At 44.9% G+C, this 50,566-nt stretch carries 47 protein-coding genes, 3 tRNA genes and 1 pseudogene; 32 read left to right on the forward strand and 19 right to left on the reverse strand.

The window, feature by feature from the left end; genetic code table 11:
* Window positions 1-2: 2 nt before the first annotated feature.
* The 6 genes from R7R24_RS22525 to lolB all read right to left on the reverse strand — a co-directional run bounded on the left by R7R24_RS22525 (window position 3) and on the right by lolB (window position 4,684).
* A tRNA-Met gene (locus R7R24_RS22525) sits at window positions 3-76 on the reverse strand.
* Window positions 77-360: 284 nt separating this feature from the next.
* Window positions 361-1,452, reverse strand: a complete 1,092-nt coding sequence (ychF, locus tag R7R24_RS22530) for a redox-regulated ATPase YchF (RefSeq protein WP_005393178.1) — start codon at window positions 1,450-1,452, stop codon at window positions 361-363.
* Between the two features lie 10 nt (window positions 1,453-1,462).
* A complete protein-coding gene (gene pth / locus R7R24_RS22535; protein ID WP_005384112.1) occupies window positions 1,463-2,053 on the reverse strand; it encodes an aminoacyl-tRNA hydrolase in 591 nt (196 codons plus the stop codon).
* 151 nt (window positions 2,054-2,204) lie between these two features.
* Window positions 2,205-3,149, reverse strand: coding sequence for a ribose-phosphate pyrophosphokinase (locus tag R7R24_RS22540; protein ID WP_005393176.1), 945 nt, complete (start codon window positions 3,147-3,149; stop codon window positions 2,205-2,207).
* Window positions 3,150-3,176: 27 nt separating this feature from the next.
* A complete protein-coding gene (ispE, locus tag R7R24_RS22545; protein ID WP_025768957.1) occupies window positions 3,177-4,049 on the reverse strand; it encodes a 4-(cytidine 5'-diphospho)-2-C-methyl-D-erythritol kinase in 873 nt (290 codons plus the stop codon).
* The gene (gene lolB, locus R7R24_RS22550) at window positions 4,046-4,684 is read right to left on the reverse strand and encodes a lipoprotein insertase outer membrane protein LolB (RefSeq protein ID WP_017819988.1); all 639 of its coding nucleotides are present in this window, start codon (window positions 4,682-4,684) and stop codon (window positions 4,046-4,048) included. The genes ispE and lolB overlap by 4 nt, the downstream gene beginning before the upstream one ends.
* Before the next feature lie 134 nt (window positions 4,685-4,818).
* Here lolB and hemA point away from each other — a divergent pair, with 134 nt between their 5' ends.
* The 8 genes from hemA to ybaK all read left to right on the forward strand — a co-directional run bounded on the left by hemA (window position 4,819) and on the right by ybaK (window position 12,674).
* Window positions 4,819-6,075 (forward strand): glutamyl-tRNA reductase, encoded by a 1,257-nt coding sequence (gene hemA / locus R7R24_RS22555; protein ID WP_005384104.1) that lies wholly within the window; start codon window positions 4,819-4,821, stop codon window positions 6,073-6,075.
* Between the two features lie 29 nt (window positions 6,076-6,104).
* Window positions 6,105-7,193 (forward strand): peptide chain release factor 1, encoded by a 1,089-nt coding sequence (gene prfA, locus R7R24_RS22560; RefSeq protein WP_005382222.1) that lies wholly within the window; start codon window positions 6,105-6,107, stop codon window positions 7,191-7,193.
* A 3-nt stretch (window positions 7,194-7,196) separates the two neighbouring features.
* Entirely contained in the window at window positions 7,197-8,051 is an 855-nt protein-coding gene (gene prmC, locus R7R24_RS22565) for a peptide chain release factor N(5)-glutamine methyltransferase (protein WP_047102915.1), read from the forward strand.
* 40 nt (window positions 8,052-8,091) lie between these two features.
* A complete protein-coding gene (locus tag R7R24_RS22570; protein WP_005382225.1) occupies window positions 8,092-8,475 on the forward strand; it encodes a SirB2 family protein in 384 nt (127 codons plus the stop codon).
* Window positions 8,476-8,480: 5 nt separating this feature from the next.
* Window positions 8,481-9,290 carry a SirB1 family protein gene (locus R7R24_RS22575; RefSeq protein ID WP_042524122.1) on the forward strand — a complete coding sequence of 270 codons (810 nt, stop codon included), beginning with the start codon at window positions 8,481-8,483 and terminating at the stop codon, window positions 9,288-9,290.
* 53 nt (window positions 9,291-9,343) lie between these two features.
* The gene (gene kdsA, locus R7R24_RS22580; RefSeq protein WP_054576678.1) at window positions 9,344-10,195 is read left to right on the forward strand and encodes a 3-deoxy-8-phosphooctulonate synthase; all 852 of its coding nucleotides are present in this window, start codon (window positions 9,344-9,346) and stop codon (window positions 10,193-10,195) included.
* Between the two features lie 220 nt (window positions 10,196-10,415).
* The gene (gene ushA / locus R7R24_RS22585; protein WP_054576679.1) at window positions 10,416-12,098 is read left to right on the forward strand and encodes a bifunctional UDP-sugar hydrolase/5'-nucleotidase UshA; all 1,683 of its coding nucleotides are present in this window, start codon (window positions 10,416-10,418) and stop codon (window positions 12,096-12,098) included.
* 102 nt (window positions 12,099-12,200) lie between these two features.
* Window positions 12,201-12,674 (forward strand): Cys-tRNA(Pro) deacylase, encoded by a 474-nt coding sequence (gene ybaK / locus R7R24_RS22590; RefSeq protein ID WP_054576680.1) that lies wholly within the window; start codon window positions 12,201-12,203, stop codon window positions 12,672-12,674.
* Between the two features lie 66 nt (window positions 12,675-12,740).
* Here the strand turns inward: ybaK and rluF are convergent, their stop codons facing one another.
* The 3 genes from rluF to R7R24_RS22605 form a co-directional block, all read right to left on the reverse strand.
* On the reverse strand, window positions 12,741-13,898 hold the full coding sequence (rluF, locus tag R7R24_RS22595; protein ID WP_054576681.1) for a 23S rRNA pseudouridine(2604) synthase RluF: 1,158 nt from the start codon (window positions 13,896-13,898) through the stop codon (window positions 12,741-12,743).
* A gap of 94 nt (window positions 13,899-13,992) precedes the next feature.
* Window positions 13,993-14,574 (reverse strand): DNA endonuclease SmrA, encoded by a 582-nt coding sequence (gene smrA / locus R7R24_RS22600; RefSeq protein WP_005382233.1) that lies wholly within the window; start codon window positions 14,572-14,574, stop codon window positions 13,993-13,995.
* A gap of 132 nt (window positions 14,575-14,706) precedes the next feature.
* Window positions 14,707-14,847, reverse strand: a complete 141-nt coding sequence (locus tag R7R24_RS22605) for a DUF3149 domain-containing protein (protein ID WP_005382236.1) — start codon at window positions 14,845-14,847, stop codon at window positions 14,707-14,709.
* A gap of 259 nt (window positions 14,848-15,106) precedes the next feature.
* Here R7R24_RS22605 and R7R24_RS22610 point away from each other — a divergent pair.
* Window positions 15,107-15,183: transfer RNA gene (locus R7R24_RS22610), tRNA-Pro, on the forward strand.
* A 186-nt stretch (window positions 15,184-15,369) separates the two neighbouring features.
* Here the strand turns inward: R7R24_RS22610 and R7R24_RS22615 are convergent.
* Both R7R24_RS22615 and R7R24_RS22620 read right to left on the reverse strand, forming a co-directional pair.
* Window positions 15,370-15,753, reverse strand: coding sequence for a hypothetical protein (locus R7R24_RS22615; protein WP_005384085.1), 384 nt, complete (start codon window positions 15,751-15,753; stop codon window positions 15,370-15,372).
* Between the two features lie 151 nt (window positions 15,754-15,904).
* Window positions 15,905-16,777: a TraB/GumN family protein gene (locus R7R24_RS22620; RefSeq protein ID WP_054576682.1), complete on the reverse strand. Its 873-nt coding sequence runs from the start codon at window positions 16,775-16,777 to the stop codon at window positions 15,905-15,907.
* A gap of 494 nt (window positions 16,778-17,271) precedes the next feature.
* Here R7R24_RS22620 and R7R24_RS22625 point away from each other — a divergent pair, with 494 nt between their 5' ends.
* Both R7R24_RS22625 and R7R24_RS22630 read left to right on the forward strand, forming a co-directional pair.
* A complete protein-coding gene (locus R7R24_RS22625; RefSeq protein WP_054579500.1) occupies window positions 17,272-19,923 on the forward strand; it encodes a beta-N-acetylhexosaminidase in 2,652 nt (883 codons plus the stop codon).
* A 439-nt stretch (window positions 19,924-20,362) separates the two neighbouring features.
* On the forward strand, window positions 20,363-21,055 hold the full coding sequence (locus tag R7R24_RS22630; protein WP_005382004.1) for an oligogalacturonate-specific porin KdgM family protein: 693 nt from the start codon (window positions 20,363-20,365) through the stop codon (window positions 21,053-21,055).
* 65 nt (window positions 21,056-21,120) lie between these two features.
* Here R7R24_RS22630 and R7R24_RS22635 read toward each other — a convergent pair whose 3' ends face one another.
* Both R7R24_RS22635 and R7R24_RS22640 read right to left on the reverse strand, forming a co-directional pair.
* Window positions 21,121-21,570, reverse strand: a complete 450-nt coding sequence (locus R7R24_RS22635; protein ID WP_047102912.1) for a DUF411 domain-containing protein — start codon at window positions 21,568-21,570, stop codon at window positions 21,121-21,123.
* Between the two features lie 21 nt (window positions 21,571-21,591).
* Window positions 21,592-24,288 (reverse strand): heavy metal translocating P-type ATPase, encoded by a 2,697-nt coding sequence (locus R7R24_RS22640; RefSeq protein WP_054579499.1) that lies wholly within the window; start codon window positions 24,286-24,288, stop codon window positions 21,592-21,594.
* A 478-nt stretch (window positions 24,289-24,766) separates the two neighbouring features.
* Here R7R24_RS22640 and chiP point away from each other — a divergent pair, with 478 nt between their 5' ends.
* From chiP to R7R24_RS22660, 4 genes are all read left to right on the forward strand, one after another.
* On the forward strand, window positions 24,767-25,888 hold the full coding sequence (gene chiP / locus R7R24_RS22645) for a chitoporin (RefSeq protein ID WP_005382007.1): 1,122 nt from the start codon (window positions 24,767-24,769) through the stop codon (window positions 25,886-25,888).
* Between the two features lie 123 nt (window positions 25,889-26,011).
* Window positions 26,012-26,608 (forward strand): DUF2057 domain-containing protein, encoded by a 597-nt coding sequence (locus R7R24_RS22650; RefSeq protein WP_005382008.1) that lies wholly within the window; start codon window positions 26,012-26,014, stop codon window positions 26,606-26,608.
* A gap of 177 nt (window positions 26,609-26,785) precedes the next feature.
* Entirely contained in the window at window positions 26,786-28,213 is a 1,428-nt protein-coding gene (gene gltX / locus R7R24_RS22655) for a glutamate--tRNA ligase (RefSeq protein ID WP_005384075.1), read from the forward strand.
* Between the two features lie 641 nt (window positions 28,214-28,854).
* Window positions 28,855-29,817, forward strand: coding sequence for an OmpA family protein (locus tag R7R24_RS22660; protein ID WP_054576685.1), 963 nt, complete (start codon window positions 28,855-28,857; stop codon window positions 29,815-29,817).
* Between the two features lie 116 nt (window positions 29,818-29,933).
* Here the strand turns inward: R7R24_RS22660 and R7R24_RS22665 are convergent, their stop codons facing one another.
* The 3 genes from R7R24_RS22665 to R7R24_RS22675 form a co-directional block, all read right to left on the reverse strand.
* A complete protein-coding gene (locus R7R24_RS22665) occupies window positions 29,934-30,440 on the reverse strand; it encodes a hypothetical protein (protein WP_005382011.1) in 507 nt (168 codons plus the stop codon).
* A gap of 279 nt (window positions 30,441-30,719) precedes the next feature.
* Window positions 30,720-30,796 (reverse strand) — tRNA-Arg (locus tag R7R24_RS22670).
* 175 nt (window positions 30,797-30,971) lie between these two features.
* Window positions 30,972-32,105: a flagellar assembly protein FlgT gene (locus R7R24_RS22675; protein ID WP_005382012.1), complete on the reverse strand. Its 1,134-nt coding sequence runs from the start codon at window positions 32,103-32,105 to the stop codon at window positions 30,972-30,974.
* 169 nt (window positions 32,106-32,274) lie between these two features.
* Between R7R24_RS22675 and R7R24_RS22680 the strand changes: the two genes are divergently transcribed.
* Window positions 32,275-32,913, forward strand: coding sequence for a FlgO family outer membrane protein (locus R7R24_RS22680; protein WP_005382013.1), 639 nt, complete (start codon window positions 32,275-32,277; stop codon window positions 32,911-32,913).
* 9 nt (window positions 32,914-32,922) lie between these two features.
* The gene (flgP, locus tag R7R24_RS22685) at window positions 32,923-33,354 is read left to right on the forward strand and encodes a flagellar assembly lipoprotein FlgP (protein WP_005382014.1); all 432 of its coding nucleotides are present in this window, start codon (window positions 32,923-32,925) and stop codon (window positions 33,352-33,354) included.
* Between the two features lie 103 nt (window positions 33,355-33,457).
* On the opposite strand, the gene R7R24_RS22690 is transcribed toward flgP, so the two are convergent.
* The 3 genes from R7R24_RS22690 to flgA form a co-directional block, all read right to left on the reverse strand.
* Window positions 33,458-33,883 carry a flagella synthesis protein FlgN gene (locus R7R24_RS22690; protein ID WP_005382015.1) on the reverse strand — a complete coding sequence of 142 codons (426 nt, stop codon included), beginning with the start codon at window positions 33,881-33,883 and terminating at the stop codon, window positions 33,458-33,460.
* A gap of 27 nt (window positions 33,884-33,910) precedes the next feature.
* Complete coding sequence (gene flgM / locus R7R24_RS22695) at window positions 33,911-34,225, reverse strand: flagellar biosynthesis anti-sigma factor FlgM (protein WP_005382018.1); 315 nt, start codon at window positions 34,223-34,225, stop codon at window positions 33,911-33,913.
* 116 nt (window positions 34,226-34,341) lie between these two features.
* A complete protein-coding gene (gene flgA, locus R7R24_RS22700) occupies window positions 34,342-35,088 on the reverse strand; it encodes a flagellar basal body P-ring formation chaperone FlgA (protein WP_005382020.1) in 747 nt (248 codons plus the stop codon).
* A gap of 76 nt (window positions 35,089-35,164) precedes the next feature.
* Here flgA and R7R24_RS22705 point away from each other — a divergent pair, with 76 nt between their 5' ends.
* From R7R24_RS22705 to R7R24_RS22775, 15 genes and pseudogenes are all read left to right on the forward strand, one after another.
* Complete coding sequence (locus tag R7R24_RS22705; RefSeq protein WP_005382022.1) at window positions 35,165-36,091, forward strand: chemotaxis protein CheV; 927 nt, start codon at window positions 35,165-35,167, stop codon at window positions 36,089-36,091.
* A gap of 11 nt (window positions 36,092-36,102) precedes the next feature.
* Window positions 36,103-36,930 carry a CheR family methyltransferase gene (locus R7R24_RS22710; RefSeq protein ID WP_005382024.1) on the forward strand — a complete coding sequence of 276 codons (828 nt, stop codon included), beginning with the start codon at window positions 36,103-36,105 and terminating at the stop codon, window positions 36,928-36,930.
* Between the two features lie 303 nt (window positions 36,931-37,233).
* Window positions 37,234-37,629 carry a flagellar basal body rod protein FlgB gene (gene flgB / locus R7R24_RS22715; RefSeq protein WP_005382026.1) on the forward strand — a complete coding sequence of 132 codons (396 nt, stop codon included), beginning with the start codon at window positions 37,234-37,236 and terminating at the stop codon, window positions 37,627-37,629.
* A gap of 5 nt (window positions 37,630-37,634) precedes the next feature.
* Window positions 37,635-38,048 carry a flagellar basal body rod protein FlgC gene (gene flgC, locus R7R24_RS22720; protein WP_005393132.1) on the forward strand — a complete coding sequence of 138 codons (414 nt, stop codon included), beginning with the start codon at window positions 37,635-37,637 and terminating at the stop codon, window positions 38,046-38,048.
* Between the two features lie 17 nt (window positions 38,049-38,065).
* The gene (flgD, locus tag R7R24_RS22725) at window positions 38,066-38,776 is read left to right on the forward strand and encodes a flagellar hook assembly protein FlgD (protein ID WP_005382029.1); all 711 of its coding nucleotides are present in this window, start codon (window positions 38,066-38,068) and stop codon (window positions 38,774-38,776) included.
* A gap of 30 nt (window positions 38,777-38,806) precedes the next feature.
* Window positions 38,807-40,120, forward strand: coding sequence for a flagellar hook protein FlgE (gene flgE, locus R7R24_RS22730; RefSeq protein ID WP_005382030.1), 1,314 nt, complete (start codon window positions 38,807-38,809; stop codon window positions 40,118-40,120).
* Window positions 40,121-40,450: 330 nt separating this feature from the next.
* Window positions 40,451-41,200: a flagellar basal-body rod protein FlgF gene (flgF, locus tag R7R24_RS22735; RefSeq protein WP_005382031.1), complete on the forward strand. Its 750-nt coding sequence runs from the start codon at window positions 40,451-40,453 to the stop codon at window positions 41,198-41,200.
* Between the two features lie 18 nt (window positions 41,201-41,218).
* Window positions 41,219-42,007, forward strand: coding sequence for a flagellar basal-body rod protein FlgG (gene flgG / locus R7R24_RS22740; RefSeq protein ID WP_005382032.1), 789 nt, complete (start codon window positions 41,219-41,221; stop codon window positions 42,005-42,007).
* Between the two features lie 30 nt (window positions 42,008-42,037).
* Window positions 42,038-42,817: a flagellar basal body L-ring protein FlgH gene (flgH, locus tag R7R24_RS22745; RefSeq protein ID WP_005382033.1), complete on the forward strand. Its 780-nt coding sequence runs from the start codon at window positions 42,038-42,040 to the stop codon at window positions 42,815-42,817.
* Between the two features lie 43 nt (window positions 42,818-42,860).
* Window positions 42,861-43,952: a flagellar basal body P-ring protein FlgI gene (locus R7R24_RS22750; protein WP_054579496.1), complete on the forward strand. Its 1,092-nt coding sequence runs from the start codon at window positions 42,861-42,863 to the stop codon at window positions 43,950-43,952.
* Window positions 43,953-43,968: 16 nt separating this feature from the next.
* Window positions 43,969-44,895 carry a flagellar assembly peptidoglycan hydrolase FlgJ gene (gene flgJ / locus R7R24_RS22755; RefSeq protein WP_054579495.1) on the forward strand — a complete coding sequence of 309 codons (927 nt, stop codon included), beginning with the start codon at window positions 43,969-43,971 and terminating at the stop codon, window positions 44,893-44,895.
* A gap of 160 nt (window positions 44,896-45,055) precedes the next feature.
* Window positions 45,056-46,996, forward strand: coding sequence for a flagellar hook-associated protein FlgK (gene flgK / locus R7R24_RS22760; RefSeq protein WP_054579494.1), 1,941 nt, complete (start codon window positions 45,056-45,058; stop codon window positions 46,994-46,996).
* Window positions 46,997-47,009: 13 nt separating this feature from the next.
* Window positions 47,010-48,203, forward strand: a complete 1,194-nt coding sequence (flgL, locus tag R7R24_RS22765; RefSeq protein WP_047102907.1) for a flagellar hook-associated protein FlgL — start codon at window positions 47,010-47,012, stop codon at window positions 48,201-48,203.
* Between the two features lie 427 nt (window positions 48,204-48,630).
* On the forward strand, window positions 48,631-49,785 hold the full coding sequence (locus tag R7R24_RS22770) for a flagellin (protein ID WP_005382038.1): 1,155 nt from the start codon (window positions 48,631-48,633) through the stop codon (window positions 49,783-49,785).
* Between the two features lie 506 nt (window positions 49,786-50,291).
* A pseudogene (locus tag R7R24_RS22775) lies at window positions 50,292-50,566 on the forward strand (flagellin); the annotation flags it as partial.

Genomic DNA, 50,566 nt, shown 5'->3' on the forward strand with positions numbered 1-50,566 from the left:
GGTGGCTACGACGGGATTCGAACCTGTGACCCCATCATTATGAGTGATGTGCTCTAACCAGCTGAGCTACGTAGCCAAAACCATATTTTTTGTTCTCAACGCTTTGTTGCCTTGTCGTTGGGAACGGCGCGCATTATGCGAAGTTGAGTGAGATCCGTCAACAGTTTTTTTTAATAAATTTCGGAAAAAACCTCGTTCGCTTCCTTTTTAAACAAAGAGGCGTGTTTATGATCTAAAACTGGAAATAAATTAGCTTGCAGTTGCGTAATTTATTTTTGTTCATTTACTTAAGGTATTAAAAAAGCCAGCTTAACAGCTGGCTTTTAGTGTAAATGAAGTGTTTAGAATTCATTCATTTAATTAAACATTGAAGCGGAAGTGTACAACATCACCATCTTTTACGATGTAGTCTTTACCTTCTAGACGCCATTTACCTGCGTCTTTTGCGCCATTTTCACCATTGAATTGGATGAAATCGTCGTAACCGACTACTTCTGCACGAATAAAGCCTTTCTCGAAGTCAGTGTGGATCTTACCTGCCGCCTGAGGCGCAGTTGCACCAACAGGGATTGTCCAAGCACGTACTTCTTTAACACCTGCTGTGAAGTAGGTGTGTAGAGTCAGTAGTTCGTAACCAGAGCGAATTACACGGTTCAGACCCGGCTCTTCGATCCCCATATCTGCTAGGAATTCTTCGCGATCTTCATCTTCTAGTTCAGATAGTTCAGATTCGATAGCTGCACATACAGGTACAACGACATTGTTTTCTTTTTCTGCGAACTCACGAACCGCATCTAGATATGGATTATTTTCGAAGCCATCTTCGTTTACGTTTGCAATGTACATAGTTGGCTTCAGTGTTAGGAAGTTTAGATAGCCGATTGCTGCTAACTCTTCTTTAGATAGCTCAACTGTGCGTGCCATGCCGCCTTCAGTAAGTACTGGTAACAGTTTTTCTAGTACGGTTAGTTCAAATTTTGCGTCTTTATCGCCGCCTTTTGCCTTCTTCGCGTTACGTTGAATCGCTCGCTCACAAGAATCAAGGTCAGCCATTGCAAGTTCGAGGTTGATCACTTCGATATCTTCGATAGGTGAAACTTTACCTGAAACATGAACAATGTTTTCGTTTTCAAAACAACGTACAACGTGGCCAATCGCGTCTGTTTCACGGATGTTAGCTAGGAATTTGTTACCTAAACCTTCACCACGTGATGCACCAGCAACAAGACCAGCGATGTCCACGAACTCCATCGTCGTTGGAAGAACTCTCTGTGGGTTAACGATCTTAGCTAGTGCGTCTAGACGTAGATCTGGCACAGGAACCACACCAGTGTTTGGTTCAATGGTACAGAACGGGAAGTTTGCTGCTTCGATACCCGCTTTAGTTAGTGCGTTGAACAGAGTTGATTTACCTACGTTAGGTAGACCAACGATGCCACATTTAAAACCCATGATAGTAACCTTATTCAGCTTTGAACGTGTGGAGGCGATTTTGTGCTTTAGATAGGCCATCCTTAATCAGGATATCTAGACAACGAACAGCCTCATCAGCTGCTGCATCTAAAAGCTCTTGCTCTTTAGCTGGCGCTTTACCTAATACAAAACCCGCCACTTTATCTTTGTGTCCCGGATGACCAATGCCAATACGAAGACGATAAAAATCTTTGTTATTGCCCAGTTTGCTAATGGTGTCACGCAGACCGTTGTGTCCACCGTGACCCCCACCTTTTTTAAACTTAGCGACACCTGGCGGTAAGTCTAGCTCGTCATGAGCAACCATGATCTCTTCAGGTTTAATTTGATAAAATTTCGCAAGCGCAGCGATCGATTTACCTGATAGATTCATGAAGGTGGTTGGGATAAGCAAACGGAGATCCTGGCCATTGACCATAATGCGTCCTGTTAGACCAAAAAACTTTGGTTCGTTCTTCAGTGTAACGTTGTGAACGCGTGCTAATTCTTCTACAACCCAAGCGCCCGCATTGTGACGAGTTCTGGCGTATTCTGGTCCTGGATTAGCAAGACCAACAAGAAGTTTGATTTGTTGACTCAAGGTTAGGATCTCTCTGGAATCTCAAAAAGCGCAGTATGATAGCACAGAAAACTCGCGGTGGGCGACCAAGGGATTTTCTGCCTATCGATACAAATAAAAAAACACCCCAAAGAGGGGTGCTTTTGAAATCAGTGTAACTGAAATGTTCGTATTAGTTGAACATTGCAGAGATTGACTCTTCGTTGCTGATACGACGAATCGCTTCAGCCAGCATGCGAGATAGGCTTAGTGTTGTCACTTTACCTGTTGCAGCCATCTCTTTAGACAGAGAGATAGAGTCAGTTACGATAACTTGGTCAAGAACTGAGTTCTTGATGTTATCCGCAGCGTTGCCTGAGAATACTGCGTGAGTAGCGTAAGCGAATACACGCTTAGCACCGCGCTCTTTTAGTGCTTCAGCTGCTTTACATAGTGTGCCACCTGTGTCGATCATGTCATCAACGATCACACAGTCACGACCTTCAACATCACCGATTAGGTTCATTACTTCAGAAACGTTTGCACGTGGACGACGCTTATCTACGATTGCGATGTCGATGTCGCCTAGTGCTTTTGCTGTTGCACGAGCACGAACAACGCCACCTAGGTCAGGAGATACCACTACAGGGTTATCTAGACCGCGAGCCTGCATATCTTCAAGTAGCACTGGCGTGCCGAAGATGTTGTCTACAGGTACATCGAAGAAGCCTTGAATTTGCTCTGCGTGTAGGTCGATAGTTAGAACGCGGTCAACACCAACGTTAGATAGGAAATCAGCAACAACTTTTGCAGTAATTGGCACACGCGCAGAACGTACACGACGGTCTTGGCGAGCGTAGCCGAAGTAAGGGATAACTGCAGTGATACGGCCTGCTGAAGCACGGCGCATTGCATCAATCATAACAACCAATTCCATTAGGTTGTCGTTAGTCGGTGCACAAGTGGATTGAATGATGAAAACATCGCTACCACGAACATTCTCATTGATTTGAACTGCAACTTCGCCATCAGAAAAGCGAGAAACAGATGCATCACCAAGAGAGATGTAAAGACGATCAGCAATACGTTGGGCTAGTTCAGGTGTTGCGTTACCAGCAAATAGCTTCATATCAGGCACGGTGGAAACCTCGGGTTTGCGTCCAGTTTAAATAGGTCGGTGTGAGGCTGATTGGTATTCAGCCAAAGTCTCTTTTAATGGCGAAATATTGCGCCCTTGAGCGACAAATGCCGAGACTTTATCAGAGAGTTGTGCAAGGATAGTTTCTGCTTCAGATTTGCTCGAAAATTCAGCAAAAACGCAAGATCCTGTCCCCGTCAATCTTGACGGCGCGTATTGTAGCAGCCAAGAAAGTTGCTTATCAACCTCTGGGTAGAGCATTCGTACAATTTTTTCGCAATCGTTTACGCTTGGCGTATTTAAAAGTGTTTCTAGATCTCGTTTTGGGGTGTTTCGCGTCAGATCTGGATGACAAAAAACGTCGACGGTTGCGATAGATACATTCGGTCTGACGACTAAATACCATTTTTCTTCGGGATAAGCAGGAGAGAGTTTTTCACCAACACCTTCAGCAAAAGCTGCAAATCCGCGCACAAATACGGGCACGTCTGCGCCTAGTTTTAAACCTATTTCAGCCAGTTCGTCGTCAGTTAGATTCAGTTGCCATAAGTAATTCAGTGCCACTAATGCTGTAGCTGCATTCGATGAGCCCCCACCAATGCCTCCACCCATAGGCAGCACTTTCTGTAGCTCAATATGCGCGCCAAAAGGGCAGTTTGAGTAAGTTTGAAGCGCGGTTGCAGCTTTCCAAATTAAATTGTCTTGAAGAGGCACACCTTCTATCTCTGGAGAAATCGTAATATCACCAGAATGGTTCGCTTGAATGGTGAGCTCATCGCCGTGATCGACGAATTGGAATAACGTTTGTAACTCGTGATAGCCATTCTCTGTACGGCCGTTGATATGTAGAAAGAGATTCAATTTCGCTGGTGATGGCCAGCGTGTTGAAAGTTCAATCATTGGGTGATGTTCCATTTTGTGATCACTAGATTTATTTTGACATCAGCTGTGGTGAGTTTCAGCTTATTTGGCAGAGGGAGAGACTGTTCATGCCATTGAACGTCGCCATATCTTTGATATGCAATACTCCAATCATTTAAACCAATTTGTTTGTTTAACGCTTGCAGTGTATTGGTTGGAGACAGTTGGAATTTGTCGGCATCGGTCGGTAGACCTAATAGCCAGTCAGGCATGTGATCGACGGGCATCATCAACCCTGTAAGACGGTAAATCAGCTGATTAGCACTGCGAGAAGAAAGGACCTGATCATCGTAAGTTTCTACTGTGGCGCCTTGTGGGGTGATGGTGAGCTTTAATGCCGTTTGTCCGAGAATCGTTGTTAAACGCAACTGGCTTAGTGCTGAAGAATGTTTCCAGTAGAAGTTTAAATTTTGTCTTTGGTCTGGGCCAATATAACCAAGTTTCCCCGTTGCTTGAAAATCTCGGATGGTTTCGAGTCGCTGCTCATGAGCTTGCCATTCAACGCTGGTAACACTTTCAGGAACGGACGAACAACCAGCGAGCAGTAAGCTCGACAAGAAAAAAAGAATAAAGGAGCGTAACGTCATGTTTGATGGCTTATTAATCAGTTTCATCGGGAATCGCTCACAACTATAGCATTGAAAAGTCGCACTTAGGAAAACAAATCCGGCTTACCCTTTCAATAAATGCGTGCTTACAGTAAAATTCTGGACCTATTTTATAACCTATCCCAGAGATACCACGTTAGATGTCCTTGCTTGCTATTGGAATTAATCACAATACAGCGTCTGTCGACTTGCGAGAGAAGGTGGCGTTTGGTCCGGATAAACTCGGCCCTGCACTCGAGCAACTTAGAGAGCACGAAGCAGTTAACGGCAGTGTGATTGTTTCAACCTGTAACCGAACTGAGTTGTACTGCGATGTTAAGCAAGGAGCGCGAAACAAGTTGATCGATTGGCTTGCTCAATTTCATCAAGTGAGCCGCGAAGATTTAATGCCGAGTTTGTATGTTCATGAAGAACAAGCTGCAATAAAGCATTTGATGCGCGTATCGTGCGGTCTTGACTCTCTGGTGTTGGGTGAGCCTCAAATTTTGGGGCAGGTAAAGCAAGCATTTTCTGACTCGCGAGATCATCAAGCTGTCGATGCCTCGATTGATAAACTGTTTCAAAAGACGTTCTCAGTCGCCAAACGGGTGAGAACAGAGACAGATATTGGTGGTAATGCCGTGTCCGTGGCTTATGCGGCATGTACACTGGCAAAACATATTTTTGAGTCGTTATCAGATTCAACCGTGCTTTTAGTTGGTGCGGGTGAGACGATTGAATTGGTCGCGAAGCATTTAGCGTCCAACGGTTGCACAAAAATGATTGTCGCGAACCGCACTAAAGAGCGCGCGCAAGGCTTAGCGGACCAATTTGGCGCAGAAGTGATCAGTTTGAACGAAATTCCTGAACATTTGGCGAAAGCGGATATTGTGATTAGCTCAACGGCGAGCCCATTGCCTATTATTGGCAAAGGTATGGTCGAAACGGCTCTAAAGCAGCGCCGGCATCAACCTATCTTGTTGGTCGATATTGCGGTGCCGCGAGATGTGGAGTCGGAAGTCGGTGAACTGAACGACGCATATCTGTATTCTGTTGATGACTTGCAATCTATCATCGACAGCAACATTGAGCAGCGTAAAGTCGAAGCGATTCAAGCTGAAGCGATTGTTAGTGAAGAAAGCGCTGCATTTATGACATGGTTGCGTTCACTGCAAGCCGTCGATAGTATTCGCGACTATCGCAAATCAGCCAACGAAATTCGTGAAGAGTTACTGAGCAAAAGTTTGCAATCTTTAGCGGCAGGCGCAGATCCGGAGAAAGTGCTGCGCGAGCTGAGTAATAAACTCACCAACAAACTGATTCACGCTCCAACTCGCGCATTGCAAAGTGCAGCTGAGCAAGGCGAACCAGCAAAATTAACGATTATCCGCCAAACACTTGGCTTGGATGATCTATAACTCACGCTTTTTATTAAGAAAACGACACTATGAAAGCCTCTATTCTGACTAAGCTAGAAACGCTAGTAGAACGTTACGAAGAAGTTCAACATCTTCTTGGTGATCCTGATGTAATTGGAAATCAGGACAAATTCCGTGCTCTATCAAGAGAGTACTCTCAGCTAGAAGAAGTAACCAAGTGCTTCCAAGCTTATCAACAAGCACAAGAAGATCTTGTCGCCGCTGAAGAGATGGCAAACGAAGACGACGAAGAAATGCGTGAAATGGCGCAAGAAGAAATCAAAGAAGCGAAAGCGACGATTGAGCGTCTTACTGATGAGTTACAGATTCTTCTTCTGCCAAAAGATCCGAACGATGATCGTAACTGTTTCCTAGAAATTCGTGCAGGTGCGGGTGGCGACGAAGCGGGTATTTTCGCGGGTGATCTATTCCGTATGTACAGCAAGTACGCAGAAAAGCGTGGTTGGCGCATCGAAGTCATGTCTTCAAACGAGGCAGAGCACGGTGGTTACAAAGAGATGATCGCGAAAGTAAGCGGCGACGGTGCATACGGCGTGTTGAAATTTGAGTCAGGCGGTCACCGTGTACAGCGTGTTCCTGCAACTGAATCTCAAGGCCGTGTGCATACTTCTGCTTGTACAGTAGCAGTAATGGCGGAAATCCCTGAAGCGGATCTGCCTGAAATCAAAGCAGCAGACCTGAAAATCGATACGTTCCGTGCATCTGGCGCGGGTGGTCAGCACGTTAACACCACGGATTCTGCAATCCGTATTACCCACTTACCAACGGGTACGGTAGTAGAGTGTCAGGATGAGCGTTCACAGCACAAGAACAAAGCGAAAGCAATGGCGGTTCTTGCTGCTCGTATCGTTCAAGCGGAAGAAGAGCGTCGTGCCGCAGAAGTGTCTGATACACGTCGTAACCTTCTAGGTTCTGGTGACCGTAGTGACCGTATTCGTACATACAACTACCCACAAGGTCGTGTGTCTGATCACCGTATCAACCTGACCATCTATCGTTTGAACGAAGTGATGGAAGGTGACCTGCAGAGCTTGATTGATCCTGTGATTCAAGAGCACCAAGCAGACCAACTTGCGGCGCTCGCAGAGAACGGCTAATCGATGAGCCAAGTTCAATCGATTGAGCAAGCACTGAAAAGTGCGACGGCGAAACTGGCAGAAGGCGGCAAAGAGTCGCCTTCTCTCGATGCAGCTGTACTCCTTTGCCATGTCCTTGGCAAACCACGAACTTACCTGCTGACCTGGCCAGAAAAAGCGTTAGAAGCAGAGCAAAAATCTCAGTTTGATGCTCTACTTGAACGACGTTTAACTGGTGAACCCGTCGCTTATATTATTGGTGAGCGAGAGTTTTGGTCTCTACCGTTCAAAGTTTCTCCCTCCACCTTGATCCCAAGACCGGATACAGAACGTTTGGTCGAAGTTGCACTCGATAAGACCTATGAGCAAACAGGACCTATTTTAGATCTTGGAACGGGGACGGGGGCAATTGCTATCGCACTCGCATCTGAAATGCCAAAACGTCAAGTGATGGGCGTAGACCTTAAGCAAGAAGCGAAAGCACTTGCAGAGTACAATGCTGAGCAGCTAAACATCAAAAATGTGACCTTTGCTCAAGGCAGTTGGTTCGAGCCTATTGCAGAGGGTACGAAGTTTGCTTTAATTGTCTCCAACCCGCCATATATTGATGAAAAAGATCCACATTTATCCCAAGGTGATGTGCGCTTTGAGCCAAAATCTGCATTAGTTGCTAAAGAGAATGGCTTAGCTGATATTCGCCATATCTCGGATCTTGCTCGTCAGTATCTTGAAGTGGGCGGTTGGCTGGCATTTGAGCATGGTTATGATCAAGGTGAGGCGGTGCGTGAGATAATGCGTGGCTTTGGTTACCAACAGGTCGCTACGGAAAAAGATTATGGCGGTAACGATCGAGTAACACTTGGTTGTCTGGCCAGTTAATCATGGAAGTCAGCAAACACTAACTAAAAAGAGAAGAAAAATGTACGTAGCTCTAAAACACATACACTTAGTGACGATCGCTCTCAGCGCGACGCTACTATCGATCCGATTCGTGTTAATGATGATGAACTCACCGAAGCGAAATAATCGCTTTTTGAAAGTGTTTCCCCACATCGTTGATACTGCATTGCTAGTGTCAGGTATCGCGCTTATTTTCATTACTGGTTTCATCCCGTTTACCGATGCCGCACCGTGGTTAACAAACAAAATCACCTGCGTACTGGCGTACATTGCGCTTGGATTCTTCTCATTGAAACTTGCGAAAAACAACCTACTGAAGATATTTGGCTTTTTCGGCGCATTAGGTTGGTTGGTCATGGCTGCAAACATTGCTGTGTCTAAGAGCCCTACGTTATTTGGATAGACGTCATGTTAGAGTTTTTTGACGAAGATTTTGACAATATACCGTTGGTGGAAGGTGCGCTTGAGCTAAACAAAGCGATTAACCCAGAAACCAAAGTACATTGGGCGAAACAAGAGTTAGAGCGTCTTTACAAAGATGCAGAAGCCACGCTTGTTCATGAAACCGATGAAGAGCAACGATTTGATGCATTCCTACGACTGTTTTTCCACGAGTGGGGATTCAAAGGCGACGAGCAGGAATACTTTATTTCGGACAACAGCTTCATCGATAAAGTGTTGGAGCGCAGAAAAGGTATTCCTGTGAGCTTAGGTTCGATTTTGTTATACCTAGGCAAAAAGCTGGGGTTCCCGTTGAAGGGAGTTACTTTCCCTACTCAGTTCCTGTTAAAAGTCGACTGGATGCATAAGAAGCCAGACTACATCAACCCATTTAATGGTGAGTATGTAGGTGAAAGGATTCTTCAAGCTTGGCTTATTGGCCAGGAAGGACCGCTAGCTCAGCTAAAGGCTGAACATTTTGAGGAAGCTGACAACCCAACAATTATTGGTCGCTGGTTGGCATTGATTAAAAGTGCGATGTTGCGTGAAGAGCATTATACGCTGGCATTACGTTGTACAAATCTTGCTCTAACGTTTGTGCCAGATGACCCATACGAAATTCGTGACCGTGGTTTTATTTTCCAACAGCTAGAGTGCCCTCAAGTAGCGGTATCAGATTTTCAGTACTTTATTGACCAATGCCCTGACGATCCGGCTTCCGAGCTACTAAAATCACAAGTTAATGTGATGAGTGAAACGCACGTCACACTTCACTAATTTTATCGATGTGCCGAACTGTGGCGTATCGTGGACAGAAAAAGAGAATCAAAATGGAACAGAAAATCGTTAATATCGGCGACATTCAGGTTGCTAACGACAAGCCATTCACCCTATTTGCAGGTATGAACGTTCTTGAGTCTCGTGATCTTGCGATGCAGATCTGTGAGCACTACGTAAAAGTAACGGAAAAACTTGGTATTCCTTACGTATTTAAGGCATCGTTTGACAAAGCAAACCGCAGTTCTGTTCATTCATACCGTGGTCCAGGTCTGGAAGAAGGTATGAAAATCTTTCAGGAGCTGAAAGACACTTTTGGTGTAAAGATCATCACGGACGTTCACACTGAAGCACAAGCTCAACCTGTCGCTGACGTGGTAGACGTTATTCAGCTTCCTGCATTCCTAGCTCGTCAAACTGACCTTGTTGAAGCTATGGCTAAAACAGGTGCGGTTATCAACGTGAAGAAACCTCAATTTATGAGCCCTGGTCAAGTGGGTAACATCGTTGAGAAGTTCACAGAATGCGGTAACGACAAGATCATCCTATGTGAGCGCGGTTCTTGCCACGGTTACGATAACCTAGTTGTAGACATGCTTGGTTTTGGTGTGATGAAAAATGCTTCAAAAGGTAGCCCAATCATCTTTGACGTAACGCACTCACTACAAATGCGTGACCCATCAGGCGCAGCATCTGGCGGCCGTCGTGAGCAGACAGTTGAGCTTGCAAAAGCGGGTCTAGCGACAGGCATCGCAGGCCTATTTATCGAAGCGCACCCAAACCCAGACCAAGCGCGTTGTGATGGCCCATCTGCACTGCCTCTAGACAAGTTAGAGCCATTCTTAGCACAAATGAAATCGCTTGATGATCTAATCAAGAGCTTTGCAGATATCGATATCAAGTAAACGCCAGATGACTGGTGGTAACAAATACTATAGCCAACCGAGTGTTGGCTATTTTTTTATCTGAAAAACTGTAAATTCTCAAACTTGTTACTGATGAATTTGTTATTGCTAAACAATGCATCATAATTATTAAATCAATGTGTTAGGGTGCACGTGGTTTTCAAATAGATCGAATTCCTAAAATGTGCGTCAGTAATCCCAATAAGAAAAAGGTAACTAAATGAATCAGCGTCTGATGATCAAAACTGTTTTGAGTGCCGCTATCTTGGCCTCGTTAGCTGGGTGTGCTACGCAACCTGCACCAGAATGGAATGCCGATACAACCTATAAATTGACCGTGTTGCACACTAACGATCATCATGGTCGCTTTTGGCAAAATCGATACGGTGAATATGGCATGGCGGCGCGTAAAACGTTAATCGATGATTTGCGCGAAGAAATACAGGCTGAGGGGGGCAGCGTGTTACTGCTTTCTGGTGGTGACATCAACACAGGAGTACCTGAGTCTGATTTACAAGATGCCGAGCCGGATTTCAAAGGCATGAGCAAAATTGGTTACGATGCGATGGCTCTAGGTAATCATGAGTTTGATAATCCATTGGACGTGCTATTCAAGCAGCAAGAGTGGGCAAACTTTCCGATGTTGTCTGCCAATATTTACGATAAAAATACTGGCAAGCGTTTATTCCAACCATACGCGATGTTTAAAAAGCAGGGCATTAAAATTGCGGTCATTGGTCTTACAACCGAAGACACTGCGAAACTTGGCAACCCTGAATTCATTGAACAAATTGACTTCCGTGACCCGAAAGAAGAAGCCAAGAAGTTGATTGCAGAACTGAAAGAGACAGAGTATCCAGATCTGATTTTTGCTGTCACGCATATGGGACACTATGAAAATGGTAATAGAGGCATCAATGCTCCTGGCGATGTGGCGTTAGCTCGTTATTTGAATGACGGCGATCTCGACATGATCGTTGGAGGACACTCACAAGAACCTGTGTGCATGGAAGGTCCAAACGTTATCAAAAAGAACTTTAAACCAGGTGATGAATGTCAGCCCGATAAACAAAATGGTACCTTTATTGTTCAGGCACATGAGTGGGGGAAATATGTGGGACGCGCCGATTACGAGTTTCGTAATGGCGAACTCTCGATGGTGAGCTACGATCTAATCCCTGTAAACTTGAAAAAGAAAATTAAAGTTGATGGTCAGTCGCAACGAGTTTTGATCCAAGAAGAGATTGAACAAGACGAAGCGATGCTTGAGTTTCTTCGTCCTTATCAAGAAAAAGGTCAGGGCAAACTAAACGTGAAGATTGCAGAATCTAACGGTAAGCTTGAGGGTGACCGCAATGTGGTTCGTTACCAGCAAACAAACTTAGGTCGATTAATTGCAACGGCTCACATGGAACGTGCGAAAGCAGATTTCGCCGTAATGAATTCTGGTGGTGTTCGAGATTCGATTGCTGCGGGTGATATTACTTATAAAGACGTGCTCACTGTTCAGCCATTTGGCAATATGGTTTCTTACGTTGATATGACGGGTAAAGAGGTATTAGATTATCTAAATGTCGTTGCAACTAAGCCTGTTGATTCTGGAGCTTATGCACAGTTTGCCGGCATTGCGATGAGTATCAATAATGGTGAGGTAACCAATGTGTTTATTGGTAATAAGCAACTTCGCTTAGATGGTAATTACCGCTTTACCGTACCAAGCTACAATGCTGCTGGTGGTGATGGCTACCCTAAAATCGACGATCATCCAGGGTATGTAAATACAGGTTTTACCGATGCTGAAGTTTTGAAGGATTATTTAGAAACACATAGCCCTATTGATGTTAATGAGTATGCCCCTTCAGGTGAAATCACGTATTTAGTTGATACGGCGATTGATCAGTAACCCAACAGAGAAAAAGCGATTGACTCAAACTCGCTGATATCATTAACTAAAAGCGCAGATCCAATTCAGTCTGCGCTTTTTGTTTTTATGAGGAGAATCTTGATGACTCCGGCCATTAATCTTGCGAAAAAGAAAAAAATTCCACACACCATCCATCAATATGAGCACGATCCTAGAGCCGATAGTTATGGTTTAGAAGCTGCTGAAGCGCTAGGACAGGATCCGAAAACAGTATTTAAAACCTTGTTGTTCTGCTTGAACGGGGAGCCAAAGAACCTTGCGGTTGCGATTATCCCTGTTGATCAAAAGCTGAACCTAAAACTGGCGGCGAAAGCAGCGAAGGGCAAAAAGGCCGATATGGCTGATCCGGAAATCGCCCAAAAGACCACAGGTTATGTCGTTGGTGGAATTAGCCCACTAGGGCAGAAGAAAGCCTTACCTACTTTTTTGCACGAAAGCGCAGCAGAGCAAGACAAAATCTGTGTGAGTGCTGGTAAACGTGGTTTAGAAATTGAGTTAGCCCCGAGAGATTTGCTGAGCTTAACTCGTGGTCAGTTTGCACCTCTTTGTTTGTAAACTCATGACAAATAAAAAGGACGCTCATGAGCGTCCTTTTTTGATCTTGCCTGTGTCAGTGAAGTGTTACTTCTTCAGACTCAATGTACCACCAGTGCGTTTAGCTGGTTTGCTTGGTTTCGCGGCATTTGGATTCATGTAATGCTGCTTAGGCTTACTCGGTGATTGAGGCTTGTTTGCTGAATGCGTATTGCTCGATGCATCTGGTTTACGGTGCGATTTACCATGCTCGCCTTGCGGTCTGCTGCGTTCACCTTGTGGTTTCGCTTTGTAATGTTCTTTAGCTGGACGTCCGCCTTCATCATCACGCTGACGACGCTTTTGTTGACCTTTTTTCGAGTTTGGTGCATGACGGAACTCATCAGCATTGTTACCGCGGAAAGTTCGTGTCTTCTGGTTACGACGAGCAGTAGAATCTTGGTTTTCTTCACGGCTATCAAACAGCTTCGCGTCGGTCGCTTTACGAATGTTGCGACCTCTAGAGTCTGTTTTTGATGCTTCTTCTGTACCTACAGAGCCTTCACACATTGCTAGGATCTCTGCCACTTCTTCGTCACTTAGGTAACGCCATTTTCCATTCGGAATACCATCAAGAGAGATATTCATGATGCGTACGCGACGCAGCTTGAATACTTCATAGCCCAGCGCTTCACACATGCGACGGATCTGACGGTTAAGTCCTTGAGTGAGCACAATACGGAAAGAGAATTTAGTTTCTTTCGTTACCTTACAAGGTAGGGTGACTGTGTCGAGAATCTTAACGCCACTCGACATCTGTTTGAGAAACTCTCCTGTAATTGGCTTGTCCACGCGTACGACGTACTCTTTTTCGTGGTTGTTGCCTGCGCGAAGGATTTTGTTCACGATGTCGCCATCGTTGGTCAAAAAGATCAGACCATCAGAGGGTTTGTCTAAGCGGCCGATCGGAAAGATACGTTTTTGGTGGCCGATGAAATCAACGATGTTTCCAGGGACGTCTCTCTCAGTTGTACAGGTGATGCCTGTTGGTTTATTGAGAGCGATATAAATCGGCTTCTCTTTTGCTGCCACTGGATTACCATCCACACAAACATCATCACCAGGTAGCACTTTTGTCCCCATTTCAGGTTTGTTGCCATTAATGGTGACACGGCCTTGCTCAATCAGTCTGTCTGCTTCACGGCGTGAGCAAAACCCCGTTTCACTGATGAATTTATTTAATCGTTTAGCGTTGTCTTGTGACATTTTTGTCTCCTAACGTTTCACAACGGCGAATGAAGCTCGCTTCCTTTAAGGGGAAGGAAGAATAAGGGCGGGCATTCTAGCATTAGGGTGAAATTTAGCCTAACCGTTTTTGGTGACGTTCGCGGGTTTCTAATTTCTTTTCCGCACTTTTTCTAAGTAGGACGTAAACGGCTCCAGTTCCACCGTGAAAGCGTTGCGCACTATGGACGCATTGGACTTCCTTTATTTGTCGTAGCCAACTGCTAACAAAGCTTTTCATCATTGCAGGTGGATTTGAGCGTTCTCCTCGACCATGGACGATAACGACCGTTCTAATGTCCATTGATAGGCATTGCTTTAAAAACGTCACGACTTCATCGCGTGCTTCTTTCAATGTTTTACGGTGCAAATCCAAGCGAGCTTGGATTGGATACTTACCAAGGCGAAGTTTGCGGTAAACCCCGTCCTGTACACCATCACGTTTGAACTCAACAAAGTCCTCTGGCTTGAGCATTTCAGCGTGATCAAGTGATAGGTATTCTGGGTCATCTTCCGTTAACCAGATTGCTGCTTCGCGTTTTGCGAGCTGTGCTTCTGTTACTTGGTGTACTTTTTTGTGTTCGGTGGTGTCTTGAGTGATTGGCTTTACATCGCCCATCATCTGTTGAAATAGATCAAAATCGTCGTCGTGAGACATAGCAGTAATCTCATTAAGAACAGGGAAGAATAATAGGATTATATCAATGAGTGGTGCATTGAGATCAAATAAAAAACCGGAGTAGGCAAGTAACCGACTCCGGTGCAAAGCGTTTCTAGAGCTAAGCGAGATCTAGTGAGGAGATTTGTCGTTCATGATCTTGTATATGAAGAAACCGCCGTAAAATAACATCAGACCAATTGCCCCAAAAATTACTATCATTGACGATAGACCCACTGCATTACCAAATAGGAGATCAAGCCAAAAGTCCATACGTTTCCTCCAAGATGTTCCCGACAGGAATAAACTAAATGGCGGTGTCTTGTTGCACACTGATCTGGATCAATTATGTTGCTAAGGTTAATAAACTGTATTTTGTTGTGAGTTATCAGTCACATTTTACGTGCTAGTGTTCAGTTATTCATCAAACGAATTAAGACCTAAGGTTTTTTTGTAAAAAGCACTTGCGCCACAGTTCAGAATCCGTAATATACGCATTCGTTGACGGGGACAATTCCTCAGTTAAACATCTCGGTGAATAGCGCAGCTTGGTAGCGCATCTGGTTTGGGACCAGAGGGTCGGGGGTTCGAATCCCTCTTCACCGACCACTTTCAGAAAGCCTGCTCAATGAGCAGGCTTTCGTCGTTTTTAGTGCTAGTAATTTTAGACTTCAATAGTATCGAACCAAATGGGGTTCGCTTGAAGTTAGAACATGGCTCTTCACCGACACGTATTGAGAGGAAGGCTCTACAGAAATGTAGGGCCTTTTCATTTTTTAAGAGCGAGTAAATTTATTACTTGATGTCACACGAGATAGTATTGATAGGAGTTTCAGAAGTAGTGAAACAGACATAAGCGGTCTTTGGGTGATTTGGCCCAATCTTGACGTAACCCGCTTTTAAATCGTCTTCATCAAACGTTACTGAGTGAGATTTGCTTGTATTTCCATCATAGTAAACCGCTTCAAAGCCTTGGTTCATCATATGTGCAACGCGATTTCGAGTGTGGGCTGTTGAAAACGTGATGTTCGCGCAACGCATCATTGGTTTTTCGGTAATAAGAAATTGACCACTCTCTTTATCTAAAACACCGCCTTTTACTTCCGGAGTTATATCAATAGCTTGAAAAGCTTCTACGTTGCATGGCGGTTTAGCATAAGACAGCGAAGAAGTGAGCATAATTCCAATCGTGTATAGGAATAAATATTTAAATTTCATATGAGTTGTTTTGTATCCACTTAGCTTAACGGCGTTTTATAAGAAAGTTTGAATGAATTTTAAATGGTTGTATTTAAATAATTGTATTTAAATGGCATTTTTCAAACAATCACTAGATATCACAATTTGCTTGGCGCGTCTTACCCAGTGGTTTGATGTTAAATCCCCGATTTTTAAGCAGTTCAATCAGGTTATCTTTACCTACTAAATGCAAGCCACCAACAACAACGGTGTAACGACCCGATTGCTGAGGTAGAACACTGCCAGTGTCGAGTTTTTTAGCCCAATCTCGATTACGCTCGTATAAAAAGGCTTGGTTAAACTCTTCTGTTGTATGATCGGTCAAAGAGGCTTCGACCAACATGCTACCATCACCACTCTTCCAACTCTCTATCAAGCATTGAACCAACTCTTCTCCGCCATCATATTCTTCAATTGATGAGAGAAGTATCTCTTTACCGCCTTCTGATTGACCTGCGATTAAATCGATTTGGAATTGCACGGACTCTAGTGGAATGACCGGGATTTGCTTTTTATCAGCGAGTCCTATTAAGTGCATGTCGACCCCTTTATCAGAGACATACCCCAGTTTGTTGACTAAAGCGAGTTGGATGGTGAATGCGGCCATCCAAGGTGGGGAATTTAGGAGTTGAGTTTCTGGCAAACCTAAATCTTGGGCAATTTCAATTAAGTGGCGACGTTGAGCTCTGTCTAAAACATCTTTAGAAAGAATGGTTGTTTGTGGGTAAACCAAGCCTTCAGAATTCCTGACGTCTGCTTCAATAATCAACCCTGTGCTTTGGCTTAAATGCTGGATGACCGTTCTAGGGAGTGGGTACATCGTTTTATCCCCCACATGTACCGAGCCAATAATCATAAGTTCGGTTTCCCCTTTTTTTGCTAACCAATGCTGTGGCTCTGCATAAGATGAAAAAGGAGTCAAAGTAACAAGTAGAGATGATATGAGCGTCAAGAGACGAAACATAGAATGGTCCTCAGATAAGATACCTTTAAACTTTATACGCAAAATAGCGTGAGGTTAAGTGCAATTTCTCCAGTGGGGTATTCGACAAAATCGTCATTTCTAAAAATATTGACGAGTTTTGACGACGAATAAATGAGAGTCACTTCACGAAAGGTAAATAGGTAATTCGCTTACTAATGGCTCACAAAATAATTAGGCGTGATCCAAATCTTACAAAATCAGTCGTAACTCATGAATATAAGTGACCTAGATCGCAGCAAACTCGTCAAAACAAGTTGTTCGATTTTGACGTGTATTGTAACTCCATGAAAATTAGGTTTTTATTATTTTTTCTGAGTGTCATTTTTTGAACTGGATCACTTCCTATTTCTATTTATTTTACGCTTAGAAATAACAGGTTGTATGTTGAATGTAACGGTTAGGCACCTCGCATTTGAGGGGCCGAGATTTTTATCATTGTCGTTTTGAACCACTGACTTTTTTGGGGAAGTAAGATGTTTAAACCTAGTCTGATTGCTGTTTCTGTTATCACTACATTAGCAGGTTGCTCTGCGCTGCAAAGCTCTGAACAACAAGTTGTAAATTCGTTGGCTAATAATCTTGATATTCAATACCAAGTGTTGACTAACCACGGTGCAAACGAAGGTCTTGCTTGTCAGGACTTAGGGGCTGAGTGGGCGTCTTGTAACAAGGTAAACATGACGCTGGTTAACCAAGGTGAAGCGGTTGACTCAAAAGATTGGGCTATTTACTTCCATAGCATTCGTCTGATTCTGGATGTTGAAAACGAACAGTTTAAAATCTCTCGCGTAACGGGTGATCTACACAAACTAGAACCAACAGATAAGTTTGATGGTTTTGCTGCGGGTGAAGAGGTTGTGCTTCCTCTTGTTGCTGAATACTGGCAGCTATTTGAAACTGACTTCATGCCAGGCGCTTTCGTTGCTGCACCAAATGCAGAGCCTAAGATGATCGCTTCTCTTAACACAGAAGACGTTGCATCTTTCGTGACTGGCCTTGAGGGTAACAACCTAAAACGTACGCCAGATGACAACAACGTATTTGCGAGCGCTGTGTCTCGTTTCGAGAAGAACGAAGATCTAGCAAAACAAGACGTATCAACCACGTTACTACCAACGCCAATGTCTGTTGAAGCAGGTAAAGGTACGGTAGATATCGCGGCGGGTATTGCGCTGCCTAAAGACGCATTCGATGCGGCTCAATACGCAGCAATTCAAGGTCGTGCAGAAGTGGTAGGTGTGGATGTTCGTGGTGATCTTCCTGTAAGCATCACTGTTGTTCCTGCAGACTTCACCGGTGAATTGGCAAAATCTGGTGCTTACGAAATGAGCATCAAAGGCGACGGTATTGCGATTAAAGCGTTTGACCAAGCAGGTGCTTTCTACGCAGTACAATCTATCTTTGGCCTGGTAGATAGCCAAAATGCTGATTCTCTACCACAACTGTCTATTAAAGATGCGCCGCGTTTTGATTACCGTGGTGTGATGGTGGACGTGGCTCGTAACTTCCACTCTAAAGACGCAATTCTTGCAACGCTTGACCAAATGGCCGCGTACAAGATGAACAAACTACACCTTCACCTAACGGATGATGAAGGCTGGCGTTTAGAAATCCCGGGTCTGCCTGAGCTGACTGAAGTGGGTGCTAACCGTTGTTTCGATTTGGAAGAGAAAAGCTGTTTACTGCCTCAGCTTGGCTCAGGCGCAACGACAGACAACTTTGGCTCTGGCTTCTTCAGCAAAGCAGACTACGTGGACATCTTGAAGTACGCGAAAGCGCGTAACATCGAAGTGATTCCTGAAATCGATATGCCAGCGCACGCACGTGCAGCAGTGATATCAATGGAAGCACGTTACGACCGTCTGATGGAAGAAGGCAAAGAAGCCGAAGCGAACGAGTACCGCCTGATGGACCCTCAAGATACATCGAACGTAACGACGGTTCAGTTCTACAACAAGCAAAGCTTCATCAATCCATGTATGGAATCTTCCACTCGCTTTGTTGATAAAGTGATTTCAGAAGTAGCAGCAATGCACCAAGAAGCGGGCACGCCGCTAACAACATGGCACTTTGGTGGTGACGAAGCGAAGAACATCAAGCTAGGCGCTGGTCTGCAAGACATCAACGCAGAAGACAAAGTAAGCTGGAAGGGTAACATTGATTTGTCTAAGCAAGACAAGCCATTTGCACAATCTCCACAATGTCAGACGCTAATTGCAGACGGTACGGTAAGCGATTTTGCTCATCTACCAAGCCACTTTGCAGAAGAAGTGTCGAAGATGGTGGCAGAGAAAGGCATTCCAAACTTCCAAGCTTGGCAAGATGGCCTTAAGTACAGCGAAGGTGAGAAAGCGTTCGCAACAGAAAACACACGTGTTAACTTCTGGGACGTTCTTTACTGGGGGGGCACATCATCAGTGTACGAATGGTCTAAGAAAGGTTACGACGTTATCGTTTCTAACCCAGACTACGTGTACATGGACATGCCGTACGAAGTTGACCCGAAAGAGCGTGGTTACTACTGGGCAACACGTGCAACAGATACTCGTAAGATGTTTGGTTTTGCACCAGAGAACATGCCTCAAAACGCAGAAACTTCTGTAGACCGCGATGGTAACGGCTTCACTGGTAAAGGTGAAATCGAAGCGAAACCTTTCTACGGTCTATCAGCACAGCTTTGGTCTGAGACAGTACGTAACGATGAGCAATACGAGTACATGGTATTCCCTCGCGTACTAGCAGCCGCTGAGCGTGCATGGCACCGTGCTGATTGGGAAAACGACTACAAAGTGGGTGTTGAATACTCGCAAAACTCTAACCTAGTAGACAAAGTCGCGCTAAACCAAGACTACAACCGCTTTGCGAACGTACTTGGCCAACGTGAACTGGCTAAGCTAGAAAAATCAGGTATCGACTACCGCCTGCCTGTACCAGGTGCGAAAGTAGAAGATGGCAAGCTAGCAATGAACGTTCAGTTCCCAGGGGTGAAGCTTCAATACTCTCTAGACGGCAAGAACTGGCTAACTTACGCAGATAATGCTCGTCCAAATGTGAAAGGTGAAGTGTTTATCCGTTCCGTGTCAGCAACTGGTGAGAAAGCAAGTCGAGTGACCAGCGTGAAATAACTCAATTCTTGTAAGTTAATTTTTTGGCAAAGCCTCAACCTCATGTTGGGGCTTTCTTTATTTTTTGAGGAAATTAAGCGTGATCGATGTCTAATTATTTTTCATTGATAAATAAGTTTTTGGTTGTAATGGTCAAGGTTATTGTGAACTGGATCGACTTAATCTGCTAAATATCAATAAATTATCTGTTTACGATCACACTTCTATTTTTTGAATAATTTTATAAAAATACGATAAGTGCCTGTATTTTCCATGTTTTTATCAGGGTTGTTGAGCTTCGGTTTGAACAAGATCACTTTTTAAAATGTTTTATTTTTCATCGCGAATTAATTGAAACAATATTGCGAACGCCAAGGAGGCACATTCCAAAGTTTGCGATAAAAGGGAAGAGATGTCCTCTAAAACTATCGCATAACGTGAATAAATAAAGGCAGTAATTATGAAAAACATTTTTGCACTGAGTGCTCTTTCTCTCGCTTTCGCTTCTAGCGCTTTTGCTGGTTCTTCTTACGTAACAGGTAATGTTCAATTCCACGATGATGGTCGAATTCATGGTTCGGACGTTACGTCTACACTGGAAGCTGGTCATACTTTTGATAACCAATTCGGCGGCTTTACGGTTTACACCGAATTTGATGGTATTCAGTTGGGTAAACTGGAAACAGAAAACGGTGGCGCAGGTAACACAACACCAGCAATCACTGTGGGTGGTGAGCAGTCATTTAATATTACCGATCATTTATGGGTTGCCGCGGGTTACCAACACCTGTTCTCTGCTGGCGAGAACGTACAGTACCGTCCATTGGTTAAGATCGGTTACAACTTCGATAACGGCATCTCCTTAAGTAACCGTACTCGTGCGCACATTGATGCGACAGACGCAGATGCGGATACAGATTACCGCATGGACAACCGCATCGGTTACGTGATGAATGAGGATGTGACGCTAAGCTACAACAACGTCTACATGATTGAAGCGGAAACCATGGACCACGAGCTTCGTGCAACGTGGACTCGTAAAGGTGTTCAACCTTACTTTGAGTTCCGTAGTCAAGCACACGGTGCAGAAAACGCGAGTGGTGACAGCCTAGTGAATAACGCTTTTGTATTTGGTGCCTCTTACGGCTTCTAATTTTATATTTGTCTTAACTGTCCATTAAGAAAAAGCCCAACGGTTTATCTCGCTGGGCTTTGTTTTTATTGGTCGTTGCCTTCGTGGTGGCTATATTCGAACACTTGGCCTTTTTCGTTAAAGGCGTAAACGGTGTAGCTGTCTTTTTTGTCGCCATATTCCATACCAGGGGAGCCCATTGGCATGCCCGGTACTGATAGGCCTTTTGCGTTACGTGGTGGATTTTTCAAAAACGCTTTAATGTCTTCGGCTGGAATGTGACCTTCGAACAGATAGCCGTTGATCTCTGCCGTGTGGCAAGAGTAAAGCTGTTCGTTCTTGATGCCTAGCTCGCGTTTGATGGCGTTCATGTCATCGTGCAATTTTTCTTCGACCGTAAAGCCGTTCTCTTCCATGTGTTTTGTCCATTCTCCACAACAGCCACAGTATGGCGATTTGTGGTTAATGACATCGGCTGCCAATACGTTGGCGGACACGGTCGCAAGCATTGCAAAGGTCAATAGTTTCAACTTCATAATACCCTCAAAAAGAAGTGGTTACTTTACTGAAAACAGTCGTAGTCGATTTGCATTACTAACGACAGTAATTGAAGACAGTGCCATTGCCGCTCCTGCGACAACAGGACTGAGCAAAAATCCAAACGCTGGGTAAAGCACACCTGCGGCAACTGGAATACCCAACGAGTTGTAAACAAAGGCACCAAATAGGTTTTGCTTCATGTTCTTAAGTGTAGCGCGAGAGAGTTCAATCGCATGTACTACCGCCATTGGTGACGTGTTCAGGATGGTCATTTGCGAACTTTCAATGGCGACATCACTGCCGCTACCCATGGCAATACCAAGGTTGGCTAAGGCGAGAGCAGGGGCGTCGTTAATGCCATCCCCCACCATTGCCACGACATGTCCTTGAGATTGAAGTTGCTCAATGTGCTGAGCTTTCTCATCTGGCATTACTTGGGCAATCACTTCATCAATACCAAGTTCTTGGCCGATAGCATTGGCAACGTGTTGGTTATCGCCCGTCAGCATTACCGTTTTGATGCTTTGCGATTTTAATGCAGAGAGCGCTTGTTTCGCATCTGATTTGATCGGGTCGGCAATGGCGATCAGGCCGATCAGTTCGCCGTTCAATGCCACAGCTACCGGAGTCCACGCATTTTTTGCGCATTCATCGATGGCAGGTTTTAGTGCGCTAGTCTCGACGTTCTCTGCTTGCATAAATTGAAGCGAACCAATGAGCAGCGGTTTATCTTGATACGTCGCCCAAATGCCGCGCCCGCGAACGTTCTCAAACTTGTCTAATGAGACACCCTTTGCGTCGTGTCGTTTGGCGTAATCACATACCGCTTTTGCCAGTGGGTGCTCAGACTGACGCTCTGCCGCATACGCTAAAGCCAATAGATCTTCTTGGCTGGTGGCGTGAGTAAACACTTGCTGAACGCTAGGTTTACCTTGGGTAAGCGTGCCAGTTTTGTCGAATACAACCGTGTCGACTTTGCTTGCCAATTGAAGGGCGTCGGCGTCTTTGATCAGAATGCCGAGCTCTGCGGCTTTACCCACTCCCACCGTGACAGAAAGTGGGGTTGCTAAGCCTAGAGCGCAAGGGCATGCGATGATCAGGACGGTTGTGGTGACCACCAGCATATAACTCGCTTTTGGCTCTGGGCCAACGGCAAACCAAACGAGCGCGGCCAGTATTGCTATGCCAACAACGACAGGGACAAACACCGATGAAATCTGGTCTGCCAGTTTCGCGATGGCTGGCTTACTGCTTTGCGCTGTGCGCACCATGCGGATGATACGAGCCAGCATGGTATTTGCGCCAATGCCCGTTGCCTCAATGACTAATCCACCATCGGTATTTAATGTCCCAGCAGACACTTGAGCCTCTTGCGCTTTTAACACTGGTACTGGTTCACCAGTGAGCATCGACTCATCAATGTATGATTCACCTTGAATCACAACACCATCAACAGGCACTTTCTCGCCTGGTTTGATACGCAGTTTCATGCCTAGCGTGATTTGCTCAACCGTTATTTGTTGATCGCCTTGTTCCGTGATTACCGTAGCTTGCTGAGGTTGCAGGTTAATCAGAGCTTGCAATGAGCGTGTTGTGTTTGCTTTGGCTTTTGCTTCTATATAGTGACCAAGAGAAATTAAGCCGATGATCATTGCACTCGCTTCAAAGTACACGTGGCGTGAAGCAAGAGGGAACCAGCCTGGGAAAATCACCACAAGCATCGAATAGAACCACGCTGCGCCAGTACCGAGCGCGACTAACGTGTCCATGGTGGCGCGCTTGTGAGTAGCAGCTAACCAAGCGTTACTGAAGAAGTGTTTCCCTGCTGTGGCAAGAAGGAGTAAACATACGATACCGATCACTCCCCAAGCTAATTGGTCGTTGGTGTTGCGAATCATCATATTGCCGCCAGCAACGCCCCAAATCATTAAAGGGGCTCCGACGACAAGGCCAGCAATAGCATCCAGTTTAAAGCGTTTTTGTTGCTGACGTTGTTGCTGTGCTTGCTTTTCTTGCTGGGTTGCGGCGTCTTGTAGGATCTCTGCTTGGTAACCGGCTTGTTTTACCGATTCAACAATTGCGTTAAGGAGGTCATCAGAGTCTTGGCTTGCGAATACTAGTGCGCTTTGTTCTGCAAGGTTGACCTGTGCTTTCTCAACACCTTCCACGTTAGTAAGTGCTTTCTCTACTGAAGATACGCAACTCGCACACGTCATGCCTTGAATCAGCATTTGCAATTGAATACTCGCTGGTGGCACCTGCGTATCTTTAATATTGCTTTGCTGTTCTACCTGTTCGGTCTCTGGTGAGCTTTCGTTCTCTACTTCAACAGAATCAAGGTTGGCGGTATAGCCGAGTGTTGCTATTAAGTCGATCACTTGTTGCTCGGAGAGGAGGGTACGAATCTCTAAGTGCGTTGTTGAAGCCTCAAAAGAAATAACGTCTTGATTAGATTCTAATAAAGATGAAAGTTTTTTGACGCAACCGCCACAGCTTAAGCCTGAAAGGTTTAGTTCGTAGTGATTTCCTGCTTGGTAACCAAGAGATTCAATCGACGAGACGAGCTCTTTAAGAGAAGACTCGGTTTTGACCTCTACTTGCGTCGGGGACAAATTGAGGATCTCCACATCGTGATTCGCATGTAAAGCATTCTCAACTTTTCTCGCACAGCCCATGCAGTTGAGCCCTGATAAAGGTATAACTAACTGATACATAATCTGCACCTCAATAGTAGTGATGCTATGAGCTTAAACCTTCCTGCAAGGGTAAGGTCAATACCCATTTGCTACTCACAACAATTTCGTCAAAATCTCTCGAATCCCACAAGTGCACGGTCATTTTACTTGCGAGTGATCTCAAGGTTTTTTCTCTTTGAATATAAAGTTCCGTTAAAACACCTAAAAGATGAATGAAGTCGCTCACGTTTTTTAGATGCTCTCAATGTCAGTTCAGTGTCAAAACGTACTTTTAACGTTTTTTATTTTTTATATTTGATTTTAACTAATTGTTTTTTATTGATTTATTTTATTTTTGATCTTCTCATTTTGAAGTCGCTCAGATTGCTGTAGGGAAAGTTTTTTAGTGCGAAAAAAGTTTGTCATATTTGCCCCGTCCAAACACTGTTTCAAGTTCCTGCCATGTCCTAGTTAGTGAATTTGAAAATGGAAAAAACTAAAAATATAGGGGTTTATAATGTCTTACCTAAAGAAAAGCCTACTTGCCACGGCAATTACCGGCATGATGTTCAGTGGTGCTGCATTTGCTGATGGTGCAAACAGTGACGCAGCAAAAGAGTTTCTAACCAAAGATTCATTTTCTTATGAAGTTTACGGAATCATCGCGATGCAGGCCGCGTACCGCGATTACGATTCTGGCAGCAAAGCAACGGACGATGATTTGGGTGGCATGCAGCTAAACAACGAGTCTCGTATTGGTTTCCGTGGTAAAAAACAATTTGCTAACTTCGACCCTACTTTTATTTGGCAAATCGAAGGCGGTTATGTAGACCCTAGCTTTGGTGGCGAGGGCGCAGGTCTTGGTGAACGTGACACATTCGTCGGTTTTGAAAGTGCATCTTGGGGGCAAATTCGCCTGGGTCGTGTTTTGACACCTATGTACGAATTGGTTGACTGGCCAGCATCTAACCCTGGCCTCGGCGATGTATACGACTGGGGTGGTGCTATTGGTGGCGCCAAGTACCAAGACCGTCAATCAAACACTATCCGCTGGGACTCTCCAATGTTTGCTGACAAATTCTCCCTAGATATCGCAGCTGGTGCAGGTGATAAAGCAGGTCTAGGTGAAGGGGATGACTACTGGGGTGGTATCGCAGCACACTACAAAATTGGTCCTATCCAGTTAGATGCGGCATATGAAGGTAACCGTAATATCAAGATGGAAAGCCAAACGTGGGAAAACAACACGTACTTGGTAGGGGCACAAGGCTGGTTTGATAACGGGATCTCTTTCTTTGCGCAATACAAATACATGGAAGCGGACGCAAGCAATGGTGTGAGTGAAAAGCAAGATGCAATGTCTGCCGCTATCATGTACACCACGGGTGATTGGCAATACAAACTGGCTTACGCCGCTAACTTTGATCTAGAGCGTGATGGTAAGAAAATTAACGATACAGCGGACGATGTGTTATCAGCACAAGTTATGTATTTCGTAGACCCATCGGCAGTGCTGTACGTACGTGCTCGTACTCTAGACTTTGGCGACGGTGCGTCTCAATTAGATAAACCAACAGAAGCACGTTGGAAGTCTGCTGACTACGACGAGTTCTCTGTAGGTGTTGAATACTACTTCTAATTAAAGAAGCAGCTAAAAGGGCGGAAACGCCCTTTTTATCTTGATACTTATTCAAATAAGCCTTTGAAATGACTGGCCTGTAAATTTTAGAGGCTTATCTAAATTGGTATAAAGTGAGAAACCATGATGAAAAAAACAACGACACTTCTCGGACTTTGCGCAATGCTTTCGGCGCCAGCTTTTGCTGCTCAACTCACTCTGCAATCTGAATTAGTTCCTCGCGTTCTCAACGGCGAGTTCGTCTACCCTGAGTGGATATCCAAGAACAACAGCATCGAGTTAAAAGATGGGGAAAACCAATTAGCGGTAACGGTTGGACAAATCGTATTTGAAGATGGAAAGCGCCGTAAATTCGATTCGCAGCCGCTGGTATTAGAGTTTGATGCAGAAAAAGACACCGAGCTTTCTCTGACTTATCAAACATTCCGTACTATTGAAGAGGCGAGAGCCTTCGAACTCGATCCTAAAGTGGTATTGAAAGACAAAAACGGAAAAGAAGTGGCATTCTCTATGGTTCAACTTCGTAAAGGTGGTTTGCAAGGTTTTCGTGATTACGAGCGAGAAGTTGCCGACTATAATAACGCAATGAATAAAGAATCGACTAAGGCAAGCATTGCGTCTTCTCCAGCGGAAACCAAAACAATCAAAGCATCGTTTAATGAATTGAGCCGTGAAGAGCAGCAAGAATTTATGCAATGGGCAATGCGTAACCTGAAGTAATTTCGTCTCGTGCTTTAACAGTAAATAGCAGGGCTGTGCCTTTTTGGTTCTGCCCTGTTTTTATTTCTGTTGTCAAACCGATTGTAGAATTGACTTACGGTGGTAAAATGTCGCCACTTTTATCCTTGACATTACAACGAGAGATCTCTCGTTGCTCATTACCCCTAAGGAACTCAAATGACGGTTAAAACTCGTTTTGCTCCTAGCCCAACTGGCTATCTACACGTTGGTGGTGCGCGTACTGCACTTTACTCTTGGCTATACGCTAAAAACCAAGGTGGTGAATTCGTTCTACGTATCGAAGATACAGACCTTGAGCGTAACTCTCAGGAAGCGGTTGATGCAATTCTTGAAGGCATGGAATGGCTAGGCTTGGAGTGGGATGAAGGTCCTTACTACCAAACTCAACGTTTTGACCGTTACAACGAAATGGTTGATAAGCTTCTTGCTGAAGACAAAGCTTACAAATGTTACGCGTCTAAAGAGCTGCTAGATGAAATCCGTGCAGAGCAAGAAGCAAATAAAGAAATGCCTCGCTACGATGCTAACCATCCAAAAATCAAAGCAGCAAACGAAGCGGCAAAAGATGGTGATCCATGTGTTATCCGTTTCCGTAACCCGAAAGAAGGCAGCGTAGTATTTGATGATCAAATCCGTGGTCGCATTGAAATCCGCAACGATCAAATGGATGACCTAATCATTCGTCGTACAGACGGTTCACCTACTTACAACTTCTGTGTAGTAGTGGATGACTGGGACATGGGTATCACTCACGTTGTTCGTGGCGAAGACCACATCAACAACACGCCTCGTCAAATCAACATCTACGAAGCACTAGGTGCGCCAGTACCTACATTTGCACACTGTGCAATGATCCTGGGTGATGACGGCGCGAAACTGTCTAAACGTCACGGCGCTGTATCAGTCATGCAATACCGCGATATGGGTTACCTGCCTGCGGCACTAAACAACTACCTAGTGCGCCTTGGTTGGTCTCATGGTGACCAAGAAATCTTCTCTCAAGAAGAGATGATCAATCTATTTAGCCTAAACGCAGTATCTAAGTCAGCGTCTGCTTTTAACACTGACAAACTGCAATGGTTGAACAACCACTACATCAAGAACTCAGATCCTGCGTACGTTGCTGAGCATCTACAATGGCATCTAGATCAACAAAAACTAGACGTAACGAATGGTCCTGCTATTACTGACGTGATCAAGCTGGTGGGTGAGCGTTGCAACACACTAGTTGAGCTAGCTGAGCAAATCCGTTACTTCTATGAAGATTTCTCTGAGTTTGAAGCGGGCGCAGCGAAGAAACACCTGCGTGGCGTGGCTAAAGAGCCTCTAGAACTTGCATTAGCGAAAGTGGAAGCACTAACTGAGTGGACGACAGCGAACATCAAAGATGGCGTTATCGCAGCAGTATGTGAAGAGTTGGAAATCGGCATGGGCAAAATCGGTATGCCATTACGTGTTGCTGTTACAGGCGGCGGTCAGTCTCCTTCTGTCGATGCAGTAATGGAGCTGGTTGGAAAAGAGCGTTGTATTGCTCGCATTAAGATGGCGCTTGAGTTCATTGCTGAGCGTGAAGCAAACGCATAATTGCTTTGAACTGAACGTTCTTTTTGAATAAATAGTCACAAAGCCGCGGTGAGCAACCGCGGCTTTTTTGTATCTTCAATTTAGATAACGAGAAACTTTCTCTCATATTGGTGAATGAAGAGATGGTTTCAACTGTAATTTACCTCAATATGGATAAGATTTTTTAATCCAAATATCGTTGGCGTGAATAAAAAATGAGCGATTATATATCAAATATCTGATTGATTTTTATCCATGTTCCTTAAAGTTCCATTTTATTTGTCTCATTTTTAAGAAAAGTCTTTGTTTTAGCTATGTTGTTCTAAAAATTAAAGCAAACGTTTGCGTCGTGATTGCGTGGGGATTTTTTTGCTTAAGATCACATGTTGTCGAGATTTTTGATGACAATAAATTGACAGAATTGGGATTTTTCTCGCGATTTCTTAGCGTTATAGTTCGTCCCGTCAGCGATACCGAGATGGCGATATGTATCACTGAACAGGAAATGTACGTAAGTTGCTTCCATAAAAAAAATGCATGTGCATAAAAAGAAGCTGACTAAGTATCTCACTCAAGGAATGAATAAAAAGAATTGAAATACAACGTCAGTCAGACGGCGCATTTCGGCATCTAACAAAAGAACTTCTTTAGAGGAATCAATAATGAAAAAATTAGCAGCGGTAATTTCAGCGTCTCTACTTATGGCTTCAGCAGCACAAGCAGAAGTATACGTTGGTGGTAAGATGGGTAAGTCATGGATGGAAGACGCGTGTGTAGCGGGCCAGGCTTGTGACAAAGACGATTCTACTCTTGGCGCTTTTGTTGGTTACGAAATGAATAAATACTTCGCAGTAGAAGCGGGTTTCGACAACATCGGTGATTTTAACCAAACTTCTTTCGGTGGCCACGTAGAAGCGATCACTCTTGCTCCTAAATTTAGCCTACCAATCACTGAAGACATCGCACTTTACGGTAAAGTGGGTGGCGCTTACGTAATGTTTGATGGCAAAGATGATTACTCTTACCTAGGCGCGGCTGGTCTTGAATTCAACCTAAGCCAAAACGTAACAGCTCGTGCGGAATACCAAACACTGACTGACATCAGCAACGATGTAACTCGTGCGACAGGTAACACTGCAACACTAGGTGTTTCTTTCAAATTCGGCGGCAACGATGAGCCAGTAATCGTAGAAGAGCCAGTTGTTGTTGAAGAAGTGGTTGTAGAAGAAGTGGTAGAAGAGCCAGTTGTAGTTACGAAAACATTCGAAACTCAAACAATTGGTACAGGTAGCTTCGATCTAAACAGCACAACTCTAAAACCAGAGAGCGCTGCAAAACTTGATAACCTAGTTGCTTTCCTAAACGAGCACCCACAAGCGAACGTTGAAGTTGTAGGTTACACAGATACGTCTGGTCCAGCAGCTTACAACCTAAAAGTTTCTGAAAAACGTGCTGAGTCTGTTGCTAACGCACTCGTTGAAAAAGGTATTGATTCATCACGTATCCAAGCTCGTGGCGAAGGTGAAAGCAACCCAATCGCTTCAAACGACACTCGTGAAGGTCGTCAACAAAACCGTCGCGTAGAAGTCGTTGTTCCAGAATTTGAATACCAAGTTCAGCAATAAGCTCCTATTCGACCGTAGTATAGAAGACTGAAGCTGAAAGCCCCAAAGAGTTCGCTCTTTGGGGCTTTTTATTTCTCTTCAAAAAAACTGACTGAAATGTTCAAAGTGGCCAGGTATTACTTAAGATCAATGCTGTTTAAACGCCCCATAAATGTCAGGATCTCCAAGTTATCTTTATGTGCTTCTAACAACGCTTTTTTGGTTTGCATGTAGGCGGCAAGTTTGCCGTACTTACTAATAGAGCGAACCACCGTTTTATATTTATACTCGCCGTCATCATTGAACTCTCGCCACTTGGCGATGTAACACGTATCTCGGTTGTCAGGGTTTTCAAGAGTAGGGTTAGGCTTGTGAACGATTTTAGGCTCAACGCTATGTGGAAGCCTAGTCATTAGGTAAGGGTCTTTCAAAAGACGTCGCCAGAATTTGCCCCACATTTGCCGGCCTAACTCGTTTCTCAGCTTAATGGCTTTTTGTAAGCCTTTCTTTTCTCCAATACGAACAAATCCTACCGAGCGGTGTAGTACCGTATCCTCGGGGGTATGGATATGTATCTTAAAGGCTGTCTTGCCTTTAGAAATAAAGCGGTGTCCAGTGTTAGTTATTAAATTGCTCTTAGACATAGTGCTAACTAATAATTTTATTAATAGCTAAAAGGGTAAGCAAAACTCATAGATAATTAAAGTAATAAAATACAAAACTGTAAATAGGGCTTGTTGAAATGATTTCAAGGGGAAGAAGTCAGATCAGTAGAAGACTTTATCCCGTAACCGAAACACCTGATCCGATCATATTGATTACTGGGAAGATTACCTAACACGATGTACTAGGGGGAGCAGTGCGAGGCTTGAAATTGAAGATACAAAAAAGCCTTAGCTCAAGTGGGAGCTAAGGCTATGATATGGCGCCCCCAGTAGGATTCGAACCTACGACCTGTCCCTTAGGAGGGGACTGCGCTATCCAGCTGTGCCATGGGGGCGTAATACCAATAGTTGCAGTTCATTGCACTGTTTTACTGAGTTCAAATCTAGCAATCTACCAGATCTGTATCAGCATCACGTTGAACGATTCGCTACGGTCATTGGTATAATCAAATAAGATGCGCTGCCTATGATATTCAAAAGTGAGCATATCTCAAGACTTAATGTTTGCTTTTATAGGATCTTGTTCATTACGTCGCCAATTTGAACGCTAGATGCTAAATTTGGCTGATCAATCGTCAGTTCCGCTTCGTGTTCATATATGCGTGATACCGTTAATGTAATTTCGCTTTGCGAGACTTTGTTTCTTGGCAATCCATTTTGGTCGATAAACGACGCGGTGTGCCAAAGCTGCAATTTGTCTCCCTCTTTTACGCCGTGCATACGGCCGAGATCCATCGTTACGGTATTACCGAAGACTGCCACAACCTCTGGCAATGTAATTTTGCAAGACAGCTCCGACTCCAGATCCAACATAATATTGCGACTAACGCGAAGCATCATCTCGCCATAGGTCGATGCCCAAAAACGTGCACTACGAGTGTCCACTTGACTCGTCTTAGCAAATGGCCAACGCGCGACCTCACGGTAGGCTTTGTTGAAGATTTCATGGCCAGTTTTACCATCAAATACTTTCATTTCTAACGCAAACTGACGATTGATGATGTCATCTTGCAATAGTTGAGATTCGACCGTTGCAGTGAGATCGGTTATGACCCCTCCAATGATGTATTGTGCGCCATTGTCTTGTGCGATCATTTGAGTGCGAGCAGGATAGTTGCTGCTTATTGAGTAGTCCGTTGTACCAACAGACACAAAGCTGCGTGAGGTTTGATCAAGTTGACGGTTCACTACGTGGCTAAAATCGTCACCAACTTGATAAATTTGTCCCATCACTGCTTGTTGTGGTGATGCGACCTCAATATTGCCGACCAGCATTGTCTTTTTGTATTGATCGGTGTGGCAACCCGTTGCCGATGGATAAATATCAACGCGGATTTTTACCTCGACTTTACCGCGACGTTTGCGTTCAGACTCGACCAAAATGTAACGGACTTCATGATTGGTAAACTGGTATTCGTTGCGGCTTTCTTCTAATAGCGGCATCAAGTTGCTAATACTGCCAATATCTGCGCCCGAAAAATTGACGGCTTTGAACAGCGCGTCTTCCAACGCATGGAGCCTTGCCGTCTCTTCTGAAGAAACGATGGTGGCAACGCCTGTGACTTCATACCAAGATGCCATGACCTTAAAAGGCACAAGCATCACTAAAGTGATTGAAAACAGACTGTTTAATATTTTTTTCATTGGTTACAACCGTTCGGGTATAAATATTGCTTTAACAAATTCAGTGAAGTTTGGTGGGTTTTTCTTCGTTAGGCAAACAAAGAAAAGCAAAGACTGTTCCAATATTCACTTTCTTGGAAAGGAATTAATAAAGAACGGTATCACCTAAGATTATCTGGAGAATCAAACCATGAAAAAGTGGCTTGTCGCCGCATCGATGATGACGCTTCTGACATCGTGCGCGTACTCACCGATTTACAATGGTAAAGAACCGTACTCGGGAAGCCAGTTCATGCTGATGGATAGTCCGCGTCATACGATGGACTTTTTCATTGAGAGCATGACAGAAGACCTGATGGTTTCTAATGTGGCAGTATCAGCGCGGACACCGATTGCGATTACCTCGTTTGTTGATCTACAAAATATGGATGCAACAAACTGGTTAGGTAACTCGGTCTCTGAAGGTTTTATCCATCAGTTTCAGCGCCGAGGGTTTAAAGTGGTTGATTTCAAAACTACGGGCTCTATTCAAGTGACGCAGCAGGGCGATTTTGCTTTAAGTCGTGATTGGCAAGATTTAGCTCAAGAGCAGCAAATTCAGTATGTACTGACCGGAACAATGTTGCGCCAAGAGGGCGGAGTGCTTGTCAATGCACGCGTGGTTGGCATGCAAAGCCGTGTAGTTGTAGCGACAGCGCAAGGTTTCCTTCCGGCTGACCGTATTGGGCGTGACTTAGATACGTTAAATAGCATTCGCACACAAGATGGTGTGTTGATTCGTTCTGACCCTACCATTCGTCAGCCGTACACTGTGATTCTCCGTCCATAGGATAGAAGCATGAAGAAGTTATTATTTATTGTTGCCACACTGATATTGGTTGGGTGTCAGCCATTACAACAGATGCGTCAAGATGAAATCTTAGTGGCGGTGGGTTACGCTAGCGTCAGTGAGCAAACAGGCCGCACAGTTGAAGAAAAGCGTGTACGAGCAATGCGCGCATCAAAAATTGATGCTTATCGTGAGCTAGCAGAGCAAGTTTATGGCATGCGTGTTAGTGGACGTGCAGAGCTGCAAGACCAGCGTTTGGGTATTGAAAGCACCACTGGTGCCGTCGATGGTGTAATTCGTGGTGCAGAAGTTGTGCGTAGTTATCTTGTTGAAGACAGTTATGTGACTGAGCTGCGTCTGGATATCCGTAAGATGGATAAGCTACGTGATTATGGAGAAGTTCAGCAGGTACCTGAGAAGCGTCAGCAAACTTTGTTTTAAACCATTTCACTAGACAGATAATCTTTTTGAGCGGCTGATTGGTAACAATGAGTCGCTTTTTTTATATCTACGTGAGCGCGGGAATTGAGGGTAGGAGTGACGTTTAAGCTTTTATATTGGTGCCAAGCGTCGAGATGGTGTGGGTTTTTCCGCCCGCATTGTAGGTCATGCCAACTTTGCCATGAGTTCGCTGAAGCATGTTGTTGAGTTTATTGAAGCTCAGCTGTGCGCGACTAAGCGATTCGCCATTTACTTGGTTAACTTGTTGACAGTCGAGGACGATCGATTGGATTTGAGCAACAACCTGACTTAGGTGCTCATCTTCAGTAAGTTGATTGACGTGCGGGTGAGAGGCGATTCGCTGATCAGTTGTTCTGAGCTGATCAATGAGCGTCATCTTCTGTTTGGCAATGTTCTCAATCTCGGTAGAGACACGCGCCGTGATTGCTTGTGTTTCTTGGCGTAAAACAGCGGAAAGTGCCTTAGCATTTTCTAGCTGGAAATTAACGAGATCGACTAATGCTGCCATAAAATACTTACCTTCGGCCTAAGTCAGTTAGCTTTTGCCTTGCAATTCGTTTTCAAACTTAATCATGTTGTCAGCCAATTTTTCAGGATCGACTTTGTATGAACCGTTTGTGATAGCTTCTTTGATTGCTGCAACTTTGGCGCTGTCATATGCCGGAGAAGCTGCCATATCCTTCTGGAGTTTACTGACGGCTTTACTTTGCTGGCTGAGTGATACTGCGTCTTGTTGCGCTGGCGCCTTTTTTGATTCTGTCGTGCTGGTAGCATTGGAATCGTTACGTGCAGGTGCGCGACTTGTTGTCGTCATCATTTGCCCTGAACGTATATTATCTATACCTGCCATGTTTAACCTTTGCCTTGTATCGTAATACTGGTATCCAGACTATCGACCAGCGCAAAAATAACTTTAGTCATTTTTTGCATTTTTATTGATCAGTTTAAACACGCTACCAGTGGGTATTAAAAATTAACAGTGATTTCCGCAATGTCAGTCACTATGCCTTCTATTATACGTTGTGACTTATCATTTTTCACTCTTACTTGATCGCCAGCTGAACCATCCTGCAATGCTGTGCCTTGCGTTGTGATCGTCATGCCAGAATTCACCGCTTTGATAATGACCTTTTCATTTCGGCATACCACACAAACATCATTTCTCTCTACGACATCGCCTAAACGAACATTACGCTTTAGCTTTGCCCCAACCACTTGATCGTAGCTAGAAAATCCATCTTTACGAAAGCGCTGTAGCTCGATCATGGAAGTGGTAACATCCGATGCGCTGACGATTTCTCCTCTCCCTAGTGTTCGTGTAGCGACGATCATTGGTACTGATACCGAGATCCTCACAGGGACATAGACTTTCCAGTCATCCGGTTGGCATTCCACTAACACATTGATGTTACTTCTCGTGCTGCTGGTGGAAGAGGCAGATGTATCTAACGGAACAGGGCAATCCGTTGCTTTTATTCTCGAGTCGATCTCTGCCGCATTAACAGATAGCTCGCCACCATCAGGCTGATCAACCGTAGCAAGAATATGTTGTTCTGCTGCTGTTTTTATTTGCTCGATCTGATTATCTGAAGCTGAATGAACAAAAAAGCTAAACATACTGAGCAAAATGCCGATAGACTTAGCGTACTTTGTAATTAGCGCTCTACATATTGTCATAGTCAATGGTGTCGAAGTGAAAGTGAAATACGCCATACTGTCTCCCTGGTATCGTGCTTGCCAGTGGTAGAGTATCATTTAAAAACAAAAAGTTTGAGATGGAGATGAGCATATGACGGGGATTCTTGACTCGGTGAATCAGCGTACGCAACTCGTCGGTCAGAACCGATTGGAATTATTGACCTTTCGACTGATGGGCCGACAGCGCTACGGCATTAACGTATTCAAAGTGAAAGAAGTACTACAGTGCCCTAAGCTGACTTCAATGCCAAATCTACACCCTCTGGTTAAAGGTATCGCTCATATCCGCGGCCATACCGTGTCCGTTATTGATTTGAGCCTGGCAATTGGTGGCCGCCCAACCACTGATTTAGATAAATGTTTTGTTGTTATTGCAGAATTTAACCGTACGATCCAAGCATTTTTGGTATCATCGGTTGAGCGTATTATCAATATGCATTGGGAAGCGATTTTGCCACCGCCAGACGGCGCAGGTAAAGCGCACTATTTGACTGCCGTGACAAACATTGACAATGAGCTGGTTGAAATCCTTGACGTTGAAAAAATCCTGGCAGAAATTGCGCCAGTTGATGAAACGATGGATTCCGCTATTGGCGAAGAAATCGCACAAGCAGAGCAAGAAAAGCCTATTGTACGCCGCATACTGATTGCTGATGACTCGACGGTCGCGCGTAAACAGGTAGAGCGTGCGATTACATCCATCGGTTTTGAGGTCGTATCTGTCAAAGACGGCAAAGAAGCGTACAATAAGTTGATTGAAATGGCTCAAGAAGGCAATATCTACGATCAAATTTCGTTGGTTATTTCCGATATTGAAATGCCAGAAATGGACGGCTATACCTTAACGGCTGAAATTCGCAGACATGCCGATTTGAAAGACCTTTATGTTATCCTCCATTCTTCATTAAGTGGTGTATTCAACCAAGCTATGGTTGAGCGTGTAGGTGCCAACACCTTCATTGCGAAATTTAACCCAGATGAGTTGGGTAACGCGGTTAAATCTGCATTAACACAATAAAAGAGACATTAATGACTGCTATTACAATCAGTGATCAAGAGTATCGTGACTTTAGCCGTTTTCTAGAATCGCAATGTGGCATCGTGTTAGGTGATAGCAAGCAATACCTCGTGCGTAGCCGACTGAGTCCTTTAGTGACGAAGTTTAAGCTCGCATCGTTATCAGATTTGCTACGTGATGTTGTTACAGGGCGTAATCGAGAATTACGAGTCGCCGCTGTGGATGCGATGACGACTAACGAAACCTTGTGGTTTCGAGATACTTATCCGTTCACGGTTTTAGCTGACAAATTATTGCCAGAAGTAGCGGCAAGTAAGCGCCCAATTAAGATCTGGTCTGCTGCCAGTTCATCGGGCCAAGAACCGTATTCTATTGCAATGACGATCCTGGAAACGCAACAGCGCAAGCCGGGCTTGTTACCAAACGTGTCCATTACAGCCACAGATATTTCGGCAAGTATGCTCGAGATGTGTCGTGCAGGGGTGTACGACAACTTGGCTTTGGGTCGCGGGCTTTCACCAGAACGTCGTCGCACCTTCTTTGAAAATGCGGACGGTGGTCGCATGAAAGTCAAAGATAACGTCAAGCGTTTGGTGAACTTTCGTCCACAAAACTTGATGGACAGTTACGCACTGATGGGTAAGTTCGACATCATTTTCTGTCGTAACGTATTGATTTACTTTTCTCCAGAAATGAAATCTAAAGTGCTTAACCAAATGGCGAGCAGTTTAAACCCTGGTGGCTACTTGCTGTTAGGGGCATCAGAGTCGCTAACTGGTCTGACTGATAAATTTGAAATGGTGCGCTGTAATCCGGGCATCATTTACAAGCTTAAATAGCGGTATCTCTTCATTGATAGAAAAGCCTGACTTCGTGTCAGGCTTTTTTGTTTGTTACCTTTCTACGCCGAGCGTTTCATGTATCACTCAATTAGTTGAAGCGCGTTTTTGCCTTGTGCCCTCAACACGGTGTATCTTTATTAAGTGAACAAAGTGATACGACATGACATTCCAGTTACTTTGGCTCACTTATTGCTATTTCAATTCACGGTAACCACTAGGTTGGTGTAATGCTTTAGGTTTTGGCATGCTAATTGCTTTTTGGTTATCAATCACGGTCAGTTCTTAATTGTAGAGGCAAACATGGCTATATCTTTTGACAATGCACTAGGCATCCACCAGCACACGGTGGGCGTACGTGAGCGCAATGCAGAGGTGATTTCCACCAATATCGCACAAGCAAACACGCCTGGTTACAAAGCAAGAGGTTTAGACTTTGCGAAGGAATTGCAAGCGGCAACATCTGGGGCAAGCATTGGTCTTAGTCGCACAGATGGTCGGCATATTCCTGCCACTACAACGTTGGTTGGGGACAAGTTATATCGTCTTCCTACGCAACCAGATACGGGAGATGGCAACACGGTAGACTTGGATTTAGAGCGTAACTTGTTTATGCAAAACCAAATCAGACACCAAGCATCACTCGACTTTCTAGGCAGCAAATTCAAGAACTTAACCAAAGCAATCAAAGGGGAATAATTTAGATGAGCTTATTTAACGTTTTCAATGTGACAGGTTCCGCAATGAGCGCTGAATCCGTTCGTCTGAATACTACCTCAAGCAACTTGGCGAACGCCGACAGTGTCAGCAGCTCTGCGAAAGACACTTACAAAGCGCGTCATGCAGTGTTTGGTGCAGAGTTAAGTAACGCCATGCGTGGCGGTGATACGGTGCCAGTGAAAGTGATGGGTATTGTAGAAAGTGATAAACCGCTGAGTGCGGAGTACAACCCAGACCATCCCCTTGCAAACGAAGAAGGCTACATTTACAAGCCTAACGTCAATGTAATGGAAGAAATGGCAAACATGATTTCAGCTTCTCGTGCATACCAAACTAATGTACAGGTCGCTGATTCTAGTAAACAAATGCTGCTGCGTACGCTGCAGATGGGTCAATAAGGATAAGGGGGTAGCGTATGGCCGGAATTAACAACGTTGGTCAAAGCGGCTTGTCCTATATCGACCAGCTTAAAAGTCTACAAGAGAGTAACAAGAAAGCGGAAGAGAGCACGGGTAAGCAGGACCTAAAACAGGAAGACTTCTTATCATTGCTCACGAAGCAACTGTCTCAGCAAGACCCTTTTAAGCCGGTAAGTAATGACCAGATGATTGCGCAAATGGCTTCATTTGCGACCGTTGATGGCATTGGCAAGATGAACACTCAGTTTGAGAGTTTGAATTCGTCAATGACATCAAATCAAGCGTTACAAGCTTCCTCTTTGGTAGGGCGTGACGTATTGGTCCCAGGAGCAGCAGGTGTGAAGCAGGACGACGCACCAATGGCGGCAATGGTTAAGCTTTCACAATCTATCGATAATCTGTTTGTTCGTGTAGAGGATGAAGCTGGCCAACTGGTTCGTACCTTTGAGGTAGGGGCGAAACCAGCCGGCGACACGCGTGTGCTTTGGGACGGTAAAGATGAAAGCGGAAATCCACTGCCAGCTGGCAAATACAAAGTGAAAGCGTCTGGCTTAGTTGAGGGGGAGTCGCAAGAGTTCCCAGTATCGACGTATGCCAACGTAAACAGCGTATTGCTTGGCAAAGGTGACGGAAACGTATTACTCAATCTGGCTGGTTTTGAATCGCCAGTTCGACTTGCAGAAGTATTGGAAGTCGGCAAAGCGTAGTCATAGCTCGCTAGATTAGGAGATTTTGGAATGTCATATGTATCTTTAAGCGGTTTGTCCGCCGCCCAACTGGATTTGAACACCACCAGTAACAACATTGCGAACGCCAACACGTACGGCTTTAAAGAGTCCCGTGCTGAGTTTGCTGATGTTTACTCTAACTCTTTATTTACTAACGCAAAAACCACACCGGGTGGTGGTGCGCAAGCAAGCCAAGTGGCACAGCAGTTCCATGAAGGCTCTAGCATTTACACCAACAACCCAATGGATTTGCGTGTTTCGGGGACAGGTTTTTTCGCTGTAGCGAAAGAGCGTCTAACTCCACAACAGAATGAACTGACACGTAATGGTGCATTTCACTTAAATAAAGAAAACTACATGGTGACCGCGAACGACGAGTTCTTGTTAGGTTACCAAGTGGACCCAAGCTCTGGTGAGGTTTCTTCATACGAGCCACAACCCATCAATATTCCTGCTGAATTTGGTAAGCCAAAACAAACAGCAAACATTGAAGTGGGTGTGAACTTGCCAGCGAACGGCGATTTGAAAGATCCAACGCAGTTTGATTTTTCAGACCCAGATACATACAACCGTTCAACCTCTTCGACAATTTATGACTCGATGGGTCAGTCTTACAAGCTAACGACGTATTACTTGAAAGATCAGACTCAGCCAAATACATGGAACACTTACTACACCGTGACAGATAAAGAAGGTGAAAAGCCTTTAAATGTTGCGGCTGGTGATGCGCAAACGCCAACAGGTCATGTGGGGCATACCATGAAGTTCAACAACGATGGTACGTTGGCGAGCTTGAACAATGGTCAGCCAATCACTTCTGTGGCTCTGGGTGATCCGGCGACGAACACGACACCAGTCGATATGAATGGTGCCGATCCTGCGCAGACGCTTAACTTCGGCTTAGGCTCAGCAACACAGTTTGCGGCTCCGTTCGAACTGACTAAGTTTGACGAAGACGGTGCAACAACGGGCTTCCTAACCAAAGTTGACTTCGATGAAAACGGCAGCGTATTGGGAACTTACTCAAACGGTGAAAACGTTACATTGGGTCGTGTTGCTCTCGTACGTGTTCCAAACGAGCAAGGTCTGGATAAGAAAGGCGGCACTCAATGGGATTCAACGCAGTTCTCTGGTGACAAGATCTGGGGTGAATCAAATAAAGGCTCTTTCGGCACCATCAATAACGGTATGCTGGAACAGTCAAACATTGATATGACGCAGGAGTTGGTGGACCTGATCTCTGCTCAGCGTAACTTCCAAGCAAACTCACGTTCGCTCGAAGTACACAACCAACTACAACAGAATATCTTACAGATCCGCTAGAGCACTAGCTGGGTCATTCGATACTCTGCTTGAGTAAGCAATGGCGTGTGATTGCTTCTTAGTAATTACCGCTTTGTTCACTTTCATCATGACATTCATCTGATGCTTAGCCTGAATACACCTCACTCAGGCTAAGCATGCTTTGATCTACGATTTGCCGCTGTTGCCGCCGTATGGATCAAAACCTTGCCTCTCGTTACAGTTTTCTGCCCCTATTGACCTCTTTTAATTGTTGATTGTTAATTCAAAGTATTGATTGATAAGCCTATTTTTGTTTTGGCATAACTATTGCTTTTACTCCGTGTACAGAGAGATTTTTTGGAGTAATTTATGGATCGCGCACTGTTTCTCGCAATGAGTGGCGCCAAGCAAAATATGCAGGCACTACAATTGCGCGCTAATAACTTGGCTAACGTAAGCACGACCGGATTTCGGGCTGATTTAGCACAGGCTCGCTCAATGCAGGCTTATGGTGAAGGCCATCCTTCACGTGTGTTCAGCATGACAGAGCGTCCAGGGCATAACTTTGCTCAAGGTAGCGTGATTACAACAGGGCGTGATCTGGATGTGACGATTGAAGGCAGCGGTTGGATATCGGTACTCGATCATACAGGGAAAGAAGGGTTGACCCGTAACGGCAACCTAAAAGTCGATCAAAATGGCATGCTTACGAACGCAAGTGGTCATTTGGTGCTGGGTGAAAACGACGCGCCGATTACTTTGCCTATTCCTCTCTCCAAAATTGAAATCGGTCGGGATGGCACCATCTCTGTACTTCCTCAAGGTGCCCCGGCAGAAGAATTCCAAGCGGTTGATCGCATTAAGCTTGTTAAGCCTAATGATCAAAGCTTGTTTAAAGACACCAATGGCTTATTTCGCCATAAAACTCCAAACCAACCTTACGAAGCAGACGCGACTGTTAGCCTCCAGACGGGAGCGATAGAAGGCAGTAACGTGAATGCCGTAGGTGAAATGACCGCATTGATTGACTTACAACGTCAGTTTGAAATGCAAGTCAAGATGATGAGCACAGCTGAAGAAATGGATAAATCTTCAGATTCACTGCTTCGTATGAGTTAACAGAGTTAGAGGTTCACTATGCATCCAGCACTATGGGTAAGTAAAACAGGTCTAGACGCCCAACAAACCAACATTGCCACGATTTCGAACAACTTGGCGAACGCCTCTACTGTCGGCTACAAAAAGAGCCGTGCAGTATTCGAAGATCTGTTCTATCAGAACATCAACCAGCCTGGCGGCCAGTCATCTCAGAACACGGAACTGCCAAGTGGCTTGATGCTAGGTGCGGGTTCTAAAGTGGTTGCGACGCAAAAAGTGCACACGCACGGCAATGCACAGACAACGACCAACGCACTGGACATGATGGTGGAAGGCGACGGCTTTTTTCAAGTGACATTGCCGGACGGCAACATCGGTTATACCCGTAACGGTCAGTTCACGCTAAATGGTGAAGGCACGTTAGTCACGTCGGGTTCTGGCTACCCTGTAGAGCCTGAAATTGTGATTCCAGAAGATGCGATTTCTATTACTGTCGGTACGGATGGTGAAGTGTCGGTTCGCGTCCGAGGGCAGCAAGACAACCAAGTCGTTGGTCAGTTAACCATTACAGATTTTGTTAACCCGGGTGGCCTAGAGCCAATTGGTCAGAACCTTTACTTACCAACGGGTGCCAGTGGCGATCCACAAGAGGGTGTTCCAGGTTTGGACGGTTTGGGTGAAATTCGTCAATCCATGCTGGAAGCGTCCAACGTGAATGTAACGGAAGAGTTGGTCAACATGATCGAAGCCCAGCGCGTTTACGAAATGAACTCAAAAGTGATCTCGTCAGTCGATAAAATGATGAGCTTCGTTAACCAGCAATTGTAACGATTAAGAGCAAGATTTGAGGAGCTCACGATGAAACGTATTTGCCTACTCGCTTTGATTGCTACGATGTCGGGATGTGCCATGTTGGAACCGATTGAAACGGATGAAGTGACACAAGCAACCACTGTGGTCGACGCAGTAGAAGGCGATAAATCGAAAGAAGAGAGCAGCGGTATTGTAGATACTTTACGTGGTAGAAGTGATCCGGTTGCTGGCGACCCTGCTTGGGCTCCAATTCATCCGAAAAACAAGCCTGAGCATTACGCTGCTGCAACAGGTTCGTTGTTTAGCGCCGAGCACATTACCGACCTATACGACGATTCTAAACCACGTGGTATTGGCGACATTATTACCGTAACACTGGATGAGACAACCAGTGCGACGAAAAGCGCAAATGCCGATTTATCGAAAACCAATGAAGCGCAAATGGACCCGCTTCAAGTGGGCGGAGAAGAGCTGCAAATTGGCGGAAAATATAATTTCTCTTATGACTTAAACAACTCCAACTCATTTGCAGGTGACTCTTCTGCAAAGCAGAGCAACAGCATCAGTGGTTACATCACTGTTGAGGTGATCGAAGTACTGGCAAACGGCAACCTCGTGATCCGCGGTGAGAAGTGGATGACGCTAAATACGGGTGATGAGTACATACGTTTAAGTGGCACTATTCGTCCGGATGATATTAATTTCGACAACACCATTGCATCAAATCGCGTTTCTAACGCAAGAATTCAGTACTCTGGCACTGGTTTGCAACAAGATATGCAAGAGCCAGGCTTCTTGGCACGATTCTTTAATGTAGCGCTATAACACGCCGTGCTGACGGCAATTTGACTGCAAGAGATAAGTAAGCATGAAAAAACTCCTTTTAGTACTGATGAGCGTTGCTCTGTTTTCTACCGTAGCCCAAGCCGCACGTATCAAAGACGTCGCGCAAGTGGCAGGTGTACGAAGCAACCAACTCGTGGGTTATGGTTTGGTTTCAGGCTTACCTGGTACGGGTGAAGCGAACCCGTTTACAGAGCAAAGTTTCGCCGCCATGCTGCAAAACTTCGGCATTCAGATGCCGCCGGGCACAAAGCCAAAAATTAAAAACGTTGCCGCAGTCATGGTTACGGCCGAATTGCCGCCTTTCTCTAAACCGGGTCAGCAAGTGGACGTGACTGTCTCTTCCATCGGAAGTGCTAAAAGTTTGCGTGGTGGCACCTTGCTGCAAACGTTCCTCAAAGGTCTCGACGGTCAAGTTTACGCGGTTGCTCAAGGTAACTTAGTAGTGAGCGGCTTCAGTGCTGAAGGCGCTGACGGTTCTAAAATCGTAGGTAACAATCCAACCGTTGGTCTTATCTCTAGTGGTGCGACAGTAGAGCGAGAAATTCCAAACCCATTTGGTCGTGGTGATTACATCACGTTCAACTTGCTTGAGTCAGACTTCACAACGGCTCAACGTATGGCGGATGCTGTAAACAACTTCCTTGGCCCACAAATGGCGAGCGCTGTTGACGCGACATCAGTGCGCGTGCGTGCTCCTCGTGACGTCAGCCAGCGTGTTGCGTTCTTATCGGCAATCGAAAACCTAGAGTTCGACCCAGCAGATGGTGCAGCCAAAATCATCGTTAACTCACGAACGGGCACCATCGTAATTGGTAAGCATGTGCGTCTTAAACCTGCAGCAGTAACGCATGGCGGCATGACGGTTGCGATCAAAGAAAACCTGAATGTTAGCCAACCTAACGGCTTTTCTGGTGGGCAAACCGTTGTCGTACCAGACTCGGATATCGAAGTCAGCGAAGAGCAGGGCAAGATGTTTAAGTTTGAGCCAGGCTTAACGTTGGATGACTTGGTCCGTGCAGTGAATCAAGTCGGCGCAGCGCCGTCGGATTTGATGGCTATCTTGCAAGCATTGAAACAAGCTGGTGCCATTGAAGGCCAGTTGATCATCATTTAATGGTTAGGAGGTAGGTATAATGAACAATCCTAACGACATTGGTTTTATTCATGACATCAGTTCGCTGGATACCTTGCGTCAAAAAGCAGTGAAGGAAGGTAAAGATGGCGAGCAAGAAGCACTGCGTGCAGCAGCTCGTCAGTTCGAATCTATTTTCACCTCCATGATGTTGAAATCCATGCGAGAAGCCAATGAGGGCTTTGAGTCCAACATGATGAACAGCCAAAACGAGAAGTTCTATCGACAAATGTTGGATGAACAGATGGCGAGTGAATTGAGTTCGTCTGGTTCAATGGGACTGGCCGATATGATTGTTAAGCAATTAACGGCTGGGCAAGGGAACGACAAAAAAGAAACGGCTATGCGTGATGCGGCAAACAATGCTGCGGAATATCGTCGTGTTGACCCGAAAAAAGCGCGCGAGATTGAACAGCGCTTGATTGAGTCTGGTCAGCTATCTCGACCAAGCAATGAACCCACTCGATTCGATTCACCAGAATCCTTTGTTAACTCGATGAAGCCATACGCGGAGAAAGCTGCGAAAGCCTTAGGTGTCGAGCCATCTCTGCTACTTGCGCAAGCCGCTTTGGAAACGGGGTGGGGACAAAAGGTCGTGAAGAACGCGCGTGGCAGCAGCAACAACTTATTTAATATCAAAGCAGATCGAAGCTGGCAGGGTGACAAAGTGACGACTCAAACTTTAGAGTTCCACGATAACACGCCAGTGAAAGAGACGGCAGCGTTTCGCTCCTACTCAAGTTACGAAGACAGCTTTAATGACTTTGTACGATTTTTGAATGACAACCCACGTTACGATACAGCATTGCAGCAACGCGGGAATTCAGAGTCGTTTATTCGCGGTATCCACAGTGCGGGTTACGCGACCGATCCGAATTACGCAGATAAAGTCCTGCAGGTGAAGGATAAAATCGAAAGTATGTAATGTCTCTGCGACAATTTATGACGTTCTCGAAGGCTTGCCATAGTGCAAGCCTTCACTTTATCTGAACATCTACGCCTTTCTATCACTTGGCACATCTTTTGCTTTTAATGTGTCTAGGTGATCGGTTTTGCCGATTTATATTTCGTTTTTGGGGGCATGTATGGCGTCAGATCTTCTGAATGTAGGTACTCAAAGTGTGCTTACTGCTCAGAGACAATTAAACACCACTGGTCATAACATTTCTAATGTTAATACAGAGGGTTATAGCCGTCAGTCTGTTATCCAAGGCACGAATGATCCGCGCATGTTTGGTGGTTCTACCTACGGCATGGGTGTGCATGTGGAAAATGTTCGCCGCTCGTGGGATCAGTTTGCCGTGAATGAACTGAACCTGTCGTCGACCAACAATGCCAACAAAACGGATACCCAAGACAATCTTGATATGCTCTCTAGCATGTTGAGCTCCGTGGCATCGAAGAAAATTCCTGAGAACCTGAATGAGTGGTTCGATGCGGTAAAAACCATGGCAGATACCCCGAACGATTTAGGGGCACGAAAAGTGGTATTGGAAAAGGCGAAAATCTTCTCTGATACATTAAATGACTTCCATGAAACCGTGCGACTGCAATCTGATGTCACCAATAAAAAATTGGATATGGGCATTGAGCGCGTTAACCAACTTGCGTTGGAAATTCGCGATATTCATCGACTGATGATGCGTACTCCCGGCCCACATAATGACCTGATGGATCAGCATGAAAAGCTGGTTACTGAGCTGTCAGAGTACACCAAAGTTACCGTAACCCCACGCAAAAATGCGGAAGGGTTTAATGTTCATATCGGCAATGGACACACTCTTGTTTCTGGCACGGAAGCAAGCCAGCTCAAAATGATCGATGGCTATCCGGATGTTCATCAAAGACGCTTAGCAATGGTGGAAGGGGATGGCATTAAAGCGATCAAGTCTGACGACATGGATGGCAAAATCGGCGCTTTGCTTGAAATGCGCGACAAACACATTCCACAACTGCAAGATGAAATGGGCCGTTTAGCGACGGGTTTCTCCTACAAAATTAATCAGCTGCAATCTCAAGGTCTGGATCTTAACGGTAAGATAGGTAAAGACGTATTTACCGACGTGAACTCTGAGCTGGTGGCAAAATCTCGAGTTTTTGCTGCGCCTGACTCTCAAGCTGATGTTGCGGTTTACATTGATGATATTTCAGCGATCAAAGGTGGTGAATATTCGCTACGTTATGATGGCGACCAGTATAGCGTGACAACACCGAAAGGTGAGCAAATGTCGTTGAACATTGATCAATCAGATTCTTCGTTTGTTCTGGATGGTATGAAAGTGCAAATCGGTGAAGGTCTTGCCGCTGGTGAGCGCGTATTATTGCGCCCAACACGAAGTGGCGCAGCCATCATCAAGATGGAAACCAATGATGTAAAAGCCATTGCCGCGCAAAGTTATGAAGCTTCAACCACTTTTGCTCAAGGTAACGCCAAGTTCAAAATTCGTGAGGCGGGGGATGTTAAAGAGTTTGAGGTCACCGTACAACCAGCCGACGAGAAACATGATAAGCCATGGTTAAAGATCACGGACAACAAAGGCAATTTGCTATCGGACAAATACTCATACCCGCTAGACAAAGATAACCCGATGATTGAAATCTCAGTGCCGAAAAGTCATCCGCTGTATAAAAATGGCGATGCGACTGTATTTGAGCTGAGCGAAGGTGCGCTGATGAATGACAAGTTCACCGCGAACTTGGTGCCTTCGGAAGGTGGTAATGGCAACTTGAGAAAAATGCAGAAGATCCAAACAGATAAGATGATGGACGGAAAATCCAGTACTTTGATCGATGTTTATCACAACCTCAATACCGAAGTCGGATTGAAATCTTCTACAGCAAACCGATTAGCCTCTGTCGCTCGCTTAGAGCATGAGGCGGCACAAGAGCGCGTTGCTTCTATCTCTGGCGTTAACCTCGATGAAGAAGCGGCCAACATGATGAAGTTTCAACAAGCGTACATGGCTTCATCACGTGTGATGCAAGCGGCGAATGATACCTTCAATACCATTTTACAACTGAGGTAAGGAGAAGAGATAAGTGCTAACCCGAATTTCTAGTTTCCATAACTATCAGTCCGTACAAAATGATCTGCGTCGTCAAGAGAATAAGGTTCACCACAACCAAGAGCAGCTTGCTTCAGGGAAAAAGTTACTGAAACCTAGTGACGACCCCCTCGCTGCGCATTACATCCAAAACATTAGTCAGCAACAAGAACAGCTACAACAATATCTTAGCTCGATAGTGTTGGTGCGTAATCGTCTAGAAAACCACGAAGTTAATATCGCCAATGCGGAGAATTTTGCCGACGAGTCGAAGCGCTTAACGATGGAGATGATTAACGGTGCCTTTTCTGCTGAAGACCGACAAGCAAAGAAGCGTGAGCTAGAAGAGATTGCGAACAACTTCCTTAACTTGGTGAACTCGCAAGATGAATCTGGTAACTACGTGTTTGCTGGCACTAAGCCAAAAAGCCAACCATTTTATCGCGATAAAGATGGTAGCGTGCAATACGCTGGGGACGATTATCAGCGCAAAATGAAAGTTTCTAGCATGCTTGAGATGCCAATGAACGATCCTGGCAGCAAGCTGTTTATGGAGATACCAAACCCATTTGGCGATTATCAGCCGAATTACGATCTACAAAACGGTTCTGAGTTGCTATTAAACAGAGCCACTAACGTTGATACGAAGGATGATGCGGCGTATCGCGTGACATTTGTCGATATGAATAACGGCAAATTTGGTTACCAATTAGAGCGTAACGGCAAAGTAGTGGATGCCGATGAGTTTTCTCCAGAGAAAGGGATTGAATACAAAGGCCTGAAAGTGCACGTAAAAGGCCAAATTACGCCTGGTGACAGCATTGAGATCGAAAAGCGGGCAGAGTTCAGCATTTTCGATACCTTCAAGGATGCAATGGCATGGTCAGACAAATCGGTTTCGGATACGTCGGCGACCGCCAAATTGCACCAAATGACAGAAGAATTCCACGCTGCTTTTATCCATTTGAATAAAGCGCGTACAGATGCCGGTGCTCGATTGAGTACGCTGGATATCCAAGAGCAAAATCATGAAGACTTTAATTTGTCTCTCGCAAAAGCGAAGAGCAACTTTGAGGACTTGGATTACTCTAAAGCCGTGATCGAGTTCAGTGAAAACTCGCGAGCGTTACAGGCATCGCAACAAGCATTCGGTAAGACCAAAGATCTAACGTTGTTTAACTACATCTAGTATGGCACTCATACACATTGTCTGATTTTGATGCCTTATGTGCAAAGCCTTAAGCGCGATAAGTCGGCGTAACCTGAGAGTCTGAGATGTCATGCGGCACGATTTTACCCAAAGCGGCAATGAGGCGGGAGGCAAGTCGGGCGGCAACAGGGCAGCGTTCAATACCCTTGGGCTAAGATGAGTCTGACAAACCTGAAATAGCTTAATGATAAAGCTAACTTATTGTTTATCTGATTCTTTTAAAAGTAGTTAAATAATTTACGCAAGTTGGCACACAAATTGTATTGAAAATATCAGAACAGATTTAGAGATTCTAAACCCTGCGTTTAAGGCAGATTTAGCAAGTAACTTTTACGGTCAGTGCTTATCCAAATGAGAGTAAAGCTGGCCGCTTCGCAAAATCTTGCGAACTCAACAGGAGAGCAAAATGGCTGTAACAGTTAGTACTAACGTCTCCGCGATGACCGCGCAGCGTTACCTAAACAAAGCGACTGATGAATTAAACACGTCGATGGAGCGCTTATCTTCAGGACATAAGATTAACAGTGCAAAAGATGATGCGGCAGGTCTACAGATCTCTAACCGCTTAACTGCACAGTCTCGTGGCCTAGATGTCGCAATGCGTAACGCGAACGATGGTATCTCGATTGCACAAACCGCTGAAGGTGCGATGAATGAGGCAACCTCTGTCATGCAACGAATGCGTGACCTTGCGATTCAATCATCGAACGGTACTAACTCTCCGGCTGAGCGTCAGGCGATCAACGAAGAGTCAATGGCATTGATTGACGAGCTAAACCGTATTGCAGAAACCACTTCATTTGGTGGTCGTCGTCTATTGAACGGCTCATTCGGTGAAGCGGCATTCCAGATTGGTGCGAGCTCAGGTGAAGCAATGATCATGGGACTCACCAGCATTCGTGCGGACGATACTCGCATGGGCGGTGTGACCTTCTTATCTGAGAACGGTAAAGATAAAAACTGGAGCGTTGACCCAGCTAAATCTGACTTGAAGATCACGCTACCAGGTATGGGTGAAGACGAAGACGGCAATGTTGATGATCTAGAAATCAACATTAATGCCAAAGCGGGCGACGACATCGAAGAGCTTGCCACTTACATTAATGGTCAGTCTGATATGATTAATGCGTCTGTAAGTGAAGATGGCAAGTTGCAAGTTTTTGTCGCGCATCCAAACGTTCAGGGTGAGATTTCTATTTCTGGTGGATTAGCATCTGAGCTTGGCCTGAGTGATGAACCTATCAGAACGTCAGTACAAGATATTGATATGACCACGGTACAAGGTTCTCAAAACGCGATTTCTGTGCTGGATTCGGCACTGAAATACGTAGACTCGCAACGTGCAGACTTAGGTGCGAAGCAAAACCGTTTGAGTCACAGCATCAACAACTTGGCGAATATCCAAGAAAACGTTGACGCATCGAACAGCCGAATTAAAGATACAGATTTTGCGAAAGAAACCACGCAAATGACCAAAGCACAAATTTTGCAACAAGCAGGAACATCGATTCTTGCTCAAGCGAAACAGTTGCCAAACTCTGCAATGTCACTATTGCAGTAGTTTACTTAGCCTGTGCTCAATACATTCAGACGTGGATGGGAATGCAGGCTTTTGGCAAGCAACTTTACAATAGAATGAGCGGCTCTCTCATCTCTCACCTGCCAATCATTTTCAATGTAAAGTTGCACTCGGTATGCCGGAAATGTGTTCATTTCTCTTGATCTCCACATAGGCTCTGGCGACCAACCTAGCCCCAGTTCTCTCAAAGGAAAAGGGGCTTTTTCTTTTCTAATTCTTACGTCTATCGTCTGCGAACTTATCTTCAATTGTTTCCTTTCGCTGGTTTTCTATACAATTTGGCCCTCTCGGCTCGATTTGTGGAAACTTGAGCACTTTTTCTTACTTTTCTTCAATTTTATTAGCTAAATCTCGCAATGTTATTTTTTTAAACTTTTTTCTAAAGCTTCTGAATTTGGTGTCGTTAATAGAGGTAACTTTGAGAGAACTACTTGGTTTTCCGAGACGTCGGAAACCGCTACATCGGAAAATCAATTGGAGAAATCACCATGGCAGTGAATGTAAACACAAACGTATCAGCGATGACCGCTCAGCGTTACCTAAACAACGCAAACTCAGCACAACAAACTTCTATGGAACGTTTGTCTTCAGGTTTCAAAATCAACAGCGCGAAAGACGACGCTGCGGGTCTTCAAATCTCGAACCGCTTGAACGTACAAAGCCGTGGCCTGGATGTGGCTGTTCGTAACGCGAACGACGGTATCTCGATTGCACAAACTGCTGAAGGTGCAATGAACGAGACCACTAACATTCTTCAACGTAT

The sequence above is a fragment of the Vibrio sp. 704 genome, assembly GCF_033339295.1.

Bases quoted from the DNA above. Each gene is read 5' to 3' on its own strand.
- ychF (WP_005393178.1), bottom strand. From the start codon at position 1,452: ATGGGTTTTAAATGTGGCATCGTTGGTCTACCTAACGTAGGTAAATCA.
- ispE (WP_025768957.1), bottom strand. From the start codon at position 4,049: ATGATTGAACTTTCAACACGCTGGCCATCACCAGCGAAATTGAATCTC.
- lolB (WP_017819988.1), bottom strand. From the start codon at position 4,684: ATGAAACTGATTAATAAGCCATCAAACATGACGTTACGCTCCTTTATT.
- hemA (WP_005384104.1), top strand. From the start codon at position 4,819: ATGTCCTTGCTTGCTATTGGAATTAATCACAATACAGCGTCTGTCGAC.
- prfA (WP_005382222.1), top strand. From the start codon at position 6,105: ATGAAAGCCTCTATTCTGACTAAGCTAGAAACGCTAGTAGAACGTTAC.
- prmC (WP_047102915.1), top strand. From the start codon at position 7,197: ATGAGCCAAGTTCAATCGATTGAGCAAGCACTGAAAAGTGCGACGGCG.
- R7R24_RS22570 (WP_005382225.1), top strand. From the start codon at position 8,092: ATGTACGTAGCTCTAAAACACATACACTTAGTGACGATCGCTCTCAGC.
- R7R24_RS22575 (WP_042524122.1), top strand. From the start codon at position 8,481: ATGTTAGAGTTTTTTGACGAAGATTTTGACAATATACCGTTGGTGGAA.
- kdsA (WP_054576678.1), top strand. From the start codon at position 9,344: ATGGAACAGAAAATCGTTAATATCGGCGACATTCAGGTTGCTAACGAC.
- ushA (WP_054576679.1), top strand. From the start codon at position 10,416: ATGAATCAGCGTCTGATGATCAAAACTGTTTTGAGTGCCGCTATCTTG.
- ybaK (WP_054576680.1), top strand. From the start codon at position 12,201: ATGACTCCGGCCATTAATCTTGCGAAAAAGAAAAAAATTCCACACACC.
- rluF (WP_054576681.1), bottom strand. From the start codon at position 13,898: ATGTCACAAGACAACGCTAAACGATTAAATAAATTCATCAGTGAAACG.
- smrA (WP_005382233.1), bottom strand. From the start codon at position 14,574: ATGTCTCACGACGACGATTTTGATCTATTTCAACAGATGATGGGCGAT.
- R7R24_RS22605 (WP_005382236.1), bottom strand. From the start codon at position 14,847: ATGGACTTTTGGCTTGATCTCCTATTTGGTAATGCAGTGGGTCTATCG.
- R7R24_RS22615 (WP_005384085.1), bottom strand. From the start codon at position 15,753: ATGCTCACTTCTTCGCTGTCTTATGCTAAACCGCCATGCAACGTAGAA.
- R7R24_RS22620 (WP_054576682.1), bottom strand. From the start codon at position 16,777: ATGTTTCGTCTCTTGACGCTCATATCATCTCTACTTGTTACTTTGACT.
- R7R24_RS22625 (WP_054579500.1), top strand. From the start codon at position 17,272: ATGTTTAAACCTAGTCTGATTGCTGTTTCTGTTATCACTACATTAGCA.
- R7R24_RS22630 (WP_005382004.1), top strand. From the start codon at position 20,363: ATGAAAAACATTTTTGCACTGAGTGCTCTTTCTCTCGCTTTCGCTTCT.
- R7R24_RS22635 (WP_047102912.1), bottom strand. From the start codon at position 21,570: ATGAAGTTGAAACTATTGACCTTTGCAATGCTTGCGACCGTGTCCGCC.
- R7R24_RS22640 (WP_054579499.1), bottom strand. From the start codon at position 24,288: ATGTATCAGTTAGTTATACCTTTATCAGGGCTCAACTGCATGGGCTGT.
- chiP (WP_005382007.1), top strand. From the start codon at position 24,767: ATGTCTTACCTAAAGAAAAGCCTACTTGCCACGGCAATTACCGGCATG.
- R7R24_RS22650 (WP_005382008.1), top strand. From the start codon at position 26,012: ATGATGAAAAAAACAACGACACTTCTCGGACTTTGCGCAATGCTTTCG.
- gltX (WP_005384075.1), top strand. From the start codon at position 26,786: ATGACGGTTAAAACTCGTTTTGCTCCTAGCCCAACTGGCTATCTACAC.
- R7R24_RS22660 (WP_054576685.1), top strand. From the start codon at position 28,855: ATGAAAAAATTAGCAGCGGTAATTTCAGCGTCTCTACTTATGGCTTCA.
- R7R24_RS22665 (WP_005382011.1), bottom strand. From the start codon at position 30,440: ATGTCTAAGAGCAATTTAATAACTAACACTGGACACCGCTTTATTTCT.
- R7R24_RS22675 (WP_005382012.1), bottom strand. From the start codon at position 32,105: ATGAAAAAAATATTAAACAGTCTGTTTTCAATCACTTTAGTGATGCTT.
- R7R24_RS22680 (WP_005382013.1), top strand. From the start codon at position 32,275: ATGAAAAAGTGGCTTGTCGCCGCATCGATGATGACGCTTCTGACATCG.
- flgP (WP_005382014.1), top strand. From the start codon at position 32,923: ATGAAGAAGTTATTATTTATTGTTGCCACACTGATATTGGTTGGGTGT.
- R7R24_RS22690 (WP_005382015.1), bottom strand. From the start codon at position 33,883: ATGGCAGCATTAGTCGATCTCGTTAATTTCCAGCTAGAAAATGCTAAG.
- flgM (WP_005382018.1), bottom strand. From the start codon at position 34,225: ATGGCAGGTATAGATAATATACGTTCAGGGCAAATGATGACGACAACA.
- flgA (WP_005382020.1), bottom strand. From the start codon at position 35,088: ATGGCGTATTTCACTTTCACTTCGACACCATTGACTATGACAATATGT.
- R7R24_RS22705 (WP_005382022.1), top strand. From the start codon at position 35,165: ATGACGGGGATTCTTGACTCGGTGAATCAGCGTACGCAACTCGTCGGT.
- R7R24_RS22710 (WP_005382024.1), top strand. From the start codon at position 36,103: ATGACTGCTATTACAATCAGTGATCAAGAGTATCGTGACTTTAGCCGT.
- flgB (WP_005382026.1), top strand. From the start codon at position 37,234: ATGGCTATATCTTTTGACAATGCACTAGGCATCCACCAGCACACGGTG.
- flgC (WP_005393132.1), top strand. From the start codon at position 37,635: ATGAGCTTATTTAACGTTTTCAATGTGACAGGTTCCGCAATGAGCGCT.
- flgD (WP_005382029.1), top strand. From the start codon at position 38,066: ATGGCCGGAATTAACAACGTTGGTCAAAGCGGCTTGTCCTATATCGAC.
- flgE (WP_005382030.1), top strand. From the start codon at position 38,807: ATGTCATATGTATCTTTAAGCGGTTTGTCCGCCGCCCAACTGGATTTG.
- flgF (WP_005382031.1), top strand. From the start codon at position 40,451: ATGGATCGCGCACTGTTTCTCGCAATGAGTGGCGCCAAGCAAAATATG.
- flgG (WP_005382032.1), top strand. From the start codon at position 41,219: ATGCATCCAGCACTATGGGTAAGTAAAACAGGTCTAGACGCCCAACAA.
- flgH (WP_005382033.1), top strand. From the start codon at position 42,038: ATGAAACGTATTTGCCTACTCGCTTTGATTGCTACGATGTCGGGATGT.
- R7R24_RS22750 (WP_054579496.1), top strand. From the start codon at position 42,861: ATGAAAAAACTCCTTTTAGTACTGATGAGCGTTGCTCTGTTTTCTACC.
- flgK (WP_054579494.1), top strand. From the start codon at position 45,056: ATGGCGTCAGATCTTCTGAATGTAGGTACTCAAAGTGTGCTTACTGCT.
- R7R24_RS22770 (WP_005382038.1), top strand. From the start codon at position 48,631: ATGGCTGTAACAGTTAGTACTAACGTCTCCGCGATGACCGCGCAGCGT.